Here is a 57671-nt window from a genome sequence, read left to right on the forward strand (position 1 = left end):
TCGATGCGGCCGATATCAGCCAATTGTTCGCCGGAGCGGGTGTCGAGTCGCCGTCAGATACTCGTCACTAAAACGTTTCAGCGCAGGTAAATCACCTGTCAAGCGCCGGATTAACGCCGTTCTGACGGGAGGGCCCTACTCTTTTTGGGCTTTTCTGGCATAATCCGGCGCACTTTTTTCGCGGTAGTAGTGCACGACTTTCTACTACAAAACGTTTGGAGCACTCGGCCACTGGCCGACGGGGAACCTCATGACGCAAGCCAATAACGCCGTGTACACCGATCTGAGTGTTGATGATCTGGTCAAAGAAGCCCTGAACCGCGGTGAAGGCGAGCTTGCCGATACCGGCGCGCTGGTTGTTCGTACCGGTCACCGTACCGGCCGTTCGCCAGTCGATCGTTTCATCGTTGAAGAGCCGAGCACCCAGGACGCTATCGCCTGGGGCCCGATCAACCGCAAGTTCCCGGCCGACAAGTTCGATGCCCTGTGGGCTCGCGTCGAGGCATTCAACAACGCGCAAGAGCATTTTGTTTCCCATGTGCATGTAGGTGCTTCCGACGAGCACTACCTGGCCGTGAAGATGACCACCCAGACTGCCTGGCAGAACCTGTTCGGTCGTTGCCTGTTCATCAACCCGGCCCAGTACAACCCGGCTGGCCGTGATGAGTGGCAGGTGCTCAACGTTGCCAACTTCGAATGCGTTCCAGAGCGTGACGGCACCAACTCCGACGGTTGCGTGATCCTCAACTTCGCCCAGAAGAAAGTGCTGATCGCTGGCATGCGCTACGCCGGTGAAATGAAAAAAGCCATGTTCTCGGTGCAGAACTTCCTGCTGCCGGCCGCCGACGTGCTGCCGATGCACTGCGCCGCCAACATCGGCGAAGAGGGCGATGTGACCCTGTTCTTCGGTCTGTCCGGTACCGGCAAGACCACCCTGTCCGCCGATGAAAGCCGTTACCTGATCGGTGACGACGAGCACGGCTGGGGCGAGGGCGTGGTGTTCAACATCGAAGGCGGTTGCTATGCCAAGTGCATCGACCTGTCCGAGAAGAACGAGCCGGTCATCTGGAAAGCCATCAAGCACGGCGCAGTGCTGGAAAACGTTGTGCTGGACGACGCCAAGAAGGCCGACTACGCCGACGGCAGCCTGACCCAGAACAGCCGCGCCGCCTACCCGCTGGAGCACGTCGAGAAGCGTTCCGAGAAAAACCTCGGTGGCGAGCCGAACGCCGTGATCTTCCTGACCTGCGACCTGACCGGCGTACTGCCGCCCGTGTCGATCCTCAGCGAAGAACAAGCTGCCTACCACTTCCTGTCCGGCTACACCGCTCTGGTGGGTTCGACCGAAATGGGTTCGGGCGCTGGCATCAAGTCGACCTTCTCCACCTGCTTTGGCGCACCCTTCTTCCCGCGTCCGGCAGGCGAATACGCAGAGCTGCTGATCAAGCGCATCCGCGGCTTCGGCTCCAAGGTCTACCTGGTCAACACCGGCTGGACCGGCGGTGGCTACGGTGTTGGCAAGCGCTTCAACATCCCGACCACCCGTGGCGTGATCGCGGCCATCCAGAGCGGCGCTCTGGTCGGTGCCGAGACCGAGCACCTGGACACCATCAACCTGGACGTGCCACTGGCCGTTCCAGGCGTCGAAACCGGCCTGCTCAACCCACGCAACACCTGGGCTGACAAAGCCGCCTACGACGAAGCCGCCAAGGCCCTGGCCGGCCTGTTCATCGAGAACTTCAAGAAGTTCGACGTGAGCGACGCCATCAAGGCTGCTGGTCCGAAGCTGTAAGCATCGGGTAAGTGGTTCAAGAAGCCGCCCTTTGGGGCGGCTTTTTTGTGGGCGTCATTCAGTCCCGTTCAAATTCCAGGCGGCTTGTTCGAGCGGCTCAATAAGCCTGATTCGACGCGACGTGTAAGGTAAATCCTGGTGTCCTGTGCAGACAGTTCAGGGCCAATCGCCTGGCCTGAGCGAAAAAGAAAAGTCGCTCGACCAGCTCGGATTTGCCTGACAGCCAAGGTCCCCTCGCACTGGTTAACGTGAGATCCCCCGGTTGAAGACCGGGGTTTCCCAGGCGACCGAGCAAAGGACTATGGCCCGCAACAAGGATGTGCCCCAGGTATGGCAGCACCACGACGCTGACGGCGGTGGTTATCGTCGCCTGCGCGATATGACGGCGAGTGAATTGGCCGAGCGTGACGATGCGCAGCAGGGTTACGAGCAGATGCTCGCTCGCCAGCAGGCCTATGAAGAGCGGCTGGCGGCTACACAGGTGGAATCGCAACCAACGCCCGTCGGTTGCGTATTTGCCAAGTCTTGCAAGCTGCCGAACGCAATCATCGACTACGTCACCCCGACGGGCTTCATACCCACTGATTCGGTGGCGAATTACGGCGCGTTGACGCTGCTGGGCGGTCGTGAGGTCGAGGCGGGTGGGTGCGTGGCCCTCAAGCGCATCAGCGGCGCGCTGCCGGCCAATCTCGGTACCTTGACCCTGGGTGGTGTCTCCGCGGCGGCTGGTACCACCGGCAGTGGCCTGGGGCTGATCTCCTCGGGCGTGGCGGCCGGTGCGTTGCTGGGGCTGGTGGCTTTGCTCGCTCCATCGAGCCTGGGTGATGGCGCGCTGTACAGAGAAGAGCAGCTACGCAATCTCAAGCAAGCTCGCACCCGGCTACGCCTGCGAGTTGAACAGCAGGCCGATGGCAGTCTCAAGGGCTACGGTTTCAACACCCAGGGGCGCCGCGAGTGGGAAATGATTCCGGTGGCTGAGTTTGAGGTTCGTGATGAGCAGCAAGTGGCCGATCTGGGGGATGGCATCACCCTTATCTGGACCCCAGCTGTGGACCCTTCGAGCACCATAGGGATACCACCGCTGGAAGCGGCGCCACAGACACCTCCGATCTGGATTTTTCCGCCGACTGAGGCGGCGGAGCGGATCATCGTGAGTCCGATTTATCCGCCGGAGTATCGGGATTTTATTCTGGTGTTTCCGGTGGGGTCGGGTGTACAGCCGCTGTATGTAGTTTTGAGTGTTTCTGACCATAAATATCACCCCACTCCTCAAGGTTTGCTCCCGGCTTTCCCTGATGCTGTGCGGGTCCGGTCTAAGACGCCCGTAACTGGGGGTGGTGGACTACGTCCGCGTTGGGTTGATAGGGCGGGTAATATTTATGAGTGGGATCGTCAGCATGGCACTCTTGAGAAATACAACAAGCGCGGAAGGCATCAAGGCGAGTTTGATTACGTTACAGGTAAGCAAACAAAAGATGCAGATAAGGGAAGGAGAGTAGAACCATGATGTTCTCGGTAATGGGCTTTGAGCCTGGAAAGGATGAACTGACATTTGAAGTATCTATTAATGTGTCTGTCGACGAACTGGCTCCAGTCATGGGGTGGACAGGAGCCAGTGACTGTATTGGTGCCGACTTTCGATTAACGGCTGCTCAGATTGTTGAAATTGAGCAATTGTGTTCAGTGAGTTTTCCTGAAGGGATGGATCTCTATCTAGCGTCATCAGATGGAAGTAATGGTTCTTGAGAGCTGTTGGGCGTTCACCTATGACGCACCCCAAAAGTGGATGGGTTTGTGTGCCATTTCGAAAAGGTGAGTGAGCACTCGGCAGGGGTGATCTGATTTTTACCCCGAGGACGGTGCTGATGATTCACCCGAAGGCATATAGGTGCGGCAATCCACCAACCGTTTCCGTGAGAGCTTTGCTTTTTAATTGAGGTGGCGGCGTAACGATCTATGCATCGTTCACAGCACAACACGGAAAAAACCTCTCTCCAAGGAGCAGGATGTAATGTTGAAAGTGGCTATTTTATTGGCCTTGGCGACCGCCATCGGTGCAGCTCAAGCGGATATTCAAGTCCAGGTCTTTCCATTGCCTGAAGATCTGAAAAATCTGAAGCCTGTTGCAGTTGAACAGAGCGGTGTTGAGGAAAAGAAGCGGCTGGATCGAATCGACTCGATAGCAAGGCGCTTCAATCTGAAGATGGACGAAAAATTCATTTACACAGGTGAAGTGAAGCCAAGCCCTTCGCTAGGAACACTGGCTGTCGTCTATAAGGTTTATCCAGAAGAGGCGCAGCTTAAGGTCGTCCGAATCAACCTGAAATTTGGGGATGCGCGTATCTATTCTGTTGCCCCTGAGGAGATCAAACCCTACGCAGATTTTGAATCGAGCCCCCTCGACACAAGAGTGGCAAGCGCTGTCCTGAAACCAGGAGCATCCGCCGTCCGAGCCCGTGATTATTACAAGGATTGGTACGAAACCTATCAATCATTGCGCGTCAAACTGGCGTTAAAGGTAGTTGCAAGCGATGCCTGTGAGACAGTGAGTAGTGTTGATCTCTATCGTTTCAATGGGGATATTTTTACTGCGTTCTGCGGTAATGGCATGGAAATTAGTCAGACTCCAGCAGCGATTGAAGCAGATCAGCCAGTAGATCCTTCTTTTAAAAAATGGGTTGTTATACGCCCCAAGTAAAATCAGGCTTTCAATCGTTGTTCGGATTGTGTAGCGGTTGCAGTTTGCTCCGAACGATCTCTTCCAGCACCGTGAATCCGTACCGCCACTCCAGCCAAACGGCTTGCCGTCCGTCGCTATCCGCACCGGGTCTGCCAGGGCTTGGCCCCTGACGCAGGATTAGTCTGGCGGCGAGGCCCCTAGAAGGGGACAGGGAATCCCGTAGGCTGGCTCTTCGAGGCGTCGAATATCCAGCACTCGCGTCGAAAACTGTGTATGGTGCGCGCGAAATCTGCCGGGTACCTTTGGGTGCCGACTTCATACACTTAAAGGGAATTAGGTATGCGCTTGTTTCGCGTGACTTCGATTTTTTCGTTGTGGGCATTGGCGTTTTCGGTGACGGCGCAGCAGTTGCCGGTCGAGGTGCTGAGTGCGGTGGTCAAGGACCAGAAGATCGCCGATGCCGAAGTGCTGGTGCAGCGCAATGGGGCACAGAGCGTTGTCGGTCGTACCAATGCTCAAGGCCAGGTGACCCTGACCACCGACTTTGCGGATGACCCCAGCAACCTGCTGATCATCAAGAAACCCGGCTACTCCAACCTGGTGGTCAAGTGCCCGTGCAGCGGCATGACCTACGCCATCAGCCCGGTGATGCAGAACCTCGACGGTCTGCGCGTGGTGCTGACCTGGGGCGCGACCCCCAGCGATCTCGATTCGCACATGATCTTCCCGGGCAACAACATCTACTTCCGCAACCAGCAAGGTGAAGATGCCCACCTGGACGTCGACGATATCGACGGCTACGGCCCGGAAACCATCACCCTGGAAAAGAAACACTACGGCGAAAGCTATGTGTACGCGGTGCATGACTACAGCAACCAGACCCGCCCGGAGTCCCGTCAGCTTGCCGCCAGCCAGGCCAAGGTGTTCGTGTACATGGGCCAGTCGCTGGTGCGCACCTACTACGTGCCGCAGGACCGCAGCGGTAACCTGTGGACCGTGTTCCGCATGACCGGCAATGGCGACTTCCAGGACATCAACACCCTCAGCGGCGTGACCGTCGACGCGCAGGACGTGTTGAACGAAGTGTCGCCGTTGCTCGACGACAAAGTGGAAGTTGCCGCCGTTGCCGTCAGCAGCAGCGCACAAGCCGATGCGAAAACCCTGAACCGCAAGGGCGAAGAGGCTTACCACGCCGGTAACCTGCAGCAAGCCATCGACTTCTACCGTCAGGCCATCGAGCTGAACAACGGCTACGGTCAGGCCTACAGCAACCTCGGCCTGGCCTATCAGAAAGCCGGCAATACCGCCGAATCGATCTGGGCCAACCGCAAGGCCATCGCCCTGGCCAGCGGCAGCTCGGCGGCCACCGTGCGCGCCAGTTCCTACTACAACATCGCGCGTATCTACGAAGCGGCCGGCCAGTTCGCCGATGCCCTGCGTCACTATCAGTTGGCCAAGCAGCAGAAGGCCAACCCGGTGTACGACAAAGCCATCGAGCGTGTGCAAAACCGTTGATTCACGGGTGTTGATCTGACCCCCATAACGCGCCGTCCCACGGCGCGTTATGCATTTATGGAGGTTGTTATGCGGGTTCTGGTTGTTGCGTTGATGTTGTCCCTGTGGACGGCCGTTGCCCAGGCTGCCGGCCCGATGGTGTTCGCCACCATCGATCGCAGTAGCTGGCCGGGTTCGTTGGCCACGCAAGCGGGCTTCGATACCGCCTCGCGCGCGGAAATCCTGATGTTCGGCAAGGCCCTGCTGGCCAGCGAGGCGCTGGACGATGTCAGTCTCAAGCAGCGCCTGGGCGTCAAGGCGCTGGACCATCATTCGGTCGAGCAAGTGCGCGAGCGTTTCTGGATACGCCTGCTCAGCAGTTATCACAGCGCCAGCCAGGACTGTGAAGGCGCCGCCTTCTGTCCGCTGGTGCGTAACCTGGATGACTTGCGGCAACTGGCCCAGGGCTTCACCGGAACGGTCAGCCCGGCCTATGACGCGTGGGCCCAGGCGAGCCGCCAGTTTCATGAGCAGTACCTGAACGAACAGCTGCGCCTGGCGGCCTTGTTCCCGAAGATCAGCAGTGAGATCGAACGTTTCGACAGCGCCGAGCTGATGGGCGACGAGTTGGCGGACCGGCAGTTTCTGCTGACCTTCGACGACGGCCCGACGGCCGCGGGCGGCCATACCGATACGCTGGCCAATGTGCTGCGGGCCAACGATCTGCATGGCCTGTTCTTCGTGCTGGGCGAGCCGTTCCAGGCGCGTCTGCGCAAGTCCTCGCCGGCGCAAATGCGTGAGTTGTACAGCGGCCAGTGCGTTGCCTTGCATGGTTGGGCGCACAAGTCCCACAGCGCCTGGAGCGAATGGCAGCAGTCCATCACCCGTTCCGCGACCCTGGTGCGCGGCACGTTGCCGGATGATTACCAGCCGCTGTTCCGTCCGCCTTATGGTCAGCGTTCGAGTGACAGTGCGGCGTTCTTCAAGGCACAGGGCATCAAGGTGATGCTCTGGGGCATCGACTCCCAGGACTGGAGCAAGAGCCTCAGCGCCAGCGCGGCGAGCCAGCGGGTGCAGACCCTGATGCTGCTGTGGCGCCGGGGGATCATTTTGTTCCACGACATTCACAACAAGGCGCCTGCTGCAGTGCCGACGCTGATCGCCGCCAACAAGAGCAATGGCGTGAAGTGGGTGGATTGCCGCGCGACGTGGTAAGAACACGACTTTTATCGCGAGCCATCGGCTGCCTGGTGGTTCGCGATACACCCTGAAAAACTCCGCATAACCCCAGTCGGACAGCATTCTGCGCCTCCCTGTATCATCCCGTATCCTTTCTTCCCCGACCTTTTCCCGACCCTGTGCCAGTCTGCAAGGCACGTCAGCGGTCAAAGGAGTGACAGCTCATGCACGACACCCTCGAACAGGTCTTCGGTTATCCACAGTTTCGTCCCGGCCAGGAGGCGGCGGTCAGCGCGGTACTGGCCGGGCGCTCGGCGGCGGCGATCTTTCCCACGGGCTCCGGCAAGTCCCTGTGCTACCAGTTGCCGGCCTTGCTGCTGCCGCACCTGACCCTGGTGGTCTCGCCGTTGCTGGCGCTGATGCAGGACCAGCTGGCGTTCCTCCAGCGCCACGGCATCGCCGCGGCGAGCATCGATTCGGCGCAGAGCCGCGACGACGCCAACGAGGTCATGGCGCGGGCGCGCTCCGGTGAGCTGAAGATCCTGATGATCTCGGTGGAGCGCCTGAAGAACGAGCGCTTTCGCAACTTCCTGCAGCAGGTGCGGATCTCCCTGCTGGTGGTGGACGAAGCGCACTGCATCTCCGAATGGGGCCATAACTTTCGCCCCGACTACCTCAAGCTGCCGGACTATCAGCGCCAGTTCAACATTCCCCAGGCACTGCTGCTGACCGCTACCGCCACGCCCAAGGTGATCGCCGACATGCAGGCGAAATTCGCCATCGCCGGGCAGGATGTGGTGACCACCGGTTTCTACCGGCCCAACCTCAACCTGCTGGTGGAACCGGTGCGTGGCCAGGACAAGCGCCGGCGCCTGGTGCAGTGGCTGAGCGAGCGTCCCGGGCAGCCGAGCATCGTCTATGTCACCTTGCAGAAAACCGCCGAGCACATCGCCGAGCATCTGAGTCGCCACGGCATCCAGGCCCAGGCCTATCACGCCGGTCTGCCCCATGAGCAGCGCGAGGCCATCCAGCGTCAGTTCATGGCTGGCCAGTCCAATTGCATCGTCGCCACCATCGCTTTCGGCATGGGCATCGACAAGAGCGACATCCGTAACGTGGTGCATTTCGACCTGCCCAAATCCATCGAGAACTACAGCCAGGAAATCGGCCGCGCCGGGCGTGATGGACAACCTTCCGACTGCCTGGTGCTGGCCAACCGCGACAGCCTCAACGTGCTGGAAAACTTCGTCTACGGCGACACGCCGGAGCTGGAAGGTATTCGTTGTGTGCTGGACGAGTTGCAGGGCGCGGCGCCCGACGGGCAATGGGAGTTCCTGTTGGGGCCGCTGGCGGACCAGAGCAACATTCGTCAGCTGCCGCTCAAGACCTTGCTGGTGCAGTTGGAGCTGCGTGGGCTGATCGCGCCGCGTTACGCCTACTTCGCCGAATACCGCTTCAAGTTCCTCGAGGAACCGCAGGTGCTGCTGGCGCGTTTCGAGGGTGAGCGCCGAGAGTTCGTGGCGGCGATCATCGAGACCTCCAGCCGTGCCCGGACCTGGGCCACGGTGAATTTCGACGCGCTGTATCAGCAACATCAGGCCGAGCGTAACCGGGTGGTGAAGGCCCTGGACTACTTCCAGGAAAAGGGCTGGGTCGAGCTGGAAAGCAAGCAGATGACCGAGGTCTACAACCTGCTGGAGACGAGCTTCGATGCCGCGATCCTGAGCCAGCAGTTGCACGCCTATTTCAAGCAGCACGAAAGCAGCGAGATCGCGCGGATCCACGCGATGCTCGCGCTGTTCGCCACCGAGCAGTGCCTGGGGTATCGCCTGGCGCAGTATTTCGGCGATGACCAGGCACCGCAGCGGTGCGGGCATTGCTCGGTGTGTCACGGTCAGGTGGCTCGCTTGCCGGAGCCGCCAGCCTTGTCCGCGCTTGTGGATAAAAACTTCGAAGCGCTGTGCGGTGAATTTATCCACAGGCACCAACAGCACAGCGGCACGGTTCCAGGGGCGGAACGGTTGACGCGTTTCCTCTGTGGGATCAGCGTGCCGCTGTTCACCAAGCTCAAGGCGCGGTCGATCCAGGGGTTTGCGGTACTCGAGGATTACCCCTACGCCGAAGTGCGCGATTGGGCTGAACATCACCTTCAAGGTTGATGCCTGCCCGATCCATCCGCTGAATGCCGCTCATCACACGAATAAATTTCAAAAATACCCAGGGCCTGATTATGGTGGTTTGCGTCTTCGAGCCACCTACAAGGGAGCCACTATGAGCCAGATCGACATTCAGCGCGCCGCAGTGATCGGTGCCGGGACCATGGGCCGCGGGATTGTGATGTGCCTGGCCAATGCCGGGGTCGCGGTGCAGTGGGTGGACAACAATCCGCAGATACTCGAACAGGCGCTGACAGCGGTGAGCGAGACTTATGCACACAACGTGCGTCAGGGCCGGATCGATCAGGCAGAGGCCGACGCGCGCCGGGCCCGGGTAAGCGCGGCAGCGGATTACCTGGCGATCCGCGATGTGGACCTGGTGATCGAGGCGGTCTACGAAAACCTCGAGCTGAAGCAGAAAATCTTCCGCGAACTCGATGGCCTGCTCCAGCCGCGGGCGATCCTCGCCAGCAATACTTCGGCGCTGGATATCGACGCCATCGCCGCGGTCACCCGGCGACCGCGGCAGGTGCTGGGCCTGCATTTCTTCAGCCCGGCGCACATCATGAAGCTGCTGGAAATCGTGCGCGGCGCCTCGACCGCACAGCATGTGCTCGAGGCCTCGCTGGCGCTGGGCGAACGCATGGGCAAGGTCAGTGTGGTGTCTGGCAACTGCCCTGGATTCATCGGCAATCGCATGTTGCGCACCTATGTGCTGGAGGCGCGCAAGATGCTGCTGGAAGGCGCTTTCCCTTATCAGGTGGATGCCGCATTGCAGGGCTTCGGTTTTGCCATGGGCCCGTTCCGCATGTATGACGTGGTTGGCATCGACCTGGAGTGGCGCGCCCGGCAACTGGCCGGCAAGGGCCAGGAGGCGCACGAAGTGCAGGTGGATAATCGCCTGTGCGAGGCGGGCCGGTTCGGCCAGAAGAGTGGCAACGGCTATTACCACTATGAGCCCGGCAGTCGCCAGGCCGAGCACGATGTGCAGGTCGATGCTCTGGTTCAGGAGGTCAGCGAAGGCCTGGGCTACCGTCGTCGCGATGTTGGCCTCGAGGAAATCCTCGAACGCTGCCTGCTGGCGCTGGTCAACGAAGGCGCGAAGATCCTCGAGGAAGGCATCGCCGGCTCGGCACAGGATATCGACCTGGTGTACCTCAACGGTTATGGCTTCCCGGCGGACAAGGGCGGGCCGATGAGTTGGGCGGACCGGCAGGGGCTGGTGGCAATCCAGAAAGACTTGCTGCGGCTGCAAGCCGAGTTGGGCGCGCATTGGAAGCCGGCGCGGTTGATTGACGAGCTGGTGCAGGCTGGCAAAGGGTTTGCCGATCACCGGGCCATCGGTTGAAATAGTCGATCGCCTGACCGACCACAGCAGGGTCGCCTTCCAGACACCTCACCTCCGAGAACCCGCCAATGACCGACCGCATGCCGCAACGCACCGACTACCGCCACTTCCAGCCCATCATCACGCGCTGGCACGACAACGATGTGTACGGTCATGTGAATAACGTCACCTACTACAGCTTCTTCGACACGGCAGTGAACACCTACCTGATCGAAGAGGGCGGCCTGGATATCCATGACGGCGAGGTGGTGGGTTTCGTGGTGAGTTCGGCCTGCGATTACTTTGCCTCGATCGCTTTTCCCGAGCGCATCGAGATCGGCCTGCGTGTCGGCAAGCTGGGCAACAGTTCGGTGCAGTATGAGCTGGCGGTGTTCAAGGCGGGGGAAAGCGATGCCTGCGCGGCGGGGCGCTTCGTGCATGTGTTCGTCGATCGGGCATCGAACCAGCCGGTGGGGATTCCCGCCGGGCTGCGTGCAGCGCTGGAACGCTTGCTGATGTAAGGCACAAAAAAAACCGCAGCTTCAGGCGGCTCCTGGGGGTTCATCCCGGGGGTGATGAACCCTGTCTGGCAGGAGCTGCCGTCAGGCTGCGGTCTTTGTGTCAGCGGGCTGCGACCGTTTCAGGTCTTAGTCGCGCCAGTGACGCTTGTGCTTGCGATGCCCGTAGGCATGGCCACGACCCGGGTGGCCGTCGCGGTAGTAGCGACGATCGTCGTAGTCGCGATCACGGTAGCGGCGATCGTCACGATCGCTGGAGTTGCCCAGGTGGTTACCCAGCGCGCCGCCGACGCCACCGCCCGCCGCTGCGCCGATCAGGCTGCCAGTGGTGCCCCCCATGCTGCGACCGACCACGTTACCGCCGGCTGCGCCCAGCGCACCACCGATAGCGGCTTCGCCACGGCTGCGTCTGTCGGCACCCACGGCACTACCGCCCGCGCCGCCCAGGGCCGCACCGATGGTCGAACCGGTGCTACCACCAATCGACTGACCGACGACCGAGCCTAGAACCCCGCCCAATGCGCCGCCCACACCTGCTTCTGTGGTGCCGCCGGCAGAGGCGATGCCGCTGACCAGGCCAAGGGACAACAAGAGAATCGAGGAGAACTTCATAGAGGAGCCTCAAAGGGATGACGGCGCGATCCTGAGGCTGTATTGAGGCGCTTACAATCAAAATCCGACGAATAGCACGAGTTGTACACAATCTCGTAACTTATTGTTTTTAGTAGGGAACTTATCCCGTTTTTGCGAGTCTGTAGCTACTTGGAAAAGGCCGCTTCTGGATGGAAACGGCCTTTTTTGTGCCTGCGATTTGGTTGGCGCTGGAACATCTCGCGGATCGTAGCCGCTGCCGCAGGCTGCGATAAGGCGCATAGCGCCTTCCAGCGCCCTCAAGAACAACGCCTCCTCAGCCTGCGGCAGCGGCTACAGGGCCAATGAGTTCGCCGATCAGGCCGACCGGGCCATGATCAAGCCGCTGTCGCTGGCCGCCTCCAGGCGGATCGCGACGAACTTCGAGGTCGGGGTGTAGCTGCCGTCCCCGATGCTTTCCAGCGGCACCAGCGGGTTCACCTCTGGGTAATAGGCCGCGGCCTGTCCCGCCGGAATGTCGAAGGCCAGCAGGGTGAAACTCTTGACCCGGCGTTCGCGGCCGTCATCCCACAACGAAACGATGTCGGCTTTCTGCCCCGGCTTGAAGCCCAGGCGGATGATGTCGGCTTCGTTGACGAACAGCACGTCGCGCTGGCCCTTCACGCCACGATAGCGGTCGTCCAGGCCGTAGATGGTGGTGTTGTACTGATCGTGGGAACGCATCGACTGCATGATCAGGTCCGGCAACTGCCCGGTGGCGCGGGTGCGCTCATGCACCAGATCCTTGGGCAGCAGGTTCGGGCGGAAATTGGCGCGGCCAGACGGGGTGTTCCAGCGCCGCGCGCCGGCCGAGTTGCCGAGGTAGAAGCCGCCAGGGTTTTTCACCCGCTCGTTGAAGTCCTTGAAGCCGGGAATGGTGTCGGCGATCAGGTCGCGGATGCGGCTGTAATCGGCCACCAGCCAGTTCCAGTCCACCGGGTGGCTGCCCAGGGTAGCGGCGGCGATGCCGGCGAGGATCGACGGCTCTGAACGCATCTGCGGTGACAGTGGCTGCAACTGGCCGTTGGAGGCGTGGACCATGCTGAAGGAGTCTTCCACGGTCACTGCTTGCGCGCCTTCGCTCTGCAGGTCGATGTCGGTGCGGCCCAGGCACGGCAGGATCAGTGCTTCCTTGCCGTGGGCCAGGTGGCTGCGGTTGAGCTTGGTGCTGATCTGCACGGTCAGGTCGCAGTTGCGCAGGGCCTGGAAGGTCCGCGGGCTGTCCGGGGTGGCCTGGGCGAAGTTGCCGCCCAGGCCGATGAAGACTTTCGAACGGCCTTCGAGCATGGCGTGGATCGCCTCGACCACGTTATGGCCGTTCTCGCGCGGCACCTTGAACTGGAAGCGTCGCTCCAGGGCGTCGAGGAAGGCCACCGGCGGCTGTTCGTTGATGCCCATGGTGCGGTCGCCCTGCACATTGCTGTGGCCACGCACCGGGCACAGGCCGGCGCCCGGACGGCCGATGTTGCCGCGCAGCAGCATCAGGTTGGCGATTTCCTGGATGGTCGGCACCGAATGGCGATGCTGGGTGATGCCCATGGCCCAGCACATGATTACGTTCTTGCCCTTGGCGTACATGCGCGCCGCGCGCTCGATCTCCACCAGGGTCAGGCCGGACTGCTCGACGATCTCGTCCCATGGGGTGTCGTCGATGACGCTCAGGTAATCCAGCACGGCGGCGGTGTGTTCATTGAGGAAGTCGTGATCGAACACCGCCGGCGCGCCAGTCTTCTGGGCGTCGCGTTCCCATTGCAGGAGGAACTTGGCCATGCCGCGCACCACCGCCATGTCGCCGCCCAGGGCTGGGCGGAAGTAGGCGGTATTGGTCGGCTTGTTGCCGTTGGTGAGCATTTCGATCGGGTGCTGCGGATGCTGGAAGCGTTCCAGGCCGCGCTCTTTCAGCGGGTTGATGCAGACCACCTGGGCTCCGCGTTTCACTGCTTCGCGCAGCGGCTCGAGCATCCGTGGATGGTTGGTGCCGGGGTTCTGGCCCCAGACGAAAATCGCATCGGCATGCTCGAAGTCGTCGAAGGTCACGGTGCCTTTGCCGACGCCGACGCTCTGCGCCAGGGCCACGCCGCTGGCCTCATGGCACATGTTCGAGCAGTCGGGGAAATTGTTGGTGCCGTAGGCGCGCACGAACAGCTGGTACAGGTACGCCGCTTCGTTGCTGGCCCGGCCCGAGGTGTAGAACTCGGCCATGTCCGGGCTGGGCAGCGCTCGCAGGTGCTTGCCGATCAGGGCAAAGGCCGCTTCCCAGCTGATGGGCTTATAGCGATCGGTCTCGGCGTCGTAGCTCAGGGGCTCGGTCAGGCGGCCCTGGTATTCGAGCCAGTAGTCGCTCTGCTCGAGCAGCGAGCTGACACTGTGCCTGGCGAAGAACTTGCCATCCACGCGGCGTTTGGTGGCTTCCCAGTTCACCGCCTTGGCGCCGTTCTCGCAGAACTTGACCATGCCGCTTTCCGGCGAGTCGCCCCAGGCGCAGCCCGGGCAGTCGAAACCGCCGTTCTGGTTGGTCTTGAGCATCATGCGGATGTTCTTCAGTGCGTTGTCACTCGTCAGCCAGGCCTGGGCGACGCTGATGAGCGCGCCCCAGCCGCCGGCCGGGCCCTTGTAGGGCTTGTAGCGCGGGGTAGGTGTCTGGTCGGCTTGATGATGAGTGGTCACGCTTGTTTCTCCATCGCAGGGCTATAGACCCGTGGCGCACTTTTTTGCGGCAGGTGAATGAGGTTGAGGTTGTGCCGGCGTGCCCATTGCAGGGCCAGGCCGGTGGGCGCCGACAGGCTGACCAGGGTCTGGATGCCGGCACGCAGGACTTTCTGGATCAGTTCCAGGCTGCAGCGGCTGGTGACGATGGCCACGCCGCCGGCAGTAGGTATGTTCTGGCGGATCAACGCACCGATCAGTTTGTCCAGGGCGTTGTGCCGGCCGATATCTTCACGGCCCAGCAGCAGCTCGCCCTGGGCGTTCATGAACACCGCCGCATGCACCGCGCCGGAATGCTGGCCCAGGGGCTGGAAGGCGCTGATGCGCTGGCGCAGGCCATCGAGCCATTGGGCCGGCGGCAACGGCGCGCCGGGCAGCACCTTGAGGTCCGGCAGGGCCTGCTCCACGGCTTCCACGCCGCACAAGCCGCAACCGCTGGTACCGGCCAGTTGCCGGCGTTGCTGCTTGAGGTTCCAGAAGGCGCGGCTGGAGATCTGTACCTGGGCGTACTGGGCCGAACCGCTGCCGCTCAGTTGCAGGTCATAGATGTCCGACGCGTCGCCGATGATGCCGCTGCCGAGGCTGAAGCCGACGATGAAGTCTTCCAGGTCGCTGGGAGTGACCAGCATCACGGCCTGGCTGATGCCGTTATAGGCGATCGCCAGCGCGACTTCCTCGGCGAGCGCGGTGCTGGCCGATTCCGTGTGGTCGAGGTTGCTGTAGCAGTAGTTCTGACTGGCGGCGGGCGCGGGCGTTTTCACAGTGGGCGTCGCGCAAGCCGGGCGCTGGGGTTTCATGGGGCATCACCGGCGGAATATCCAGCCCTAAGACTAAGCGCGTCAAAGTGTCGCGTCTAATTGCTAGTACTGATGTGCCGATAGATGCCGTCGATCAAGGCTCGCTCGGTGATTTCTGCTGCAGGGCAAAGCACGCCTCGGCGAGGGCCGAGCGCGGTGCACTGCGGCGCATGATCAGGCCCAGGTGCGCCAGGGTGTTGGCGTCTGCTATGGGCTGCAGGCGCAGGTGTTCGGTGAGGGCTTCCAGGCCGCCGTCCAGCGGCATGATCGCGCAGCACAGGCCGCCATGTACGGCTTGCAGCAGTTGATGCACGGCATCGGTCTGCAATAGCGGTTGTGGGGTGAGGCCGCGACTGTGGAAGTTATGGTCGATGGACTGGCGAAAATGCATGCCGCTGGTCAGCATGCCCAGCGGCAGTTCGATCACGGCCTCCCAGCTCAGGGGCTGCTCGCCGAAGCTGAAGAAACGTTGGTCGTAGAGCAGGCCCATGCGGGTTTCGCCGAGGGCCAGGGATTCGAAGCGTTCGCTGTCCAGGCGCTCCAGGTAGGAAACGCCGATATCCAGGCGATTGCTCGCCAGCTGTTCGAGGATCTGCTCGGAACTCAGCGCCGACAACTCGAAGCGCACGTTCGGGTGCGCCTGGTGCAGGCGCTGCATCAGTGGCAGCGGGTCGAAGCTCGACAGCGGTACCACCCCCAGGCGCAGGGTACCGACCAGATTGCCGCGACAGGCGGCCGCCTCGGCCTGCAGCCCGTCGTAGGCGGCCAGCACGCTGCGGGCCCAGGCCAGCACCCGTTCCCCGGGGGCGGTGAAGCCCTCGAAACGCTGGCCGCGGTTGACCAGCGGCAGCTCGAGTTCTTCCTCGAGGTTGCGCAAGCGCATGGACAGGGTCGGCTGGGTGATGTGGCAGCGCGCGGCGGCCTGGCCGAAGTGGCGGGTTTCGTCGAGAGCGATGAGGAATTTCAGCTGTTTGATGTCCATCTTCGCTTCCTGGGCGCGGGGGGAGGCGATTCTAGCGTGCTTGCCGTGCACAGAGTCATTGGTCGATTTTGAACCTCGTCTCTGAAGGCTGGTCTAGTCTTTCGCGTCTGGACCTATTAAACCCAAGGAGTGTGCACCATGAGTATTTTTAGCTTTGTGAAAGAAGCGGGCGAAAAGCTTATCGATTTGTTGACGCCGGGTAACGCCAATGCGAGCGAACAGTTGAAGGAGCACATCGCCAAGGTCGGCCTGGGTAACCCCAACGTCCAGGCTACCGTGGAAGGCGACAAGGTCATCGTGACCGGCGAAGTGGCCAGTCAGGAAGAGAAGGAAAAGATTCTGCTGGCCGTGGGCAACATCGAAGGCGTCGGCAGCGTCGACGACCAGATCACCGTCACCGGTCCTGTGGCGGCTGCCGCGCGTTTTGTCACCGTGAAAAAAGGCGACACCCTCAGCGCCATTTCCAAGGCCGTGTACGGCGACGCCAACAAGTACAACAAAATCTTCGAGGCCAACAAGCCGCTGCTGTCGCACCCGGACAAGATCTATCCGGGCCAGGTACTGCGCATTCCCGAGTAATGCTCGGCCTGTAGCCGCTGCCGAAGGCTGCGATAAGGTCCGAAGGACCTTCAGCGATCAACATCGCTGCGACCGTTCCACGGTCGATCGCAGCCTGCGGCAGCGGCTACAGGATTGCTCTACAGCCCCTCGATCAATTCTCGATAATCCCCCAGCGCGGCAAACTCCGCCGTGTCTTTCGGCCCCTTGCGGCTGTCCGGTTCACTCACCGCCAACAGATGGGCCACACCGAAATCCCGCGCGCTGCGCAGGATCGGCAGGGTGTCGTCGATAAACAGGCTGCGTGCCGGATCGAAGTCGATATCCGCTTGCAGCGCGTCCCAGAACTGCGGGTTCTCCTTGGCGAAACCGTAATCGTGGGAACTGATCAAACGTTCGAAGTAGGGCGCCAGCTCGACTTTTTCCAACTTCAATGACAACGAGTCGCGGTGCGCATTGGTGATCAGTACCACGCGTTTGCCGGCCTGCTTGATCGCCGCGAGAAAGGTATCGGCGTCCGGGCGCAGGGAGATCAGGTGGGCGGTCTCCAGCTTCAGTTCGCGCACCGGCAACTTCAGTTCGGCGCTCCAGAAGTCCAGGCAATACCACTGCAATTGTCCGGCGTTACGCTCGAACAGCGGCTGCAGTTCCATTTCCGCCATGGCGCGGCTGACGCCATGCAGCTCGGCATAGCGCTGGGGCAGGTGCTCCATCCAGAAGTGGTTGTCGTAGTGCAGGTCCAGCAGGGTACCGTCCATATCCAGCAGAACGGTATCGATGTCGCGCCAGGGCAGTGAAGGCATGGAGAACGTCTCGAACGGTAGAAAGATATCCGACACAAACAATCGGGAAAGCCGCGTTATAGTAGCGCGTTCACGCCAAGGAGCCTTTGTATGCGCCAGAAACCCACCGTACTCGCCCGCGAGATCGTCGCCACCAGCCGTCTGTTTTGCGTCGAAGCGGTACAGTTGCGCTTTTCCAACGGTGTGGAGCGCACCTACGAGCGTCTGGTGGGCAAGGGCGCGGGCTACGGCGCGGTGATGATCGTGGCGATGCTCGATGCCGATCATGCGGTGCTGGTCGAGGAATATTGCGGCGGCACCGACGCCTATGAGCTGTCCCTGCCCAAGGGCCTGATCGAGCCCGGCGAGGATGTGCTGGCGGCCGCCGAACGTGAGCTCAAGGAGGAGGCCGGTTTTGGCGCGCGGCAGTTGGAGCATCTGACCGAGCTGTCGTTGTCCCCCGGTTACATGAGCCAGAAGATCCAGGTGGTGCTGGCCACCGACCTCTACGAAGAACGGCTGGAGGGCGATGAGCCCGAGCCGATGCGCGTGGACAAGATCAACCTGCGCGAGCTGTCGAGCCTGGCGCAGAACCCGCAATTCACCGAGGGCCGCGCCCTGGCCGCGCTGTACCTGGCCCGCGACCTGCTGACCCAGCGCGGCGCCTTTCAAGCATGAGCGAACAACCGATGAATTTTCCCCACCCATTGCTGGCGCCGGTGATCGACCTGGCCTTGAAGGCCGGCGAGGCGATCCTGCCGTTCTGGCGCGCCAACGTCGCCGTCACCAGCAAGGCCGACGAGTCGCCGGTGACCGCGGCCGACCTGGCGGCGCACCACCTGATCGTGCAAGGCCTGACCGCGCTGGATCCGAGCATCCCGGTGCTTTCCGAAGAAGACGCCGATATCCCTCGGGACGTGCGTGCCGGTTGGCAGCGCTGGTGGCTGGTGGACCCGCTGGACGGCACCAAGGAATTCATCTCCGGCAGTGAAGAGTTCACCGTCAATATCGCCCTGATCGAACAGGGGCGGGTGGTGTTCGGCGTGGTGTCGATGCCGACCAGCGGTCGCTGCTATTTCGGCGGCGCCGGCCTCGGGGCCTGGCGCGCGGACAAGGGCGAGGCGCCGGTGGCGATCCACGTGCGTGACAGCCTGACGGCGGGCGAAGCCTTCACCGTGGTCGCCAGCCGTCGGCATACCAGTCCCGAGCAGGAACGTCTGCTGGCTGGCCTGAGTGCGACCCTGGGCGAGTTGCAGCTGGCGAACATCGGCAGCTCGTTGAAGTTCTGCCTGTTGGCCGAAGGCGCGGCGGATTGTTATCCGCGACTGGCACCGACTTCGCAGTGGGACACCGCGGCGGCCCAAGGCGTGCTGGAAGGCGCTGGAGGCGAGGTGCTGGATCTGAGTGGCGAGCCGTTTTGCTACCCGGCGCGGGAGTCGCTGCTCAATGATTTCTTCCTGGCGCTGCCGGCCAAGGCCGCATGGCGTGGGCGCTTGCTGGAGCTGGCGCGGGGCTGATCTTTGTAGCCGTTGGCGCAGCCTGCGATCGGCTGCGCAGCAGTCGTAAACCGGTCCGCGCGGTGTGTCAGACAGAATATCGTCAGTCGATCCACGGCCGCTTCGTCGGAGTGCCGCCTAGCCCAATCGCAGGCCGCGCCAGCGGCTACAGGGTTACCGGTGCAACACGTATTGCCCGGTAAAGCGCACCGCATCCTCATCGCTGCCGGCATTCACCACCCGGGTGTGCAGGATCAGCCGCGCGCGACCGTAGCGCTCATACATAGTCACGAACCTGTGCCACACCTCTTCGCTCGGCGCGGCGCAGATGGCCGTGGCGTCGCTGGTCACCGGCAGCGGGTAGTTGATCTGTCCTTCCTGAATCACGATGTGCCCGTCGTCGATCCCCGCTTCTTTCAACCGCAGGTGCAGCCAGCCCCAGCCGGCCAGCACCGCGCCGCAATACAGGCTGCCGCCGAACATGGTGCTTTTGTGGTTGACGTTGGCTTCCAGCGGCAGCTGCAGGCGCAGCTCGTGTGCGTGCCAGTCGAGCACTTTCAGGCCCATGTCCCGCGTCAGGGGAATGTCGTGATGGAGGATGGATTCCAGGTGACGACTGTCGCGGTTCATGCAAGGCCTCGATGGTGAAAGGGGTGCTTTAACAAGGTTAGTCGGCATCGTTCAATCGATGTCGTCGCTACTAGAACTGGCGCTGCTGTCGCCGAAGCTCAGGCCGTGTTTGCGCAGTTTGTCATGCAGGGTCTTGCGTGGAATACCCAGGGCTTCGGCGAGGCTGCGCAGCGAGTTGTGGGAGCGGGCCAGCTCGGCGGCGATCAGGCTCTTTTCGAAGTTTTCCACCTGTTCGCTCAGGCCGCCCTCGACCAGCGTCGGCGCCGGCTGCGAGGAGCCGCCATCCGCCGCGCTGTTGTCCAGAGCCAGCTCCAGGCCGAGGGCGAAACGTTCGGCGGCGTTCTGCAGTTCGCGCACATTGCCCGGCCAGTTGTGGCGCAGCAGCAGGGCGCGCTGCCCCGGTTGCAGTTCGTGGGGCGGCAGGCCGTGGCGGGCGCTGGCCTCGTCGGCGAAATGCTGGAACAGCAGCAAGGCGTCTTCACCGCGCTCGCGCAACGGTGGAATACGCAGCGGCGCGACATTCAGGCGGTAGTAGAGGTCGGCGCGGAAGCGTCCCTGGTCGGCCGCCTGGCGCAGGTCTTCCTTGGTCGCGGCGATGATGCGTATGTCCAGCGGGATCAGTTGATTGCCGCCCAGGCGCTCCACCACTCGCTCCTGCAGCATGCGCAGCAGCTTGACCTGTACATCCAGGCTCATGCTTTCGATTTCATCGAGGAACAGCGTGCCGCCGTTGGCGAATTCGAACTTGCCGATGCGGCGTTTCTGCGCGCCGGTAAAGGCCCCCGGCTCGTGGCCGAACAGTTCGCTTTCGACCACCGACTCGGCCAGGGCGCCGGCATTGATCGCCACGAACGGACCGTTGCGCCGGCTCGACAGGTCGTGCAGCGCCCGCGCCACCACTTCCTTGCCGGCGCCGGTCTCGCCGAGGATCAGCACGTCGGCCTTGGTCGCCGCCAGGGCGCCGATCTGCTCGCGCAGACGCAGCATCGGCGCGGACAGCCCGACCAGCCGTGCGCTGAGCTCCTGGCGGTCGCTCAGGGCCAGGCGCAGGCTGCGGTTGTCCAGGACCAGGCGGCGCAGCGCCAGGGCCCGACGCACGCTGTCGAGCAGGGCATCGCTGGCGAAGGGTTTTTCCAGGAAGTCGTAGGCCCCGGCGCGCATCGCCTGCACCGCCAGCGGCACATCGCCGTGGCCGGTGATCAGCAGCACTGGCAGTTCAGGGTCCTGGCCGTGCAGCTCGCTGAGCAGTTCGAGGCCGTCCATGCCGGGCATGCGGATGTCGCTGACCACCACCCCCGGCCAGTCGCGCTCCAGGCGCGCGGCCAGGCCCTGGGCTTCGCCCAATGGCAGGATCTTCAGCCCCGCCAGGTCCAGGGTCTGGCTCAGGGCCTGGCGCAGGTGCGGATCGTCGTCGATCAACACCACCTGCACGTCACTGGTGATCGGTGTACTCATACGCTGCGGTCCTCGGACGGTTGCAGGCTCACTCCCGGCGCGCCGGCGCGCAGCCGCAGGGTAATCAGGGCGCCGCCTTCGCGGTGGTTGGAGAACGACAATTCACCGCCAAAGGCGCGCATCAGGGTGTCGCAGATCGCCAGGCCCAGGCCAAGGCCCTGGGTACGGGTCTTGGTGGTGTAGAAAGGCTCGCCGGCGCGGCCCAGGGCTTCCATGCAGAAGCCCGGACCGTTGTCGCGAATGTACAGATTGACGCCCGTGGCGGTGGATTCGGCACTCAGCCAGAGTTTGCGCGGCGGGCCTTTTTCGGTCAGCGCATCCAGGGCGTTGGCCAGCAGGTTGCCGAGCACCTGGCGCAGGCGCGTCTCCCCGGCCTCGACCCACAGGGTGGCCGCCGGCAGGTCGCGGATCAGCTCCACTTCCATCGCCCGTCGACGCTTGGCCAGCAGCGCCAGGGCATCGTCTAGCGCCGGTTGCAGGGCAACGCTTTCCGGCGCGTGGCGGTCGCGGCGGGCAAAGGCGCGCAGGTGGGCGATGATCGAGGCCATGCGCCCGGTCAGTTCGCTGATCAGCTTGAGGTTGCCGCGGGCGTCCTCGGTGCGCTGGTGGTCCAGCAGCACCTCGGCGTTTTCCGCGTAGCTGCGGATCGCCGCCAGCGGCTGGTTGAGTTCATGGCTGATGCTTGCCGACATGGTGCCCAGGGCCGAGAGCTTGCCGGCCTGCACCAGGTCGTCCTGGGCGCGCACCAGTTCCTGCTGGGCGTGTTCGCGCTCCAGCACTTCCTGTCTGAGGCGGCGGTTGAGGCCTTCCAGGTCGCTGGTACGTTCGGCCACGCGCATTTCCAGCTCGCGCCGGGCCTTGGCTTCGAAGGCGATGCGCTCCAGGTAGTGGCGGCGGCGCTGCATCATCAGCCCGAGCAACAGCATCAGCACCAGCAGCGTGGCGCCGCCCACCGCCACCACCGTGCGCACCGGGCGGTCGATCAGGGTGCGTGGGGCGAGGATGCTCACGCTCCAGCCGGTTTCGTCGATCTCTCGGGTCTGGGTCAGCCAGGCGCTGGAGTCGAGGTTCAGCGGCCGTGGATCGCGGGTCGGGTAGGGCTGGATGGCGACTATGGCCTTGCTTTCGTCTTCGCTCAGCGGGCGGGTCGAGCGGAAACGCCATTCCGCCCGCGAGGTGAGAATCACCACGCCATTGTGGTCGGTGACCACCAGTTGCTCGGGGGTCTTGCCCCAGAGGCTTTCGGTGTGGTCCAGGTCGACCTTGACCACCAGCACACCGATGATTTTCTCGCCCTTGCGCACGGCGGCGGCGAAGAAATAACCGCGCTTGGCCGAGGTGGTGCCCAGGCCGAAGAAACGCCCCAGGCGCCCGGCCATGGCCTCGCTGAAATACGGGCGGAAGGAAAAGTTACGACCGACAAAACTGTCGTGCTTGTCCCAGTTGGACGCCGCCAGGGTGTTGCCGGAGGTGTCCATCAGGTACATCACTTCGGCCCCGGTCTGGGCGCTGATGTTTTTCAGCAGGCGGTTGGCGTTGCCCTGGGTCACGCCGTCGTCCGGCGCCCCGAGGACCGCGCGCAGCGCCGGCAGCTCGCCGAGAATCTGCGGCAGCACTTCATAGCGGTGCAGGGTGCCCAGCAGGTTGGCGACGTAGAGGTCGAGGGTCTGGCGGTTCTGGCCCGCCAGTTCGCTGCGGTAATAACGCTCGGCCAGATGCTCCAGCGGCCACAGCAGCGGCGCCAGGCACAGGGCCAGCAAAGCCAGGCTACGCCAGCGGGGGCGTTGGGGAAGGGGTGGAGTCATGAGGGACATGCGCCTGTGGGTACAGGCGCATTATGCCTAGCCCTGCCCGGCAAGACACAAGCATTGCTGGCGGTTGCCACCGATGGCAGAGGTCAGGTGCATCGGCGGACTTGAGTGGTGGTGACGGGGTTAGGAGAACACATCTGCTTCTGTCAGCAGTTTGCCCGCCTGGTCTTTGGCCGAGAGTTTTGGCGCTTCATCGAGTTGCCAGTCGATGGCCAGGGTCGGATCGTCCCAGCGAATGCTACGCTCAGCCGACGGGGTGTAGTAGTCGGTGGTCTTGTAGAGGAATTCGGCGAACTCGCTCAGTACCACGAAGCCGTGGGCGAAACCTTCCGGCACCCAGAGTTGACGGTTGTTTTCAGCCGACAGGCGTACCGCCACCCACTTGCCGAAGTGCGGCGAGCTGCGACGGATATCCACCGCCACATCAAGCACCTCACCGGCGATGACTCGCACCAGTTTGCCTTGGGTATTTTCCAGCTGATAGTGCAGGCCGCGCAGTACACCTTTTTGGGAGCGGGAATGATTGTCCTGAACGAACTGGGTGTTCAGTCCGGTTGCCTCTGCAAAAGCCTTGGCATTGAAGCTTTCATAGAAAAAGCCTCGCTCGTCACCAAATACCTTGGGCTCAATGATCAGAACACCGGGCAGGTCGGTGGTGACTACATTCATGGGGTCTCTCCAGCAAAGTGAATTTGTTGTGGCCGTGGCCGGGTATTGTTCAATACGAATAGCTGCTTAGGCAATCAGGTCGCAGGTGTCGCTGAAACCCAGGCGTTGCCCTTGATAGCTGCCGTCCTGCACGTGCTGGCACCATTCCTGGTTGTCCAGGTACCACTGCACGGTCTTGCGCAGGCCGCTGGCGAAGGTTTCTTGCGGCACCCAGCCCAGTTCGCGCTCGATCTTGCCGGCGTCGATGGCGTAGCGCAGGTCGTGGCCGGGGCGGTCCTGGACGAAGGTGATCAGGTCGGCATAGTGCTGCACGCCTTCGGGCTTGCGTGGCGCCAGTTCTTCCAGCAGTTGGCAGATGCCGCGCACCACGTCGATGTTTGTCTGTTCGTTGTGGCCGCCGATGTTGTAGGTCTCGCCGACCACGCCTTCGGTCACCACCTTGAGCAGGGCGCGGGCGTGGTCTTCGACGAACAGCCAGTCGCGCACTTGCAGGCCGTTGCCATACACCGGCAGCGGTTTTCCGGCCAGGGCGTTGAGGATCACCAGCGGGATGAGTTTTTCCGGGAAGTGGAACGGCCCGTAGTTGTTCGAGCAGTTGGTCACCAGTACCGGCAGGCCGTAGGTGCGCTGCCAGGCGCGGACCAGATGGTCGGACGCAGCCTTGCTGGCGGAGTAGGGCGAGCTGGGGGCGTAGGGCGTGGTTTCGGTGAACAGGTCGTCGACGCCGTGCAGGTCGCCGTACACCTCGTCGGTGGAAATATGGTGGAAGCGGAAGGCGCTTTTCTCCGCCGTCGGCAGGGCCTGCCAATAGGCGCGGGTGGCTTCCAGCAGGCTGTAGGTGCCGACGATGTTGGTCTGGATGAAGTCCGACGGGCCGTCGATGGAGCGGTCGACATGGGACTCGGCGGCCAGGTGCATGATCGCCTGGGGCTGGAAGCGCTCGAGCAGGGCGCTGACGGTGGCCTGGTCGACGATGTCGGCCTGGACGAACTCGTAGCGGGTGTCGCTGGCGATACTCGACAGCGACTCCAGGTTGCCGGCGTAGGTCAGCTTGTCGAGGTTGAGCACTTCGTGTTCGGTGTTGCGGATCAGGTGGCGAACCAGCGCCGATCCAATAAAACCGGCACCGCCGGTAACGAGAATGCGCATATGTGTAGGCCTTCTTCCCTAAGACATGAAGTCGCGAATGGAGCATAGCTTGTCGGCAGCCAGCGGCCGCTGCAAGGGGCGCCGACGTCTGGCCCGGCTATTGGCATCCTGTTTAGCTTCCCGGCGACGGTGCAGCCCTTGTCGACTGCCCGGGCCTGGGGGTTGCGTAACGCCTGGCGCAGTGGCGATATACGCATCTGACAATAATTCCAGGGGTCGTTCCATGTTGCTCGCCACGTTGATTCACCGCGCCAGCCTGCCCGGTCCGCAGGTCACCCCACAGCAGGCGCTGGACCTGCTCGAAGTGCACTACGGCCTTGGCGGCACGCTGCAATCGTTGGGCAGCCAGCAGGATCTCAACTACCGGCTCGACAGCCCCCAGGGGCGGTTTGTCCTGAAGATCTGCCATGGCGACTACGCGGCCCTGGAACTGCAGGCCCAGCATGCGGCGCTCAAACACCTTGGCGCCCACCCCGAGCTGCACGTACCCCGGGTGATCCCGGCGAAGAACGGCGCCGACCTGCTGTCCCTGGACGTCGATGGCCAGGCGCTGCATGTGCGGCTGCTCGACTACATCGAAGGCCAGCCGCTGACCCACCTCAAGCACCTGGGCCCCGAGCTGGCAGCCGGCTTTGGTCGGCTGTGCGGGCAGATGGACCTGGCCCTGGCGGACTTCCAGCACCCAGGACTTACGCGCACCCTGCAATGGGACGCGCGTCATGCCCATAGCCTGATCAACCACCTGTTGCCGGTGATCGCCGATGAGCAGCAGCGCAGCCTGATCGCCGACGTGGCCGAGCAGGCCGAGCGCCGCGTGCAGCGCCTGGCCGAGCTGTTGCCGGTGCAGGCGATCCACCTGGACATCACCGACGACAACGTGGTCTGGCAGCGTGACGCCCAACGCCACTGGCAGGTGCAGGGGGTGATCGATTTCGGCGACCTGATCCGCACCTGGCGCATCACCGACCTGTCGGTGACCTGTGCGGCGTTGCTGCACCATGCCGAGGGCGATCCGTTCTGCATCCTGCCGGCGGTCCGCGCCTATCACGCGGTCAATCCGTTGCAGCAGGCCGAGCTGCTGGCGCTGTGGCCGCTGATCGTGGCCCGCGCCGCGGTGCTGGTGCTCAGTGGCGAACAGCAGGTGAGCATCGACCCGAACAATCAGTACAGCCGCGACAACCTGAACCACGAATGGGAGATCTTCCGCGTCGCCACCTCGGTGCCGTTCGAATTGATGGAAGCGGCGATCCTCGGGGCGGTCGGCCAGACGCTGCCGGCCATCGCCGGCGAAGGTTTCGCGCCGTTGTTGCCGGGCCTGGTGGGACGCGAGTTCGCCCTGATCGACCTGGGCGTGCTCAGCCCGCACTTTGAGGCCGGCAACTGGGAGCAGCCGGAGATCGATACCCAGCTGTTGCAGCAGGCCGCGGCGGCCCATGGGCTGGCGGCCAGTCGCTACGGGCAGTACCGCCTGTCCCGGACCTGCCCGGACAGTGCCGTCGAACCGGATACCTTCCCGTTGCATGTGCAGTTGCAGGTGCCGTCGGGCACGGCGGTCGAGGCGCCGTTTGCCGGGGTGCTGCACCGTGCTGCCGATGGTGCGTTGCGCCTCGACGGCCCACAATTGAGTGTACGGCTATGGGGCGTCACGCCCTCGGTGCATGCCGGCGCGGCGCTGGTCAAAGGCCAGGTGCTGGGGGCGGTGGACGGCGGGCTCAAGGTCCAGCTGTGCCGTGGCGCGCAGCTCGATCCGCCGCTGTTCTGTACGCCATCGCGAGCCGCAGCATGGCAGGCGCTGTGCCCGTCGCCGGCGGCGCTGCTGGGCCTGGCCTGCGACGCCGAGCCGGAGCTCGATCCGCAAGCCTTGCTGGCGCGACGCGAGGCCAGTTTCGCCCGTTCGCAGAAGCACTATTACGTCGACCCGCCACGCATCGAGCGCGGCTGGCGCAACCACCTGATCGACATGCAGGGCCGTTCCTATCTGGACATGCTCAACAACGTCGCGGTGCTCGGTCACGGTCATCCACGCATGGCCGCCGAGGCCGCGCGCCAGTGGTCGCTGCTCAACACCAACTCGCGCTTCCACTACGCGGCGATTGCCGAGTTCTCCGAGCGTCTGCTGGCGCTGGCGCCGGACTCCATGGACCGAGTGTTCCTGGTCAACAGCGGCAGCGAGGCCAACGACCTGGCGATCCGCCTGGCCTGGGCCTACAGCGGCGGGCGCGACATGCTCAGCGTGCTGGAGGCCTACCACGGCTGGACGGTGGGCGCGGACGCGGTGTCCACCTCGATCGCCGACAACCCCCAGGCCCTGAGCAGCCGCCCGGACTGGGTGCATCCGGTAACCGCGCCCAATACCTATCGCGGTGAGTTCCGCGGCCAGAACAGCACTCCGGACTACGTGCGCAGCGTCGAACACAACCTGGCCAAGCTGGCGGAGCAGAAGCGCCAGCTGGCCGGTTTCATCTGCGAGCCGGTGTATGGCAACGCCGGTGGCATCGCCCTGCCGCCGGGTTACCTGAAGCAGGTCTACGCCCTGGTCCGCGCCCAGGGCGGGGTGTGCATCGCCGACGAGGTGCAGGTCGGCTACGGGCGCATGGGCAAGTTCTTCTGGGGCTTCGAAGAGCAGGGCGTGGTGCCGGACATCATCACCATGGCCAAAGGCATGGGCAACGGCCAGCCGCTGGGGGCGGTGATCACCCGCCGGGAGATCGCCGAAGCGCTGGAGGCCGAAGGCTATTTCTTCTCCTCGGCCGGCGGCAGCCCGGTGAGTTGCCGGATCGGCATGGCGGTGCTCGACGTGATGCAGGAAGAAAAACTCTGGGAAAACGCCCAGGTGGTCGGCGGCCACTTCAAGCAGCGCCTGGAAGCCCTGATCGAGCGTTATCCGCTGGTGGGCGCGGTGCATGGCTCGGGGTTCTACCTGGGACTGGAGCTGATCCGCAATCGCCAGACCCTGGAGCCGGCCACGGAGGAGACCGCACTGCTGTGCGATCGCCTGCGCGAGCTGGGGATCTTCATGCAGCCCACCGGCGACTACCTGAACATCCTCAAGATCAAGCCGCCGATGGTCACCACGCGCCAGAGCGTCGACTTCTTTGTCGACATGTTGGCGAAGGTGCTGGACGAGGGGCTCTAAGCCCCTCGATCTCCTCGTACCCGGATCGCGAGCAAGCTCGCTCCTACAGGTTGGCGGCGTTCCTGTAGGAGCGAGCTTGCTCGCGATAGCGCCAGAACAGACAACCCCATCCCCAGAACGACCCGATAAATACCGATAAGAATCGGTATTTATCGGGTTTTATTTTTGAATTTATATTTTTATGACTTCTAAAGTCGATTTTTATCGGATATAAAGTCATCCCTGTCGGGACCCGGCCAAGCCGCGTCCGGCCTTGCCCTTTTCTGTCATCGGCCGATGCCACCATCGGTCCTTTGCTGCTGCCCAGGAGATGATTCATGAGCCGTATCGTTACCGTCGCCGCAACCCAGATGGCCTGTTCCTGGGACCTCGAAGCCAATATCGAGACCGCGGAAAAGCTGGTCCGCGAGGCCGCCGCCAAAGGCGCGCAGATCATCCTGATCCAGGAACTGTTCGAGACCCCGTACTTCTGCCAGAAGCCGAACCCGGACTACCTGCAGCTGGCCACCCCGGTGGAAGGCAACGCGGCCATCGCCCACTTCCAGAAGGTCGCCCGCGAGCTGCAAGTGGTGCTGCCGATCAGCTTCTTCGAGCTGGCCGGGCGTGCGCGTTTCAACAGCATCGCGATCATCGACGCCGACGGCAGCAACCTCGGGATTTATCGTAAAAGCCACATCCCGGACGGCCCTGGCTATCACGAAAAGTACTACTTCAATCCGGGCGACACCGGCTTCAAGGTGTGGAACACCCGTTACGCGAAAATCGGCGTGGGCATCTGCTGGGACCAGTGGTTCCCCGAGTGCGCCCGCAGCATGGCACTGCAAGGCGCACAGATTCTGTTCTACCCGACCGCCATCGGCAGCGAACCCCACGACAAGAGCATCTCGTCCCGCGACCACTGGCAGCGCGTGCAACAAGGCCACGCCGGCGCCAACCTGATGCCGCTGATCGCCAGCAACCGCATCGGCAACGAAGAGCAGGACGGCTACGACATCACCTTCTACGGCTCGTCGTTCATCGCCAACCCGTTCGGCGAGAAGGTTGAAGAACTGAACGAGACTGAAGAAGGTATTCTTGTCCACAGTTTCGACCTCGACGAGCTGGAACACATTCGCAGCGCCTGGGGTTCGTTCCGCGACCGTCGGCCGAACCTGTACAGCGCGATCAAAACCCTCGACGGTTCCCTGGAGTCCTGAACCCATGACCACTTTGCACAGCACCCCTCGCGCCGACGGCTTCTACATGCCAGCCGAGTGGGCGACGCAGACCCAGACCTGGATGATCTGGCCCGAGCGCCCGGACAACTGGCGCCTGGGCGGCAAGCCGGCGCAAGCCGCACACGTAGCGGTGGCCAAGGCCATCGCCCGCTTCGAACCGGTGACCGTGGCGGTCTCCGCGGGCCAGTATGAAAACGCCCGGGCACGCCTGGACGTGCCGAATATCCGCCTGGTGGAGATGTCCAGCGACGACGCCTGGGTCCGGGATACCGGCCCGACCTTCGTCATTAACGACAAGGGCGAAGTCCGTGGCGTGAACTGGGATTTCAACGCCTGGGGCGGTTTCGACGGCGGCCTGTATTCGCCGTGGAACCGTGACGCGCAGGTGGGCGGCAAGATCCTCGAGATCGAGCGCAGCCCGCGTTACCGCACCGAGGGCTTCGTGCTCGAAGGCGGCTCGATTCACGTCGACGGCGAAGGCACGGTGATCACCACCGAAGAGTGCCTGCTCAACCGCAATCGCAACCCGCACCTGAACCGTGCCGAGATCGAAGCGGTGCTCAGCGCCAACCTGGCGGTGGATAAGGTCATCTGGCTGCCGGACGGCCTGTACAACGACGAAACCGACGGCCATGTGGATAACTTCTGCTGCTACGTGCGCCCGGGCGAAGTGCTGCTGGCCTGGACCGACGACCCGCAGGACCCGAACTACCCACGCTGCCAGGCAGCACTGAAAGTGCTGCAAGACAGCACCGACGCCAAGGGTCGCCCGTTCACCGTGCACAAGATGCCGATTCCGGGGCCGTTGTATGCGACCGAAGAAGAGTGCGCGGGCGTCGACCCGGTGGACGGCACCCAGGAGCGTAATCCGTCGGTGCGCCTGGCCGGTTCCTATGTGAACTTCCTGATCGTCAACGGCGGCATCATCGCCCCGAGTTTCGACGACCCTCTGGATGCCCAGGCCAAGGAGATTCTGCAGAACCTGTTCCCGCAGCACGAAGTGGTGATGGTGCCGGGTCGCGAGTTGTTACTGGGGGGCGGAAATATCCATTGCCTTACCCAACAGCAACCGGCGCCGCACAAGGTTTGAGTGTTGTTGTAACAGCCTGTGACGCCTGATTGACGGGTTGTTACATGGATCCAATCCGGCGTCGCCCGGCAAGCCCGCAGCCCTGATGGACTGCGGGTTTTTTTGTATCCGAAAGCCAGCAATCACGGGACCTTGGCATAGCTCTTGTATCTCTCGCGAGGTCACTCTGAGGCCGGTGGAACTGCGATGTTCTGTCATAAACCTTGGATAAGTTAGCCGCTCACAAACCGGGAGAGAGCGCTGGAGATGAATAGGGTCAGCGAGCGGACTTCACATCCCTTGGCAATGAATAACGAATCGCTTCAGGTTCTGGCGCAATGGTTGAAGTCCAATGGAACGCGACAGGTCCGGGAAGCCGACCCGCGTCGGATGATCCTCGATCGTTACCCTGCTGGTTTGTTCAGCGAGGCGGAACTCGAAGCGTTGTGGGATGTGTTGGAAGGATAAGCAAACAACGGATTGGTAAAAGCGCTGCCCTGATGGCAGCGTTTTTTTTTGCGCGAATGTAGCCGCTGCCGCAGGCTGCGATAGGTCCGAAGGACCTCAAGCGGGCTCAAGAGCGGCGCCCGCTTCGCGGTCGATCGCAGCCTCGCGGTGCTCGGCAGCGGCTACAGGGTGTAATCCGATACTTCGGTACACGCGATCGTGTGTAGCCGCTGCCGCAGGCTGCGATAGGTCCGAAGGACCTCCAGCGAGCTCAAGAGCGGCGCCCGCTTCGCGGTCGATCGCAGCCTCGCGGTGCTCGGCAGCGGCTACAGGGTGCATCCGATAGTTCGGTACACGCGATCGGTGTAGCCGCTGCCGCAGGCTGCGATAGGTCCGAAGGACCTCCAGCGAGCTTAAGAGCAGCGCCCGCTTCGCGGTCGATCGCAGCCTCGCGGTGCTCGGCAGCGGCTACAGGGTGCAACCCGATAGTTCGGTACACGCGATCGTGTGTAGCCGCTGCCGAAGGCTGCGATAGGTCCGAAGGACCTCCAGCGGGCTCAAGAGCAGCGCCCGCTTCGCGGTCGATCGCAGCCTCGCGGTGCTCGGCAGCGGCTACAGGGTGCAATCCGATAGTACGGTACATGCGATCGTGTGTAGCCGCTGCCGCAGGCTGCGATAGGTCCGAAGGACCTCCAGCGGGCTCAAGAGCAGCGCCCGCTTCGCGGTCGATCGCAGCCTCGCGGTGCTCGGCAGCGGCTACAGGGTGCAACCCGATAGTTCGGTACACGCGATCGGTGTAGCCGCTGCCGCAGGCTGCGATAGGTCCGAAGGACCTCCAGCGAGCTCAAGAGCGGCGCCCGCTTCGCGGTCGATCGCAGCCTCGCGGTGCTCGGCAGCGGCTACAGGGTGTAATCCGATAGTTCGGTGCATGCGATCGGTGTAGCCGCTGCCGCAGGCTGCGATCGACGGCGCAGCCGGCGCCAGGCCGCCACTACGCTCACGCGATGGCTGGCCGTATCCATGGCTGCGTTTTAGAAGCTGTAGGTACCGGTCACCACCAGGCTGCGCGGGTCGCCGAACTGGATCTGCCCGGCGCTGGTAGCCGAGGAGTAGTAAGTGCGGTCGCTGATGTTGTTCAGCGCGGCCCGCAGGTCCCAGTCCTTCTGCCGGAAGCCGGCCAGGGCGTCCCAGCGGCCATAGCCCGGAAGCATCACGGTATTGGCGTTGTCGGCATAACGATCACCCACCAGGGTCAGGCCGGTCTCGGCGTACCAGCCCATTTCCGGTTTCCAGGTCACGAACAGGCTGCCGTTGCGCTTGGCCACGTTGTTCACCCGGTTACCTTCGTCACCGTTATTGCTCTTGACCACAGTCGCGTCCTGCAGGCCGATGCCACCGCGTATCGACCAGTTGCCGACGATCTTGCCGGCCGCGGTCAGTTCCACGCCGCGTGAGCGCTGCAGGCCGGTCAGCAGGATCACGTTTGGGTCTTCCACGCTGCGGCTGCGGCGGTTGTAGAGCTCCAGCTCATAGACCGCCAGGGTGGTGCTGAAGCGGTCGTCAAGCCAGTCGCTCTTGACCCCGATTTCCTTCTGCCGAGTGCGTTCGGGGCTCAGGTCGTTGGTGTTGCCGTTGGCGTTCGGGGTGATGCCGATCAGGCCTCCGCCGACGGGGGAGAAGCTCTTGCTCCAGGAGGCGTAGAAGGAATGGTTCTCCAGCGGAGTCCAGACCACACCCAGGCGCGGGCTGGTGCTGTGACTGTCGCGGTCGTCCTTGCGATCCAGAAGCTTGTTGTGGGTCTCGACGTTGAAGTTGTCGTAGCGCAGGCCGGCGAGCACTTGCCACTGATCGTTCAGGCGCAGCTGGTCCTGGACATAGACGGCGCGGCTTTCCACCTCGCTGTGGTTGTAACTGGACGCCACCATTTTCCCGGTATGGCGCAGGTTTTTATCCGGGTTGAACGGGTCCAGGGACGGCACGGCCTGGCCACTGGCGCTGACCGCCGCTGCGGTGTAGAGCTTCGGATCGCGTCGCTGGCTGCCCAGCTCGACACCCGTCAGCAGTCGGTGTTCGAGGCCGAAGGTATCGAAGGTGCCTTCGACTTCGAGGTTGTTGTAAATGTTGCGGGTGTTCAGGTCCTGCTGCCAGCGCTGGCGGTTCACCCGCTTGGTGCGGCTGTCGTAGCCGGTCTGGTAGGTGTTGTCGAAATCGCTGTTGAGCTTGAACAGGCTCAGGGTATGGCGCAGTTGCCAGTTGTCGTTCAGCTCGTAGCTGAGCTTGGAACGCAGGGACTGGGACTTGTCGTCGATGTAGTCGCGCTTGTCGCCGTAAGTGGTGTCGCGGCTCACGTCCGCCGGGCGCCCGTCGATCCCCGGGATGCCGCGGTCCGGCGTGCGGTTGTAGCGGCTGTATTCGTACTGCACCAGCCAGTTCAGGTCCGGCGTCAACTGCCAGCTCATGGACGGCGCGAACAGCTGGCGACTGCCACTGACGCCGTCGCGGAAGCTGTTGTTGTCCTGGTTGCCCATGTTCAGGCGCAGGCTGATGTTCTCGCTGGGGTCGGCGCTGAGGTCGGCATACAGGCTGCGCAGGTCTTCGCTGCCGCCTTTGACTTCGACGCTGGAGTGGCGGCCGAACTGCGGCAGCTTGCTCACCCGGTTGACGATCCCGCCCTGGCTGCCACGGCCGTAAAGCACCGCCGCCGGGCCCTTGAGCACCTCGATACGCTCGATGTTGTGCAGGTCGCGCACGTACTGGCTGTCGTCACGGACGCCGTCGAGGTAGAAGTCGTTGCTGGCGTCGAAGCCGCGAATGCGCAGGCTGTCGAAGCGAGTGTCGGCGCCGCTGCTGACGTTGGGAATGCCGCTCAGGGCCGTGCCCAGATCGTTGATGCCGTAGTCCAGCACGTTGCTGGTCTTCACCGAGTCGATGGCTTGCGGCACATAGCGCACCGGCGTGGCGGTGCGGGTCGCGGTGCTGACTTCCTTGACCCGTGGATCGTCGGCATCGACTTCTGCGCTGATGGCGGTGGCTGGCAGGGTGGTCGGGGCGGCGCAGGTGAAACCGGCCGTCAGCGAGGCGCAAAAGCCAAGGGTGAGGGGAGTCAGGCGGAAGGGGGCAGGCATGGAAAAACGCATCCAGAAGGGTGAAGGAAACAGTGGTCGCGAATGGTAATGCTTGCTATTTACTTTCGTTAATTATTCTTGGAAAGTTCCCTGGGCGGATTGTTTCAATTTGTGTCTTGATTGAAATGAAGTGGATACACGGCCGATTCGACCGATTCCCGAAACAGACTAAAAGCCATTCCAGCGTTTTTTCCTGTGGGCCACGGGCATAGTCTGCCGCCATCGAATTTATCGGCCTTTGTCCCGGAGCCTTGCATGTCGGCAGCGACCCTTCATTACATCTACGATCCTTTGTGCGGCTGGTGCTACGGCGCCAAGCCGCTGGTGCAGGCGGCCCAGGCGGTGCTGCCGGTGGTGGCCCATGGCGGCGGCATGATGACCGGGCGCAACTGCCAGCAGGTTTCGCCGCAACTGCGCGACTACGTCATGCCCCATGACCGGCGCATTGCCGAATACACCGGGCAGCCGTTCGGCGAGGCCTACTTCGAAGGTTTGCTGCGCGATCATTCGGCGGTCTTCGATTCGGCCCCGCCGATCGCCGCGGTCCTGGCGGCGCAGGCGCTCGCCGGGCGCGGCCTGGAATTGCTCGGACGCTTGCAGACGGCGCATTACGTCGAAGGGCGACGCATCGCCGATGTCGACGTACTGTTGGAGCTCGCCGAAGGCCTGGGCTTTGAGCGCGGCGAGTTCGAGGAAGCCTTCGAATACGCCGCGGCGAATAGCCTGGACGAGCACATCAAGGCCAGCCGCGCCTTGTTGGCCCGGGTCGGTGGCCAGGGTTTTCCGACCCTGGTGCTGGAACAGGACGGTCAGTTCAGGCTGATCGATATCAGCCCCTGGCTGGGCAAGCCGCAGGCGTTCGCCGAGTGGCTGAGCGAGGCCTTCGGTACGCCCGAGGTCGAGCTTTCACCGAGCCTGCAGGCCTGTGGCCTGGACGGTTGCGCCCTTTGAACCACCCACTTATTGACGGAGTCACCCATGGATAACCTGGCACTGATCAAAAGCACCTACGAAGGCGCCAACTCCCAGGAGAACGCGAAAAACACCGCCGCCGCCCTGGCCGCCGATGCGCGCTGGACCGAGGCGGCAGGCTTTCCCTACGCCGGCACCTACATCGGTTTCGATGCCGTGGTGGAGAATGTCTTCAAGCGCCTGGCCACCGAATGGGAAGGCTTTGCCTTCACCGTCGAGAACTATGTGGCCCAGGGCGACAAGGTGTTCGCCTACGGCAATTACAGCGGCGTCTATAAAGCCACGGGCAAACCGCTGAATGCCCGCGTGGCCCATTTGTGGACCCTCAAGGATGGCAAGGTCACGCACTTTGAACAGTTCGTCGACAGCCATACCGTGCAACTGGCCATCAAGGATCGTTAAGTTCTTAGACGATTTTCGCCTATTTTCAGACGATTCTTGAAATTGACACACTGTTCGGGGCGCAGATAGGATTCGCGCCAACGCCTGTGGCCAACGGCCATGACATTCAAATAATAAAAGGCCCGCCGCGATTCTTCGTGGGCGGGTCTTTTTGTTCTGGCCTGAAAAAAGAGCGCTTAAGCGCCGTTTCCAAGGAGCACCACAGCGCGTCATCAACCCGTAATAAGGAAAATAAAATGTTGAACAAGCGGATCGGTCTGATCGCACTGGGGATTCTGAGCAGTACTCAAGTTATGGCTAACGACCAGGCTGAGTCCAAGGGTTTTGTCGAGGACAGCAGCCTGAAAATCCTGCTGCGCAACGCCTACATCAATCGCGACAAGAAAAACGGTAACGATGACCAGCGCGAGTGGGGTCAAGCGGCCATTGGTACCTTCTCGTCGGGCTTCACCCAAGGCACCGTGGGCGTGGGCGTCGACGCCTTCGGCCTGTACGGCCTGCGCCTGGATAAAGGCAGCCACAGCGGCGGCCAGGGCATCGACTTCTTCAAGCCAAGCGAAGGCGGCAACAAGAGCCCGGCAGGCGACCTGGCCAAGGCCGGCGCCGCGGTCAAATTCCGCCTGTCCAACACCGTCCTGACCTACGGCGACCAGATGCCGGCCCTGCCGGTGCTGAGCTACGACAATGGCCGTCTGCTGCCGGAAAGCTACACCGGTACCCTGATCACCTCCAAAGAGATCAAGGGCCTGGAGCTGAACGCCGGTCGTTTCACCGCCGAATCGCGTAAAAGCGCCGAAGGCCGTGACAGCGGTGGCCTGAAGTCGATCAACGTATTGGGCGGCAGCTACCAGTTCACCGAACAGTTCAAGGGCTCGCTGTACGCTTCCGACGTCGAAGACGTGCTGAAGAAGCAGTACGTGAACCTGAACTACGTGTTCCCGCTGGCCACCGATCAGTCCCTGACCTTCGACTTCAACGGCTACCGCACCAAGCTGGACAAGTCCTACGCCGAGTTCAAAGAAGCAGGCGGCCAGGACAACAAAATCTGGAGCCTGGCAGCCACCTACGCCACCGGCCCGCACTCCTTCACCCTGGCGCACCAGCGCAGCACCGGCGACAGCAACCTGGGCTACGCCTACGGCGGCTACCAGAAAGAGCAGCACCGCGTGGGCGACGGTGGCAACACCATCTACCTGGCGAACTCCTACTGGTCCGACTTCAACGCTGAAGACGAGCGCAGCTGGCAGCTGGGCTACGGTCTGGACTTCGGCGCCTTCGGCGTACCGGGCCTGACCTACAACCTGGCTTACGTGCGTGGTGACAACATCACCTCCACCAACAGCGAGGGCCACACCACCACTGGCGGCACCGAGCGCGAAATTTTCAACCAGTTCAAGTACGTGGTCCAGAGCGGCCCGGCCAAGGACCTGAGCGTCAAGGTTCGTAGTTCGATCCTGCGCGTATCGCAGAAGTCCAGCGGCTACAACGACAGCGGTAACGAACTGCGTGTGTTCGTCGACTACCCGATCAACGTGTTCTGATGAATGCCTGATCGCGGCCTGATACCAGGCCAACAATAGAAAAAGCCCCGACTGGTTCGGGGCTTTTTTGTGGGCATTACCCCGTCCTGAATAGCACCGCGGCTCTCTGTAGCCGCTGCCGCCAGGCTGCGATCGGGCGCGAAGCGCCCGCGGATCGGAGAGCGGTTGTTGCTCAGTCCGAGTTGATCACCAATCGACGGGTTATTGCGCCTGAAAGCTCTGCAGATAAGCCAGCAGATTATCGATCTTCTCCTGATCGCTCAGCCCCCAGAAAATCATCCGCGTACCAGGCACCACCGCCTTCGGATCTTCCAGGTAGGCCACCAGCTTGTCGCGGGTCCAGACGATGCCGGACGACTTCATCGCATCGGAGTACTGATAGTCCGCCACGCTCCCCGCCGTGCGCCCGAAAATGCCATTGAGCTGCGGCCCGAAAGAGCTGCGCACCGAAGGCCCGATATTGTGGCAGCCGCCGCAAATGCGCTTGAACAGCTTGCCACCGGCCTCGGCATCGCCCACTGCTTCTGCCTGGGCGTGGAGCGACAGCAGGCTGAGCATCAGGGTCAAGGTCAGGGCGGCGGTTCTTTTCATGTTCGGCTCCGGATCGGGTGTGGCTTGTGGCAAAAGCGGGGGGGCTATTTGAGCATGGTTGGCGGGTGTTGGGGATGGCCATCAGGGGAAAGGGACGTGGTGGTGTCACAGCTCCCTGGCCCGGTGTCGCGTAGGGACCCGGCGCCGCACGTCCGTTGGGGCGCACTATACTTTTCAGAAGATTTGCCCCGGGGATAGAGGCAATGTTCCAGCAGGCTTGGGAGGAGGGTTAGGCATCGGTGTGGCGCTGCGGTTGGGCGACGTTGCGTTTGCACGGCCACAGAACAACCGGCACGGGATGACGAGAAAATGGCGATAGCAATCATCTTGGTTCTAGTCGTTGTCGCTTCAGTGCTGTTTCACCTGCTTGCTCCCTGGCAGATGACGCCGGCGGCCTCCAACTGGGGGTCGATAGACACCACGCTGCTGATCACCCTGGTCATCACCGGCATCTTTTTCATCGCCATCACGGTATTCATGGCCATCGCCGTGATTCGCTTCCGTCATCGGGAAGGTGTCCGGGCGCACTACCAGCCGGAAAGCAAGAAGCTGGAAGGGTGGCTGGTCATCCTCACCTCGCTGGGCATCATCGGCATGCTGGCGCCCGGCCTTGTGGTCTACAACGATTTCGTCCAGGTGCCGCAAGAGGCTACCCAGCTCGAAGTGGTTGCCCAGCAGTGGCAGTGGGCTTTTCGCTTTCCCGGACAGGACGGAAAACTCGGCAAGGCGGATGTTAAATGGATCGATCCCGGCAACCCCTTCGGTCTTGATCGCAACGATCCTGCGGGGCAGGACGATGTGCTGGTCATGAACAATGAAGTGCGCCTGCCCATCGATCGGCCGGTAAAAGTCCTGCTGCGGGCAAAGGATGTTCTGCACGATTTCTATGTTCCGCAGATGCGCGCAAAGATGGATATGGTGCCGGGCATGGTGTCCCACTTCTGGTTTACCCCGACCCGGCTCGGCAAGTTTGAAGTGCTGTGCGCCGAGTACTGTGGCCTGGGGCATTTCAATATGCGCGGCCATCTGATTGTCGAGGAGCAGGGCGCTTTCGACCAATGGTTCGCCAGCCAGCCGACCTTTGCCCAGACGCTGACGAGCGTCGCCACGCCAAGCCGGGACAGCCTGCTGGAAAAAGGTCGCCAACTGGTGGAAAGCCATGGCTGCCGCGCCTGCCATAGCCAGGACGGCAGCACCAGCCTGGGCCCGGGCTGGAAGGACCTGTACGGCCGCTCGGAACCGCTGGCCGATGGCAGCAGCGTCCAGGTCGACGAGGCCTACCTCAAGGAGTCGATTCTTAAGCCGCAGGCCAGGCTGGTCCAGGGATTCCCGCCGGTCATGGTGGCCTATACTTTCACCCAGGATGACCTGGCCGCCGTGGTGGCCTTCATCAAGTCGCTGAGTGCCGCGGGGCAGAACGGGCAAGGCCCAGCGGGCGCACAGGATGAGCTGGCGGTGCAGGGACAGCGGCTGGCCGAATCGCTGGGTTGCCTGGCCTGCCACAGTGTCGATGGCAGCCAGGGTATCGGCCCGAGCTGGCAGGGTTTGTACGGCAAGACGGAAACCCTGGCCGATGGTTCTCAGATCAAGGTCGATGAGGGCTACCTGAAGGATTCCGTGCGCCAACCTGGCGCTGCGATCGTCAAGGGTTATGCCGCAGTGATGCCGACCTTTACCCCCAATGACAAGGAACTGGACGCTCTGATCGCCTTCATCAAGTCGAAAGCTGCTGTCGACGCGGATGCCGGCAAGGTGGAATCGGGCAAGTCGCCGTAAATAGCCGGAAATGCTCCGAAACTTAGCGGAGGATGACCTGATGGCTTATGTCGAGCACGCAGAAACAGAAGTCCTGCACGAACCGAAGAGCTTCTTCACGCGCTATATCTGGAGCCAGGACCACAAGGTCATCGCTATCCAGTATTCCTTGACGGCGATATCCGTGGGGCTCGTCGCCCTGGTGCTGTCCGGCCTGATGCGCATGCAGATCGGCTTTCCCGGCAGCCTCGAGTTCATGGATGCCAGCACCTATTATCAGGCGATGACCATGCACGGCATGATCATGGTCATCTACCTGCTGACGGCGCTGTTCCTGGGCGGCTTCGGCAACTATCTGATTCCGCTGATGGTGGGCGCCCGGGACATGGTCTTCCCCTACGTCAACATGCTGAGCTTCTGGTTCTACCTGCTCTCGGTCCTGGTGCTGCTTTCCAGCTTCTTCGTCCCGGGCGGGCCCACCGGGGCGGGCTGGACACTCTATCCGCCGCAATCGATCACCCAGGGCACCCCGGGAACCGAATGGGGCATCGTGTTGATGCTGGTGTCGCTGGCGATCTTCATCGTCGCCGCCACCATGGGCGGGCTGAACTACGTGACCACGGTGCTGCAGGCACGCACTCGCGGCATGACGCTGTTTCGCATGCCGCTCTCCGTCTGGGGCATCTTCATGGCCTCGATCCTGGCCCTGCTGGCCTTTCCCGCCTTGTTCGTCAGCGCCGTGATGATGCTGTTCGACAAGCTGCTGGGCACCAGCTTCTTCATGCCGGCGGTGATCTCGATGGGGCAGCAGCTCGCGCACCAGGGCGGCAGCCCGATACTGTTCCAGCACCTGTTCTGGTTCTTCGGCCATCCGGAGGTCTACATCGTCGCCCTCCCGGCGTTCGGCCTGGTCTCCGACCTGATCAGCACCCATGCGCGCAAGAACATCTTCGGTTACCGCATGATGGTGTGGGCCATCGTCGCCATCGGCGTGTTGAGCTTCGTGGTCTGGGCGCACCACATGTACGTCAGCGGGATGAACCCGTACTTCGGCTTCTTTTTCGCCGCCACCACCTTGATCATCGCCGTGCCGACCGCGCTGAAAGTCTACAACTGGGTGCTGACCCTGTGGCATGGCGACATCCATCTGACGGTGCCGATGCTGTTCGCCCTGGCCTTTATCGTCACCTTCCTGGTCGGTGGGCTCACCGGCTTGTTTCTCGGCAACGTGATTGTGGATATCCCGCTGTCGGACACCTATTTCGTGGTGGCCCACTTCCATATGGTGATGGGGGTGGCGCCGATCCTGGTGATATTTGGCGCCATCTATCACTGGTTTCCGAAGATCACCGGGCGCCTGATGAACGACACCCTGGGCAAGCTGCATTTCTGGATAACCTTCCTGGGGACCTACTGCATCTACTTCCCCATGCACTACCTGGGGCTACTGGGCATGCCCCGGCGCTATTACGCCTGGCAGAACTACGACTTCATCCCGCAATCGGCGCAGCAACTGAATGCGTTCATCACCGTTGTCGCACTGACGGTCGGGGTATGCCAGCTGCTGTTCCTCTTCAACCTGGCCTGGAGTGCCTTCAAAGGCAAGCCGGCGGGCCCGAACCCATGGGGGGCGGCGAGCCTGGAATGGCAGACGCCGGACACCCCGCCCGTCCATGGCAACTGGGGGCCGGAGCTGCCGGTGGTGCACCGTTGGGCCTATGACTACAGCGTGCCCGGGATAGAGCAGGACTTCGTGCCACAGACGGTCTCTGCCCAGGAGCTGGAGCAGATGAGGCAGCGCTGTGCAGAAGCCAGGGCCGCGAGCGAAAGACCATGAACGGGCCGCTATTGAAAAACACCGAAAGCGCCGGCTCCGGAGGCCGTTGGAGCCAACCCCCCGGCACCTCTCGGGTACCGGAAGGCTTCGATAGGGCGAAAGCCGCAAAAGTGGGCCTGCGCGTGTTCCTGGGGGTGGTGACCTCGCTGTTCCTGTTGTTCTTGCTGGCCTTCATCGCACGTTCGCAAATGGCCGACTGGCAGCCCCTGACCGACCCGTTGGCGCCGCTGGCCAGTGCCCGGCAACTCTGGCTGAACACGATCCTGCTGGTGCTGGGCAGTGTCAGCCTGCAGTGGGCGCGACTGGCCGCCCGGCGGGGCGCGTTGAGCGGGACCCGCCTCGGCTTCACCCTGGGCGGCGTCTTTGCGATCGCCTTTATCGGGGGGCAACTCTGGGTCTGGAAGCAGTTCGTCGACTGGGGTTATTTCGTCTCCGCTAATCCGGCCAACAGCTTTTTCTATCTGCTGACCGGCGTGCACGGGCTGCATCTACTGGGAGGCCTGGTGGCCTGGGGCACCGTCGGCGCCCGGTTCCTGCGACGGGTTGCGCTGTCGCAACTGGCCTCCAGCGTGGAGCTCTGCGCGATCTATTGGCATTACCTGCTGGGGCTCTGGATCGTCCTCTTCTTCCTGCTGACCAGCACGCCGGAAACCTATCAAGCCATCGCCGCGTTCTGCGGCCTGAGGTGAAGCCATGGCATTGCCCTCAGCAACCCCTCCGGAAGATCCCGTCCCGCCCCCACCCGATACGCTGGTAGCGGGGTGGAAGAGCATCGCCACCGACTGGGCCTCGGATCAGGATGTGTTCAAGCGGGTGCCCTGGGGCAAGGCGATGATGTGGATCTTCCTGCTCAGCGACACCTTCATCTTCACCTGCTTCCTGACCGGCTACATGTCGGTGCGCATGAGTGCCACCGCCCCCTGGCCGAACCCCAGCGAAGTGTTCGCCCTGACCATCGGTGGCGTTGAAATCCCGTTGATCCTGATCGCCATCATGACCTTCGTGCTGATCAGCAGCAGCGGCACCATGGCCATGGCCGTGAACTTCGCCTATCGCCGTGTACGCGGCAAATGCGCGGCCCTGATGCTGGCTACCGCGGCCTTCGGGGCGACCTTTGTCAGCATGCAGGCGTTCGAGTGGAGCAAGCTCATCGCCGAAGGCGTACGCCCCTGGTCGAACCCCATGGGCGCCGCGCAATTCGGTGCCAGCTTTTTCATGATCACCGGATTCCACGGGCTGCATGTATCGATCGGCGTCATTTATCTGTGCATCGTCGCCTTCAAGGTATTGCGCGGTGACTACGAGCGCTCCGGCAACTATCAGATCGTCGAGATCGCCGGGCTGTACTGGCACTTCGTGGACCTGGTGTGGGTATTTATCTTCGCTTTCTTCTACTTATGGTGAGCCCGCAGAGGAGTACCGGCGATGGCACATGCACAAGGTCAACAGCATCCAGTGAGCTTGTACCTGAAGATCTGGGGGCTGTTGTTCGTACTCAGTACCCTGTCCTACCTGGTCGACTACTTTCACTTCCAGGGCTATTTCAGGTGGTCGCTGATCCTGGTCCTCATGCTGTTGAAGGCGGGCCTGATCGTTTCCATCTTCATGCACATGGCGTGGGAACGCCTGGCGATGGTCTACGCCATACTCGTCCCGCCCTTGTGTCTGCTGGTGCTGGTGGGCCTGATGGCAGCCGAGGCGGATTACGTGTTTTCCACCCGGGGGATTTTCCTCGGGCAATGACCTGCTTCCGCCTCCGGCGTTCAACGGCGTTCTATATCGTTCGCTTGAACTGATGCCATTTCTGCAGCCAGGCCACTACCCAGTGAGGGGCTGCTGCGCCGGTTCCGGCGACCTGCAGCTGTGGGTGATGGCTGATGACCCGATCCAGGACAGCTTCCTGAGCGGGTTCCACATCCACGAAGAAGATGTGCTCGCCGTCCCTTACCGTCTTTTTCAAATTGCTGAAATGGGCATTGGGTACCTGGATACCAAAGAAACCGCCTTCCCAGATACAGAAGCCCAGGATCACGATCGCCAGGAAGATGAACGGCACCCAGCCGGCCGCGGACTCGGTCCAACCTGCCAGATAGGCACCGAGCAGTACCAATGCCGCGAGCGGTATGCCAATGACCGCGCCAATCTCACCGGAGTGAACGACATCCTGCTTCATGAGTGAGTTCACATCATGCAGGTGATGCTGCTCGACATCCGCATCCCGGTCGCTGAGCACATGAATCTGCTCGGTACTGATGCCGCTGGCTTCCAGTTCGCTTTCAACGGTTTCCAGCTCGTCGAGATTATCGCTGATGTAAAAGTGCCGGTTCATGAGTCACCTCCTACTTCATCGTCGCAGAGGCCCCCATTTTTTCTGCAGTCGTTATCTGAAATTCCAGACCGGTTTTCCTGCCGCCCTGGATAACACCGCACGCTTGTCGCTAGCTAAAAAAGTATAGCACCACCCTCCGCAACGCCTTGCCGGCCGGGGGCTGCGGGCACATAGGGCAATCTGAGGGGGGTGAGTCCTTCTGTTCGAATTGGCCTGGTGAAGTGGGTATTAGCAGTCGGTGCCCGCTGTCTCGGGAGGCAGGGACATTAGCCCAGAAACAACAAAGCCCTCGCAACGATGCGAGGGCTTTGTTTTGTAGGGTGCCGCACCGGGAGTCGCAGCCAGACACTGCTTATGCAGTGTCTGCCTCAGCGCTCACCTGGCGATTTGTTACTTGCTCAGTTTGACCGCCAGTTGTGCCACGTACTGGCCCTGGTGACGAGCGATGTCCAATTCACGAGCATCAGGCTGGCGAGAGCCGTCACCACCGGCAATGGTGGATGCGCCATAAGGCGTGCCACCGCCGACACTGGAAGTGTCGAACAAGGCTGGCGAGCTATAACCGATGGGCACAATGATCATGCCGTGGTGAGCCAGGGTGGTCCACGTGGAGGCAATGGTCATCTCCTGGCCACCACCCGTACCCGTCGAGGTGAATACACTGGCGAGCTTGCCAACCAGCCCACCCTTGGCCCACAGCCCGCCGGTCTGGTCGAGGAAGTTGCGCATCTGGCCGGACATATTGCCGAAGCGGGTCGGGGTACCCAGGATGATTGCGTCGTAGTCGCCCAGCTCGCCTGGTGTGGCCACCGGAGCGCTCTGATCCACTTTCCCATGGGCAGCCTTGAAGGCTTCCGGGTCCATGGTTTCGGGTACGCGTTTGAGAGTGACCTCGACCCCGGGAACGCTCCGGGCACCTTCCGACACGCTCTGGGCCATTGTTTCGATATGACCGTACATCGAATGATAAAGAACCAATACCTTAGCCATGCGTACTTCCTCTTGAGGTGTGTTTTGAGCTGACTGACTGCCTGTTAAATAGGCGATCAGATTAGTTATCCATCCCACCGTTTCACCCTGCATCTGCGTGAGTCGTGGCGCATGATCGATCTAATTGGCTTCTGTGAATATGAGAAAATATCGAACGGGATGTTCGAGAAAATTGATCGTTGTAAAACAACGATGACTGATGGGGGCGACTGTTCTTTTATGAACAGGTCATGAATGTTTTTACTTTCTGCGGCAGGAGTGCGTTTTTAATTGATTGAAATATATAAGGAATATATTTGGATTAAATAACTGATAGCCCCCTTGATAGGGGCTTGGAGAGCGGCGTGGTACTGAAGGAAATTTGAAAGCGAGGAGGGATGTCGGGCAAGGCTCTATGAAAGACTCAGAATCGCCCACTGATACCCAACAGTGGCCCCTTCTGGACAATGTCGTAGACAAAACCGTCATGGCGATAATTCACCCCCATGGCCCGGTAACCGGCCACCGCGGAAAAGCCGGGCAAGAACTCCCAGCCCGCCAGTGCGGCCAGATCCCAGTCTTCCCGGGACTGCCCGGCACCCACCATGCCCCAGGATGACAACCAGAATCGGTCGTTCACGGCATAGTGCCCACGCAGCCCCACCATGGCGTCCGCCCAGGTAGCCTGGTCGGACCCGGACAGGCCGCCAGCAGGTCCACCATGCAGGGTGATGGCGGTGCTGCTGTACCAGACGCGCACGCCGCCCGCGACGTCCAACCGATGATTGTCATCCCCCAACACGGTATATCCGCCCCCCAGGAATCCGGAAGCCGTCTTGCTTTCCACCTCAAGCTTGGACGCCGGAGCGCCCGCTGGTAGACGGTTGCGGGTATCGGTGTCGATGTACATCAAGTCGGCGAGCACGCTGTAGGGGCCGCGCCGCGCCTCGCCCATCAGCATCACCGACATATCGACAGTGCGCGCGATGTCCGAGAAATCGGACTTTATAAACTGCGTCCCGGTGCTACGGTGGCCCACGTGTCCACGGATCCCGGCGCCCCACAGGTAAGGCCCGCCGTTGAACTGCCAACTGTCATCGTCTGCTGCCATGGCCACGATCGGCAGGCTGGAGCCGGCGGCCGTGAAGGCGCTGACCAGCAGAGCCAGGCGGGCATGCCTGAGCCGTGACGATGAACGGGGGTGATCACTGTGCATCATGGTGTTTCTCCGATCAGTGCTGGGTCAGCGCGAGCGCCACATCCTCGGCCCCACAGTCTTGTGTAGGCTTCAGACCGGCCTTCTGAGCCGCCTTGACCTCTTCCTTCGCCGCCGCCAGGTCCGCCAGGAACGCCGGATTGCTGTGCAGGCTCGCCACCGTGGCGGCCCCCATGATGCGGCCGGCATCCACGTCGCTCTGCCAGTGTGCGTCGCAGATCACCCGGCTCTGGCCGTATGCCAGGCCACGGGTCATCAATTCGGTGGCGCGGGCAGGATTGATCTCGGCCAGGACCAGGCCCCAGGCCCAGCCCGCAGCGGAGTGGCCGGACGGCCAGGAACCATCCGTGCGCAGCAGTGGCTCCATGTCCTTGCGGCACGTGCCTTCGTTGTGCACCACGAAGGGGCGGGTACGGTTGTAGGCATTCTTCCCGGCGTAGGTGGAGCCGCCTGCATCCGTCAGGGTGCGCTGCATCAACGTATAGAGATGAGGCGTGTCTTTTTCGCTGATCTGGGTGCCCAGCGCGCAGGAGAAGGTATGCGCCGGGCCCGGGAATGACAGTTCCGCGTCCGTTGCCGCAAGTTTCTCCCGGACCGAGCCACGCAGCGCCAGCGCGGCACGGCGTGCTTCCTCGTCCCGTGCCAGCGCCGCAGAGTCAGGTTTGGGTGGGGCGCCGAGCAACGCCAGGCGCACTGGCAATTCGGCCGGGGCGAGATAGCCTGGAGCCAGCTTGAAATGAGGGTCCGTGACGGTCGTGGTGGCATCCTCGGCAAGTACCAGCCCCGACCAGAGCAAGCCGGCCAGGGACAGCGTCACCCCCCAGGGTTCATGTACTTTTTTCATCGACTGCTTCCTTCTTTATGTCGCACACGGTCCCGGCGGTTGATCAGAACCGGTACAAGGCATTCAGGTAGGCACCGGCTCCGACCTTCTCACCCGTCAGCGGGCTGTCGCGGGCGTCGGAGACCAGGGCATAGGTCTTGATGCCACCTTCCAGTGCCAGCTGTGGCTGCCATTGCCAGGTCAGGCCCAGCTTCAAGGTCACGTCCCGCATTCCGCCACCCGGGTGGTACTCATCGAACCGGGTGCGTGCGGCTTGCTGGGCCGTGACGCCGAAGCGGGCCATCATGTCGTTCTCGTTGCTCCAGGTGCCGTACAGCGTCGAGTCCAGGGTCAAGGTCGAAGACAGTGGGTATGCAGTGGCGACCCCGGCCTCCAGGTACGCCGTGCGCCCCAGGCTTTCGCCACCGTAGTTACGGTTCTGGCTCGATTGCAGACCGCGAACGAACAGGCGGCCGTTCGGCAGGATCCAGTACACTTCCGCCCCGACCAGGGCAGTGCTGTCCAGGTTGCCCATTCCCTTCAAGTAGTCATCACGACCGTCCAGGGTATGAATTCTTTCCTTGCGCCCCTGGTCATAACCGATCAGCAGGGCCACCCCGAAAGGCGCCAGCCCCGGCAAGTCCCAACGCAGCCCCTCCGGGAAGGCTGCGGTAAAGGTGCCCCAGTCTTCGGTAGGCAAGACCGCTTTCAGCTTCAGGGACGGGAACGCGGCGTAATGTGAAGAGCCTTCATACAAAGGGCCAACGGCAATTCCGCCGCCTACCGTCACGGATGGCGTGCCGTTTGAATCGTCGAGGGCTGCGTGTGCAGGCAATGCCAGCGTCAATGCGAGTGTCGCACCTATGATGAACATCACCGGATGTCTGAAAGAATTTGGATTATCTTTGGTCGTCATTGTTTATTTCCTTTGGTGTGAACTCTGTAGTGCAGAGCCATCCCTGGCTTGATAAGCCATATCAAACTTGGTGACCTTTGCGTTTAACTTTACTGAGGTGTCAGCCCATTAATCTGACGAACCAGCCACTATTCGAATAATTAAACTTATAGAGCGACGGGCTGCGGCTGTGGAAAACTCCATTGGCCATTCAGTATTTCGTTACTTGGCTGATAAAGTCTGACCGTATAGTTCCATCCGGGCATGGTAGGCAGGCAATTAGCTATCTTTCCGTCGCAACTACCGAACTGAATGACAATCGAACCATCATCACTTTTTTTGGCCGTGAGGTTATTCAACGAATAGGCGTCATATGGGTTTTTTTGAAAGTATCCATCTGCGTTGTAAACACTTACAGACCAGAAACTGTTGACCGGGACATGTCCAACTTTGAGACGGTAAACGGTTTTCCCATCGTTCTGCGGTATCACACCGCCGAGGTAGATTGCGTCCTTGCTCGGGTTTCCGCCCCACCCCGTCGCAGTTCCGATCAGGTGGTGGATCGGATCGACCCCACCTTTAGGGCCAAAGGACTGGTTGTAGTTGGGAATCGTCGAACCAAGAACCGCCAGGGCATCACGCATCTTTTTCTGGCTCGCCTGATCCCACTTCGGTACTGCGAATGCCCCCGGCTTGGCCTGGCTGACCTTGATTGCGTCCTGCAGTCCATGCACCTGCTCAAGGTCTTCTCGATCTGTGGGATCGAAGAACATGCGGACAGCGACAAAAATATAGCGTGTGCCGATATCCTCTTTCGTCAGCGTATGGCGGCCGGCACCGTAAACGACGGCGGTTACGTAGTGATCTTCGTTGACCACTTGCATCGACATGAACCGCTCGCCGGCCTCAGGCAATGTGATCGTGACTGGACCGGCATCGAGATCGAACACCGCTGACGAGTAAAGCGTGTCCCGATTCATTCGGATGACATCCTGAGCGTCGATGGGAACCGGTTCGCGGCTATGGACAAACCGACCAAAACCTCCACTGGCCACCCTTTTACCCATGTAGAGGTCGGACTCGGCACGGATAAAATTATCGACACCCACCAGCGTCGCCCCATCAGAGGATGACTGAGCGTTTGCACTCGCAAAAGTTGCCAGCGTCAGGGCGACGATGCCGGCCGTGAATGAGTAGGGCATTTAAACCTCTTGATCTTATAAGAAGTGATTCTATTCACCAGCTTCAGACTTTTGCTTGTGCCTGGATTGCTTGCTGCACCGCTCGCTGGTGTTGGCATTACCTTTTCAGACTGTATAAGAACGTCTTGATGGAAACTTGCCATTTGGTGCCAAAAGGCGAAGCCATTACGCATCGCCTGTTGGCGGAGTTCGCACAGAAATGGCTGCCGGGATCAGGACGACAAGCCATATCCCGGTAGTTGCAGGCTTCGCAGGTCTCTATTAGATGGTCCGGCGGGAGGGGGGAAGTGGTTAGGCGAAGACGCTGTCTTGAATTTTAATAATCAAGTTTCAAGGCCGAGCGGTAGCGCGACGGTGAACTCCCAGTCCAGCGTTTGAAGGCTCGAGTAAAGTGCGCTTGATCGCTGTAACCCACCATGTAGGCAATCTCGGTCGCAGTGTATTTACCGCTGGCAATGAGCTGAAGGGCTTCGCTGCGACGCGTCTCGTCGCGTAAATCTTCGAAGTCGATGCCGCAGTATTTGAGACGACGTTGCAGCGTTCGAGAAGACAGTCCGATGTTTCTGGAAATAGCGGTAAGTTTGGATTGATCCTGGTCCGATATCTGCTCGATAAGCACGCCTGCCGCTTCCGCGGTCGACCTCAAGGCTTCGGTGACTTTCCAGGCGTCATCCCGAACAGGTTGCAGGGGAGTGCCTAGCAGCTCACGGTCGAATTCGATCATGTTGTACTGCGCGTTCATTTCGAGATTCGGCCCCAGGTATTCTTCGAGCGCCTCGTCTCCTCTTTCCCTTGGGTTTTGCAGATGCACACGTATGGCGCCAGGTTCACCGGACATGAGCGGTACTTTTCTAAGCAGCGCAAGAGTGCCGAGAATGACTTGCTTCGGATCAGCCCCATGCTGTCCGGTAAATTGCTGGATCAGTTTCGTCGTACGGCCTTCGGTGACGATTTTTACTTCTCCTCCTTGATGCAGTAAGTCCGTATAGATCGACGCCACTGCACAAGCCTGAGCGAGGTTGGTTGAGTCCAATATCAACTCGCCCCAGGCACCGAGAGAGCGTACTTCGATCAGGTGTCCCACACATGCGCCGCCGAAGGGGTCTTGTGCGATAGCTGCCATTTCGTTGGCTATATGAAAGCAGGCCGCTCGCGGTACCCAGGCATCAGGGTTTTGAAAAACATGAGGGGAAATACCGTAACGCCGAAAGAACTCCAGCGGCGACACCCCTCGCATGCTCAGATAGGGGGCTATGTGCCGAAGAGTGCTGAGTTTGATGGACGGCGTAGCATTCGTCATAAGCGTTCGCACCTGTTTTTAAAGGCAATGCACGTGAAAACCGTCTTAGCCCGCAGGGAACACTAGCGCAAAACTTTTGCCAAGGTAGAGGTCGTCGCCGTCGAAAGCTTGTAGGCGCAGTTGGTGGGCTTGGCTGAGCGGCAAGCCGAATCGGCGAGGAGCTCGACATAAGGGGGCTCCCTTTGTATCGAATGGCCTTAGCCCTAAAACGGCCGCAATCCACCCGGTTTCTGACGGAAACCGATGGAACCCCAAAACGAAAAAACCCGCCAGAAGGCGGGTTTTTCGGGAGTTCCAGAGATTTTGAAAGCCTTCTCTGGAACCTTGTATGGTGCGGCACCAGACGAACGGTATGTTTCGGCGAGAGTAGGTTTTTCGGGCATCTGGAGTTCGCTGGAAAATTCGGCGTACCCCAACTAGTAACTATAAACAAATCAGCTAGTTATGGCGTTCGGTGGAATCGAACTCGGGATTTTTTAGATGTCAGCACGTTGTCGGTCTGCAAGTAATTCAGAGCCGCATACGGAATGGTAAACCTCCCGAATTCGAACGTTGTTGATCATCCCCTCCGTCGAGAATAGGTAGGAATCCGCCAAAAGCTGCCGTGGCGACAGGCAGCAGACGGCCAAAAGCAGTCAGTCGAGGGTGAATGTTTTTACCGATTGCTGCCTGTCTCAAAGGGCTAATCTGGACAGCTCACTCAGGCAAAAGCAGCCACCTAATGACGTCTATCGAACTAGAGGCGATTCAGCAAAGGGATTAGCCAAGGCGCTAACGCAAACTCACTTAACTCCACATCATAATACTGATGCAGGATCTTTTACGTAGTTACCTAAAAAATTAACAGCCCGCGCCAAATATTCATTATGAGAAACAAGATTTACTATCTCTCGTTCAAGATCATGAACAGATAGGACGGCAAAACCTAACATGCCGACTTCCAAAGTAGCTATCCCTTTACTCTGAGCCTTCGACGCATTAGTGGTCAGTAGAACGAAGGCGTTGTGATGTTTCGCTCGACGGCCAGCCCAGTGAGCGAACTTATGGCGCAAGTCGCGGTGCATCTCTAGCGTTTCCACTGTTGCACTCAAACCACTTTTGACAGCTGGCAGAATCTTCAAGGCCGCCGCTTCAGAAGCCAGATGGTTAAGTACATGCGTATCATTTAAGCCCCCTGAAAAATTACGTGCGTCTCCTCTATTAATGTGCCTTAGGTAATTCACGGCGCGCCGAGCATTTAAATCCGCCCAGCAATACTGTTGAACGAATCGCCCTATGAGCATTTCGTCCTCCGCCGATAGCGGGACAGTATTCTCAATAAACTCATCATCCCCGCCGAGATTCTCGACGACCTCTTCCAATAACGAAGTATTTGAAATCAAAATAATCCCCCAAAAAAGAAACCTTACACAAAACTCTCAAGCAATGCATGATACAAGCGCAAAATCTTCCGGTTCGAATAAATATAGAACTGGATATAATCAACGTTGCTAAAATGCAATTGCACCGAATGATAAAACTCTACGAAAAGTATTCGTCATCGTGATCGCAGCAAACCGGCTTGTAATTCTCGCTTCATGACCCTACAAGGCATGACATGCTAAATGCAATAGCGATTGCAGCAACGCCGCAAGAATCCGGCGTCGTAGCCTTTTTCTGTGACGGGTTGACCAGCACCGCTGGTTAGCAAGCGGCTATCTTGAGTTCCATGATGACTTGCGCAAGGTTAGGGAGAGCCGCACGGTGGGGGGCGGCGAACAAAGACTTTGACGATCCTGCGCGTCTGGCCGACAGCGGTCATTCGTGAGGGCGCTTTCGGCCAAATGCAGCCATCCGGGATGATTGCTGAGATAATCGAGCATCCTTCACTCCCCTGGTAGGCCTAAAGCTATGAGGAAAGTGAAGGAGTCAAGACCGCAGAACTCACGAGGATTCAACGAGGCAAGGTTTTCGTGCATAGAACAACCGGGCCATGATGCTGGTGTGTGCGACCGCAAACGGTCTTCTATGTGCGTGATGCATCCCGCTCAATATACTTCCTGACTGACCTTAGCGTCTAGCTCTTTAGAAAAGTCGAATTCGCCCCATTTGGTGAACCAATATTCGCTATACTTTTGAATTCTTAGCAGGTTGTTTGCAGGCACGCCGTACAACTGTAAAACTCTAATCTTGGTCTCGTTACTCACGAAGGGGCATGCGATAAGATCTAACGCTAAATGAATCATTTCAGAGTCACCGACCAACGAGTCCTGCTTCAGCCTAAATCTCTCCAGTATATGTTTTTCCAAAGCGTTTCTTAGCAATGAATAACGAGCTTTGTTCTCTATATAAAAAAGAAGAGTTACTATGGAGAAATAGTTCAAACTGGATTTCGCTTGATAATGCCCGTCTAAAAGTTCAAAGCCGAAGCTATGGCCAAGCACTTTTTCATCTATACGATAGTTTTTACCAAGCTGGCGCATTAAAACCAGAAGATACATGACCTCAATTTTCGCGCTTTTGCCATCTGAATTATGATCCATAACGCTCCGGCATCTTTCGTATATCACTTGCGAGATTAATGCCTCATAGCTGAGCCCTATGGTCTCAAGCTTATAAAAAGAAAGAACGCGCTGACATATTCGACAAAGCTTAATCGTTGTGTTGACTTTTGGCGATACCGCATAGATAAAAAATACAAAATCTAGAAGGGCTTCCATTGATTTTGAAAAACTTTTATCGACACCGCTAACTTTCTCTATTTTTTTGTAAGATTCAATCAAAGAGCCAATTTTTCGTTCGACTACTGAAAGAGAGTAATTAAGAATTTCGCCATAGTTGACTCCAGAGGTTGCAAGAATGGACTTAAAGTCAGTTATAAGTGAAGACCTGCCAATATAAATCTGACCCCTTGGCAATGTTTCACCTTCCTTAACTTCTGAAGCGACCTCATAAGCTAGCGCACGATCAAAAAGATCAGAGATACGCTTTTTTGCGATAGATATCGGCGTGATTATAGGGCGCCCTAGAGTTTCCTCCTTCCCCTTATTTAATGATAGCTTATATAGTTTTAAGCTTTCCTGAAGTGTCATTTTTATCTGGTGACAGACTTCATCACTATTGTAGAAGACGAAGTAATCATCTACGTAGCGATAAATCTTAAAGTCTGAGTTATGTACATATCCCTTTTCAAGCAACTTGCCTGCGATATCAATATCAACTGCCTGGAGGATTATTTCAGCGAAAATTCTTGAAACCTCCGGGCCGATTAGTATTCCATTCGTTTCGTTATGGTTCAACTTTTGCATCAATGAGTCAAACTTACCCGCAAATGACCCTAATATAGCTTTAAGATTCTGCTTTGCAAAATCTTTTCCGTATATCGCCCATGCGAGCGAGTGAGTATATATGCTATCAAAACACCCTGAAACATCAAATTTCGTAAGGGTTCTGAAATCGCGCTCGCTACGGAGGTGCTCTCTCGACTCGTAAAATTTGAAAACATTACTGAACCGTTCATATACAAAAAAAGATTTTAAGTTCTCATAATTTTCGCCATCTACTTCTACCAAAGTGTCAGATTTATCCTGCCGCTCAATTTGCGAGCGAAAGTCAATATACGTACACCCAGCAACTCGCCTTGGTGATCGCAGGCTGAATTCACTTCGACCAGTGTAATAAATCATCAGATCTTTAAATTGGTCATAGAAATCTACCACCAGCAACTGACCCTTTGGATGCATTAGCGACAACTGGCGCAACTGATCCTGCTTATGCGTAGTCGAGAAAATGAAAGGAACAGTATGGACAAGGTCTGATTTGTCTAGTTCTATTATGGATACAGGTCTGCCGTTATCGGCAGCATGTCGAACAGCCGTAGTAGGCTGAACACCTAGAACCATTTTTACAAGGTTGTCTAGCACTTCATCGCTGTAGCGCCATGAAATTCTGTTTCCGTTAAACTTTATATCGTGCTCACATAGTAATCTATAAAAATATCTATTCGAAAAAACTATCGGAACTTCATATGGAAGCACATCAGACAACACTACCCGCTCTACAGGAAAGTTTATAGATAATGCTTTTTTTCTAGACATGCTTCCAACCTCGCGAAAGTTCTGAAAGCTGCCTGGAATCAAAATTTCTAAATAGTTTTTCTTTGAAACCTTTTTCAAAAGATAGCTTCGAGAGCTTTCTCGCCAATGATGGACTAGCTACGCCTTTGATTTTATTGCGAAAGTAGTGATCTAACCCGGAAAGCTGACTAGCATCAGTTATATACTTATTGCTGAAGTAAACACCGATGAATGCGTTGCTTTTCCTATTGAACAAGCGCATATTTCCGGTTAAGAAAAGGCACCTAAGCACCAACTCCTCTTCAGACTTCTTTGGAATGAATATGAACTTTGAGTTGTAATCTGAGAAAGCTTTGTCGATACGCGATCTATATTTATTGATTTTTCTTTGGCTCAGTTGCACGCCGGAAGAGCTACTAGATACGTCAAATGTATATCCAAGGTAATCAAATTTACCTTTGAACTCTTCTAGCAAGTCAATGGGTTTCGTTTTATCGTTGAATTTTAGCCCCTTTCCATGAAGTATTTCGCTGAGAGTTTCTAAATATTTCGCAGCAAGCTCCTTTCGCTGGGGGGCATACATAAGCACCATGTCATCAACATATCTGGCGTAATAAAATAAATTATCTTGCCGTCTAATTTCAGCGTCAATACTCGACAGATATATCTCAGATAGATATGCACTTATTCCTATGCCGCGCGGCAATCCGTTTTCGTCCCCAGAAACGACGACGTAATCTTTCATAAGTCGCGTTAAAATCCTTTTAATCAGTACCGATAGCTCTGGAGCCTGGTGAATTCCATCAAGCAATTCCTTGTGTCTGACAGACTCATAAAACGACTCGACATCAGACCTTATTATATATTTGGGTACGCCATCTAAAGCCAATGACTTTATTTGACTAACTAGTATATCGCGTGGCGGCATGCGGAGCTCGTACAGAACCTTCAGTGCTCTCTGAACAAATCTAATTGCAAGAACCTGCTCTAAACTATTCCCGACTCCGTAAACTTTTTTCCCTCCAACCAGAGCAGGTAGGAGAGCTACATTTATTCTGAATTCTTTTCCACTTATTATCTTAGAGACTCTTTCAAGCTCAAAGTCAACTAAACGTCCGTGCTGAATTTTGCGCTTGTCTATAACCATGGTCAGGCGCGACATACGCTTCTCATAGAACGCTGGCGTAATTTTTCCAGTGCGGAATCGGTACCTCGAAAATGATTTAAGTTTGTTCAGTTCGTAGAGTTTGACTCTTATATCGAAGGCAGCAGGAATATATCGTTCTTCAAGATCCCCTCCTTTCTCCCTATCGCCTTTGAGCAAGTCATTAAGATTTTTTATTGAAAAAGACTGATCCATAGACAAGATGACCCTTCCATAATTTATTCTTACTAACTGTCTATTTCGATATGCTCACTAACGGACTGTACCCGATTTGCGAGTCACAATACCGGTCTTAAGATAGATTTAGCTAGGCAATGCTCGTTTGAGTTGCTCACCCTCCCAATGCAAAATTTTGAACGAATCCGCGATTGGTTGACGAGTCTCTGACTTTCTAGTAATCCGATGGGGCGCTTTTGGCCGGTTTCTACTGTTGCTGCCGGTCGTTAATGGCTGCTATTGGCTGTGGATTCAACCGGTCGATGCAACACAACTAAATTCTGTGTAAGCAGAAGGAGTGTTGCAGATGAAGCAGAGACCTCGGATCTATTACACCGAAAGCCAGAAGAAACTGATGTGGGATCACTGGCAGAAAGGCGACTCTCTCCAGCAGATCGCCCAACTATTTGATCGAAACCACTCATCGGTACAGCGCATCCTGGCGGAAACAGGGGGTATTAGACCCGCTGTACGGCGCAGGTCCAGATTGGCCCTGACGTTGGCTGAACGCGAAGAGATTTCGCGGGCAGTGGTGGCAGGTAACTCGATCCGTTCCATAGCCGCGCTGCTAGGGCGAGCAGCCTCTACGATCAGTCGTGAGATCAGACGCAACGGTGGCCAAGGAGGCTACCGGGCTAATCGAGCTGATCAGGCGGCCTGGGATCGCGCCCATCGACCCAAGGTCTGCAAGCTTGTTGAGAACCGAGCGGTGGCGCAAATTGTTGCAGACAAGCTTCAATTGCAGTGGTCACCGGAACAAATTGCCGGCTGGCTGAAGCGCACCTACCCGGATGATACGAGCTATCAGGTGTCACACGAGACGATCTATCGCACCCTCTTCATACAGGCTCGCGGGGCCCTGAAGAAGGAGTTGCTTGAGCATTTACGGCGCACGAGAGCCATGCGTCGCTCGCGACATCACACGCAGAAGAAAGAAAATCACGGCCGAATCACAGACGCGGTATCCATCCGCGAACGCCCGGCCACGGCTAAGGATCGGGCGGTGCCTGGTCACTGGGAAGGTGACCTGCTGTGCGGCAGCAGGAACAGCCAGATCGCCACTCTTGTTGAGCGAAATACCCGCTACGTGATGCTGGTGAAGTTGGCCGGTAAGGATACCGAGACGGTCATCAGCGCCCTGATCGAAAACGCCCGCGAACTCCCCGAGGAACTCTACCAATCGCTGACGTGGGATCGCGGCAAAGAGATGGCTGACCATAAGCGTTTTACGGTGGCGACCGACATCAAGGTCTACTTCTGCGACCCCCATCGTCCCTGGCAACGGGGATCGAATGAGAACACCAACGGGTTGTTAAGGCAGTACTTCCCGAAAGGGACCGACCTGGCGGAGCACTCGCAAGCCACGCTCAATGAAGTGGCAAGGCAGTTGAACAGTCGTCCTCGGAAAACACTAAACTACGAAACGCCCGCTGAACGATTTAGCCAATCTGTTGCATCGACCGGTTGAATCCACAGTCGACATGAGTCAGTCGCCGTAAGCGGCAGTCTACCGATGCCGTTCAGTCATGAAAGGCACAGGCAATGAACGCGGAAACAATCCAGAGCTAAGTTAGAGCGGCTTCCAAAGCATACTCATCCACAATGTCGCCAGACTCGAAGATTCCGGTCTCGGCGATTTTTTCTCGAGCATTTTCGATGTCCTGCACGAACATGACGACAGCGAGATCCCTAGTCGCTCGGGAACAACACACGTAGAAAAGCCTTCTGGTGCGATCCATCACGCTATCCTTGCCCTGCGCAAAGTTTTCCATATCAGTATCTGAGGGCTCCACAATGCCGAAGTACTTTTCGTAGGAGAACTGCCTTTGCCCCCTGCCTTCTTCGTCATCTATGAGCACCAAAACTCGTTCAAATTCCGCCCCTTTCACTCCCTGCTGGGTCGCAAACGGTGAAAGATCTTCGAGGTAGTGACGATAGCCAGCCAATTCACCGACACCGCAACGTAGGAAAGCCGACACTGCAGGGATCTCAGGATCATCATCGTCGGCTGCGCGGTCTGGGCCCAAGTATTTTTCCCACGCTTCGTCCAGCTGCAGCAGACCTGCTGCCTGGGAGTGAACGAGCACGTCCTGCATTAATGCATCGCTCGAAAAAATGAGTCTGGCCAACTCTGTTGTGGATACTTGCAATGCCCGAAGCACCGCTACCGGATCGCCACCGACGAGAGCCGTTGGCTGTAGTAACGGACATTCCGAACGCAGGAAAGTCATGACGTCAAGCTTTCGGTTTTCTGAAACCGCAATTGCCAAGGGTAGCAAGTAACTCAGAAACGGCCGCAGTGGCCATGCGGTGCCGTCCTTGAGACCCTCCTTGATGGACGGTGGTGCTTCGTTGTCATTCAAAGCAGCGTAAAGATTAGGAAAGCCGAGCCTCGCCGCTGCCATCCGATGCACGACCACCAACACCCGGAAGTCAGCGGCAGAGTCATCACTCACCCAATGATCGTCTTCGTTCGCACGCCGCATCCATTCACGAACTTTGTCTAGCTTCACTGAGCGATGGTCATCCGCTCTCAGTAGGAAGAAGCGTGCAGATCCCATGACAGGTTCAGGATTGCCGTCAACCCAGTTCATCCGG

The 57671-nt window shown here is 59.8% G+C and carries 50 protein-coding genes (2 of these 50 running past the window's edge); 26 read left to right on the forward strand and 24 right to left on the reverse strand.

The window, feature by feature from the left end; all coding sequences use genetic code 11:
• The 10 genes from hslO to DK261_RS15790 form a co-directional block, all read left to right on the forward strand.
• Positions 1-71, forward strand: the 3' end of a protein-coding gene (hslO, locus tag DK261_RS15745) for an Hsp33 family molecular chaperone HslO (protein WP_110175952.1). It extends 832 nt beyond the left edge of the window; the window shows 71 of its 903 coding nt (coding positions 833-903); its start codon lies off the left edge, out of view; its stop codon occupies positions 69-71.
• A 179-nt stretch (positions 72-250) separates the two neighbouring features.
• Positions 251-1792: a phosphoenolpyruvate carboxykinase gene (locus DK261_RS15750; RefSeq protein ID WP_110175953.1), complete on the forward strand. Its 1542-nt coding sequence runs from the start codon at positions 251-253 to the stop codon at positions 1790-1792.
• A 301-nt stretch (positions 1793-2093) separates the two neighbouring features.
• Positions 2094-3299 (forward strand): colicin E3/pyocin S6 family cytotoxin, encoded by a 1206-nt coding sequence (locus DK261_RS15755; RefSeq protein ID WP_110175995.1) that lies wholly within the window; start codon positions 2094-2096, stop codon positions 3297-3299.
• A complete protein-coding gene (locus tag DK261_RS15760) occupies positions 3296-3538 on the forward strand; it encodes a hypothetical protein (RefSeq protein ID WP_080577941.1) in 243 nt (80 codons plus the stop codon). Before DK261_RS15755 ends, DK261_RS15760 begins: the two co-directional genes overlap by 4 nt.
• A 265-nt stretch (positions 3539-3803) precedes the next feature.
• Positions 3804-4490, forward strand: coding sequence for a hypothetical protein (locus tag DK261_RS15765; RefSeq protein ID WP_110175954.1), 687 nt, complete (start codon positions 3804-3806; stop codon positions 4488-4490).
• 321 nt (positions 4491-4811) lie between these two features.
• Entirely contained in the window at positions 4812-5987 is a 1176-nt protein-coding gene (locus DK261_RS15770) for a tetratricopeptide repeat protein (protein ID WP_009046468.1), read from the forward strand.
• A gap of 69 nt (positions 5988-6056) precedes the next feature.
• On the forward strand, positions 6057-7181 hold the full coding sequence (locus tag DK261_RS15775) for a polysaccharide deacetylase family protein (protein WP_110175955.1): 1125 nt from the start codon (positions 6057-6059) through the stop codon (positions 7179-7181).
• Between the two features lie 188 nt (positions 7182-7369).
• A complete protein-coding gene (locus DK261_RS15780) occupies positions 7370-9304 on the forward strand; it encodes an ATP-dependent DNA helicase RecQ (protein ID WP_110175956.1) in 1935 nt (644 codons plus the stop codon).
• Between the two features lie 112 nt (positions 9305-9416).
• Positions 9417-10649, forward strand: a complete 1233-nt coding sequence (locus DK261_RS15785; protein ID WP_110175957.1) for a 3-hydroxyacyl-CoA dehydrogenase — start codon at positions 9417-9419, stop codon at positions 10647-10649.
• A 68-nt stretch (positions 10650-10717) separates the two neighbouring features.
• Positions 10718-11149: a thioesterase family protein gene (locus tag DK261_RS15790; RefSeq protein ID WP_009046472.1), complete on the forward strand. Its 432-nt coding sequence runs from the start codon at positions 10718-10720 to the stop codon at positions 11147-11149.
• A gap of 126 nt (positions 11150-11275) precedes the next feature.
• On the opposite strand, the gene DK261_RS15795 is transcribed toward DK261_RS15790, so the two are convergent.
• The 4 genes from DK261_RS15795 to DK261_RS15810 all read right to left on the reverse strand — a co-directional run bounded on the left by DK261_RS15795 (position 11276) and on the right by DK261_RS15810 (position 16261).
• Complete coding sequence (locus tag DK261_RS15795) at positions 11276-11758, reverse strand: glycine zipper domain-containing protein (RefSeq protein WP_009046473.1); 483 nt, start codon at positions 11756-11758, stop codon at positions 11276-11278.
• Between the two features lie 336 nt (positions 11759-12094).
• A complete protein-coding gene (locus tag DK261_RS15800) occupies positions 12095-14443 on the reverse strand; it encodes an FdhF/YdeP family oxidoreductase (RefSeq protein WP_110175958.1) in 2349 nt (782 codons plus the stop codon).
• The gene (fdhD, locus tag DK261_RS15805; protein ID WP_110175959.1) at positions 14440-15279 is read right to left on the reverse strand and encodes a formate dehydrogenase accessory sulfurtransferase FdhD; all 840 of its coding nucleotides are present in this window, start codon (positions 15277-15279) and stop codon (positions 14440-14442) included. Before fdhD ends, DK261_RS15800 begins: the two co-directional genes overlap by 4 nt.
• A 94-nt stretch (positions 15280-15373) precedes the next feature.
• A complete protein-coding gene (locus tag DK261_RS15810) occupies positions 15374-16261 on the reverse strand; it encodes a LysR family transcriptional regulator (RefSeq protein ID WP_009046476.1) in 888 nt (295 codons plus the stop codon).
• 138 nt (positions 16262-16399) lie between these two features.
• Here DK261_RS15810 and lysM point away from each other — a divergent pair, with 138 nt between their 5' ends.
• Positions 16400-16840 (forward strand): peptidoglycan-binding protein LysM, encoded by a 441-nt coding sequence (gene lysM, locus DK261_RS15815; protein WP_009046477.1) that lies wholly within the window; start codon positions 16400-16402, stop codon positions 16838-16840.
• Positions 16841-16959: 119 nt separating this feature from the next.
• Here lysM and yrfG read toward each other — a convergent pair whose 3' ends face one another.
• Complete coding sequence (yrfG, locus tag DK261_RS15820) at positions 16960-17622, reverse strand: GMP/IMP nucleotidase (protein ID WP_009046478.1); 663 nt, start codon at positions 17620-17622, stop codon at positions 16960-16962.
• Positions 17623-17712: 90 nt separating this feature from the next.
• Here yrfG and nudE point away from each other — a divergent pair, with 90 nt between their 5' ends.
• A complete protein-coding gene (gene nudE / locus DK261_RS15825; protein ID WP_007931715.1) occupies positions 17713-18279 on the forward strand; it encodes an ADP compounds hydrolase NudE in 567 nt (188 codons plus the stop codon).
• 11 nt (positions 18280-18290) lie between these two features.
• Positions 18291-19118, forward strand: a complete 828-nt coding sequence (gene cysQ / locus DK261_RS15830; protein ID WP_110175960.1) for a 3'(2'),5'-bisphosphate nucleotidase CysQ — start codon at positions 18291-18293, stop codon at positions 19116-19118.
• Between the two features lie 153 nt (positions 19119-19271).
• Here the strand turns inward: cysQ and DK261_RS15835 are convergent, their stop codons facing one another.
• The 5 genes from DK261_RS15835 to rfbB form a co-directional block, all read right to left on the reverse strand.
• A complete protein-coding gene (locus DK261_RS15835) occupies positions 19272-19727 on the reverse strand; it encodes a YiiD C-terminal domain-containing protein (protein WP_007931705.1) in 456 nt (151 codons plus the stop codon).
• Between the two features lie 51 nt (positions 19728-19778).
• On the reverse strand, positions 19779-21182 hold the full coding sequence (locus tag DK261_RS15840) for a sigma-54 dependent transcriptional regulator (protein ID WP_041985396.1): 1404 nt from the start codon (positions 21180-21182) through the stop codon (positions 19779-19781).
• Positions 21179-22987, reverse strand: a complete 1809-nt coding sequence (locus DK261_RS15845; RefSeq protein WP_009046481.1) for an ATP-binding protein — start codon at positions 22985-22987, stop codon at positions 21179-21181. Before DK261_RS15845 ends, DK261_RS15840 begins: the two co-directional genes overlap by 4 nt.
• 129 nt (positions 22988-23116) lie before the next feature.
• Positions 23117-23662, reverse strand: a complete 546-nt coding sequence (gene rfbC, locus DK261_RS15850; RefSeq protein ID WP_038630375.1) for a dTDP-4-dehydrorhamnose 3,5-epimerase — start codon at positions 23660-23662, stop codon at positions 23117-23119.
• A 66-nt stretch (positions 23663-23728) separates the two neighbouring features.
• Positions 23729-24811 (reverse strand): dTDP-glucose 4,6-dehydratase, encoded by a 1083-nt coding sequence (gene rfbB / locus DK261_RS15855; protein ID WP_110175961.1) that lies wholly within the window; start codon positions 24809-24811, stop codon positions 23729-23731.
• A 223-nt stretch (positions 24812-25034) separates the two neighbouring features.
• On the opposite strand from rfbB, the gene DK261_RS15860 reads away from it, so the two are divergent.
• Positions 25035-27947 carry an aminotransferase gene (locus DK261_RS15860; RefSeq protein WP_110175962.1) on the forward strand — a complete coding sequence of 971 codons (2913 nt, stop codon included), beginning with the start codon at positions 25035-25037 and terminating at the stop codon, positions 27945-27947.
• A gap of 43 nt (positions 27948-27990) precedes the next feature.
• On the opposite strand, the gene DK261_RS32880 is transcribed toward DK261_RS15860, so the two are convergent.
• On the reverse strand, positions 27991-28266 hold the full coding sequence (locus DK261_RS32880) for a hypothetical protein (RefSeq protein WP_146218534.1): 276 nt from the start codon (positions 28264-28266) through the stop codon (positions 27991-27993).
• On the opposite strand from DK261_RS32880, the gene aguB reads away from it, so the two are divergent.
• From aguB to DK261_RS15875, 3 genes are all read left to right on the forward strand, one after another.
• On the forward strand, positions 28265-29143 hold the full coding sequence (gene aguB, locus DK261_RS15865; RefSeq protein WP_081362955.1) for an N-carbamoylputrescine amidase: 879 nt from the start codon (positions 28265-28267) through the stop codon (positions 29141-29143). The two genes, DK261_RS32880 and aguB, sit on opposite strands and share 2 nt — an antisense overlap.
• 4 nt (positions 29144-29147) lie before the next feature.
• On the forward strand, positions 29148-30254 hold the full coding sequence (gene aguA, locus DK261_RS15870; RefSeq protein WP_038630379.1) for an agmatine deiminase: 1107 nt from the start codon (positions 29148-29150) through the stop codon (positions 30252-30254).
• Between the two features lie 246 nt (positions 30255-30500).
• Positions 30501-30701, forward strand: a complete 201-nt coding sequence (locus DK261_RS15875; RefSeq protein ID WP_038630380.1) for a hypothetical protein — start codon at positions 30501-30503, stop codon at positions 30699-30701.
• 1010 nt (positions 30702-31711) lie between these two features.
• On the opposite strand, the gene DK261_RS15880 is transcribed toward DK261_RS15875, so the two are convergent.
• Positions 31712-33805, reverse strand: a complete 2094-nt coding sequence (locus DK261_RS15880; RefSeq protein WP_103331248.1) for a TonB-dependent siderophore receptor — start codon at positions 33803-33805, stop codon at positions 31712-31714.
• Positions 33806-34060: 255 nt separating this feature from the next.
• On the opposite strand from DK261_RS15880, the gene DK261_RS15885 reads away from it, so the two are divergent.
• The 3 genes from DK261_RS15885 (at position 34061) to DK261_RS15895 (ending at position 36720) form a co-directional block, all read left to right on the forward strand.
• Complete coding sequence (locus tag DK261_RS15885; RefSeq protein WP_110175963.1) at positions 34061-34756, forward strand: DsbA family protein; 696 nt, start codon at positions 34061-34063, stop codon at positions 34754-34756.
• Positions 34757-34783: 27 nt separating this feature from the next.
• On the forward strand, positions 34784-35179 hold the full coding sequence (locus tag DK261_RS15890) for a nuclear transport factor 2 family protein (protein ID WP_009046492.1): 396 nt from the start codon (positions 34784-34786) through the stop codon (positions 35177-35179).
• 236 nt (positions 35180-35415) lie between these two features.
• The gene (locus DK261_RS15895) at positions 35416-36720 is read left to right on the forward strand and encodes an OprD family porin (protein ID WP_025808389.1); all 1305 of its coding nucleotides are present in this window, start codon (positions 35416-35418) and stop codon (positions 36718-36720) included.
• 201 nt (positions 36721-36921) lie between these two features.
• On the opposite strand, the gene DK261_RS15900 is transcribed toward DK261_RS15895, so the two are convergent.
• Complete coding sequence (locus DK261_RS15900) at positions 36922-37311, reverse strand: cytochrome c family protein (RefSeq protein WP_038582947.1); 390 nt, start codon at positions 37309-37311, stop codon at positions 36922-36924.
• A gap of 309 nt (positions 37312-37620) precedes the next feature.
• Here DK261_RS15900 and DK261_RS15905 point away from each other — a divergent pair, with 309 nt between their 5' ends.
• From DK261_RS15905 to DK261_RS15925, 5 genes are read left to right on the forward strand one after another with little or no spacing between them, the layout of a single operon-like run.
• Positions 37621-39087, forward strand: a complete 1467-nt coding sequence (locus DK261_RS15905; RefSeq protein WP_101281667.1) for a cytochrome c oxidase subunit II — start codon at positions 37621-37623, stop codon at positions 39085-39087.
• Between the two features lie 40 nt (positions 39088-39127).
• Positions 39128-40903 (forward strand): cytochrome c oxidase subunit I, encoded by a 1776-nt coding sequence (gene ctaD, locus DK261_RS15910; RefSeq protein WP_101281668.1) that lies wholly within the window; start codon positions 39128-39130, stop codon positions 40901-40903.
• Complete coding sequence (locus tag DK261_RS15915) at positions 40900-41592, forward strand: cytochrome c oxidase subunit 3 (RefSeq protein WP_101281669.1); 693 nt, start codon at positions 40900-40902, stop codon at positions 41590-41592. The genes ctaD and DK261_RS15915 overlap by 4 nt, the downstream gene beginning before the upstream one ends.
• 4 nt (positions 41593-41596) lie before the next feature.
• Positions 41597-42307, forward strand: a complete 711-nt coding sequence (locus DK261_RS15920) for a heme-copper oxidase subunit III family protein (protein WP_029526346.1) — start codon at positions 41597-41599, stop codon at positions 42305-42307.
• Between the two features lie 21 nt (positions 42308-42328).
• On the forward strand, positions 42329-42646 hold the full coding sequence (locus DK261_RS15925; RefSeq protein ID WP_016702591.1) for a cytochrome C oxidase subunit IV family protein: 318 nt from the start codon (positions 42329-42331) through the stop codon (positions 42644-42646).
• A 31-nt stretch (positions 42647-42677) separates the two neighbouring features.
• On the opposite strand, the gene DK261_RS15930 is transcribed toward DK261_RS15925, so the two are convergent.
• From DK261_RS15930 to drt3a, 10 genes are all read right to left on the reverse strand, one after another.
• Positions 42678-43232: a hypothetical protein gene (locus DK261_RS15930; protein WP_009046500.1), complete on the reverse strand. Its 555-nt coding sequence runs from the start codon at positions 43230-43232 to the stop codon at positions 42678-42680.
• A gap of 390 nt (positions 43233-43622) precedes the next feature.
• Entirely contained in the window at positions 43623-44222 is a 600-nt protein-coding gene (wrbA, locus tag DK261_RS15935; RefSeq protein ID WP_009046501.1) for an NAD(P)H:quinone oxidoreductase, read from the reverse strand.
• Positions 44223-44625: 403 nt separating this feature from the next.
• Positions 44626-45420: a hypothetical protein gene (locus DK261_RS15940; RefSeq protein ID WP_016702593.1), complete on the reverse strand. Its 795-nt coding sequence runs from the start codon at positions 45418-45420 to the stop codon at positions 44626-44628.
• 13 nt (positions 45421-45433) lie between these two features.
• On the reverse strand, positions 45434-46261 hold the full coding sequence (locus tag DK261_RS15945) for a phosphatase PAP2 family protein (protein WP_110175964.1): 828 nt from the start codon (positions 46259-46261) through the stop codon (positions 45434-45436).
• 43 nt (positions 46262-46304) lie between these two features.
• Positions 46305-47156 carry a MipA/OmpV family protein gene (locus DK261_RS15950; RefSeq protein WP_110175965.1) on the reverse strand — a complete coding sequence of 284 codons (852 nt, stop codon included), beginning with the start codon at positions 47154-47156 and terminating at the stop codon, positions 46305-46307.
• A 146-nt stretch (positions 47157-47302) separates the two neighbouring features.
• Positions 47303-48337 carry a DUF1254 domain-containing protein gene (locus DK261_RS15955; RefSeq protein ID WP_110175966.1) on the reverse strand — a complete coding sequence of 345 codons (1035 nt, stop codon included), beginning with the start codon at positions 48335-48337 and terminating at the stop codon, positions 47303-47305.
• A gap of 316 nt (positions 48338-48653) precedes the next feature.
• Positions 48654-49637 (reverse strand): AraC family transcriptional regulator, encoded by a 984-nt coding sequence (locus DK261_RS15960; RefSeq protein ID WP_028683816.1) that lies wholly within the window; start codon positions 49635-49637, stop codon positions 48654-48656.
• A 797-nt stretch (positions 49638-50434) separates the two neighbouring features.
• A complete protein-coding gene (locus DK261_RS32885) occupies positions 50435-51019 on the reverse strand; it encodes a hypothetical protein (RefSeq protein ID WP_146218535.1) in 585 nt (194 codons plus the stop codon).
• A 645-nt stretch (positions 51020-51664) separates the two neighbouring features.
• A complete protein-coding gene (gene drt3b, locus DK261_RS15965) occupies positions 51665-53713 on the reverse strand; it encodes an antiviral reverse transcriptase Drt3b (protein ID WP_110175967.1) in 2049 nt (682 codons plus the stop codon).
• Positions 53706-55052 (reverse strand): antiviral reverse transcriptase Drt3a, encoded by a 1347-nt coding sequence (gene drt3a / locus DK261_RS15970; RefSeq protein ID WP_110175968.1) that lies wholly within the window; start codon positions 55050-55052, stop codon positions 53706-53708. The genes drt3b and drt3a overlap by 8 nt, the downstream gene beginning before the upstream one ends.
• A 328-nt stretch (positions 55053-55380) precedes the next feature.
• Here drt3a and DK261_RS15975 point away from each other — a divergent pair, with 328 nt between their 5' ends.
• Entirely contained in the window at positions 55381-56541 is a 1161-nt protein-coding gene (locus DK261_RS15975) for an IS30 family transposase (RefSeq protein ID WP_053275419.1), read from the forward strand.
• A 97-nt stretch (positions 56542-56638) separates the two neighbouring features.
• On the opposite strand, the gene DK261_RS15980 is transcribed toward DK261_RS15975, so the two are convergent.
• Positions 56639-57671, reverse strand: partial view of a UvrD-helicase domain-containing protein gene (locus tag DK261_RS15980; protein WP_110175581.1) — the 3' portion only. The gene runs 866 nt beyond the window's last position; only the last 1033 of its 1899 coding nucleotides appear in the window; its start codon lies off the right edge, out of view; the stop codon is at positions 56639-56641.

Origin of the sequence: Pseudomonas sp. RW409, from assembly GCF_003184125.1 — a bacterium.
Classification (GTDB): Bacteria; Pseudomonadota; Gammaproteobacteria; order Pseudomonadales; family Pseudomonadaceae; genus Aquipseudomonas; species Aquipseudomonas chlororaphis_I.

Coding starts and splice junctions, on each gene's coding strand:
- DK261_RS15955 (WP_110175966.1), bottom strand. CDS start 48,337: ATGCCCTACTCATTCACGGCCGGCATCGTCGCCCTGACGCTGGCAACT.
- DK261_RS15775 (WP_110175955.1), top strand. CDS start 6,057: ATGCGGGTTCTGGTTGTTGCGTTGATGTTGTCCCTGTGGACGGCCGTT.
- wrbA (WP_009046501.1), bottom strand. CDS start 44,222: ATGGCTAAGGTATTGGTTCTTTATCATTCGATGTACGGTCATATCGAA.
- DK261_RS15895 (WP_025808389.1), top strand. CDS start 35,416: ATGTTGAACAAGCGGATCGGTCTGATCGCACTGGGGATTCTGAGCAGT.
- DK261_RS15760 (WP_080577941.1), top strand. CDS start 3,296: ATGATGTTCTCGGTAATGGGCTTTGAGCCTGGAAAGGATGAACTGACA.
- lysM (WP_009046477.1), top strand. CDS start 16,400: ATGAGTATTTTTAGCTTTGTGAAAGAAGCGGGCGAAAAGCTTATCGAT.
- drt3b (WP_110175967.1), bottom strand. CDS start 53,713: ATGTCTAGAAAAAAAGCATTATCTATAAACTTTCCTGTAGAGCGGGTA.
- DK261_RS15900 (WP_038582947.1), bottom strand. CDS start 37,311: ATGAAAAGAACCGCCGCCCTGACCTTGACCCTGATGCTCAGCCTGCTG.
- DK261_RS15765 (WP_110175954.1), top strand. CDS start 3,804: ATGTTGAAAGTGGCTATTTTATTGGCCTTGGCGACCGCCATCGGTGCA.
- DK261_RS15785 (WP_110175957.1), top strand. CDS start 9,417: ATGAGCCAGATCGACATTCAGCGCGCCGCAGTGATCGGTGCCGGGACC.
- DK261_RS32880 (WP_146218534.1), bottom strand. CDS start 28,266: ATGAATCATCTCCTGGGCAGCAGCAAAGGACCGATGGTGGCATCGGCC.
- DK261_RS15950 (WP_110175965.1), bottom strand. CDS start 47,156: ATGACGACCAAAGATAATCCAAATTCTTTCAGACATCCGGTGATGTTC.
- DK261_RS15810 (WP_009046476.1), bottom strand. CDS start 16,261: ATGGACATCAAACAGCTGAAATTCCTCATCGCTCTCGACGAAACCCGC.
- rfbC (WP_038630375.1), bottom strand. CDS start 23,662: ATGAATGTAGTCACCACCGACCTGCCCGGTGTTCTGATCATTGAGCCC.
- DK261_RS15945 (WP_110175964.1), bottom strand. CDS start 46,261: ATGAAAAAAGTACATGAACCCTGGGGGGTGACGCTGTCCCTGGCCGGC.
- nudE (WP_007931715.1), top strand. CDS start 17,713: ATGCGCCAGAAACCCACCGTACTCGCCCGCGAGATCGTCGCCACCAGC.
- yrfG (WP_009046478.1), bottom strand. CDS start 17,622: ATGCCTTCACTGCCCTGGCGCGACATCGATACCGTTCTGCTGGATATG.
- DK261_RS15885 (WP_110175963.1), top strand. CDS start 34,061: ATGTCGGCAGCGACCCTTCATTACATCTACGATCCTTTGTGCGGCTGG.
- DK261_RS15960 (WP_028683816.1), bottom strand. CDS start 49,637: ATGACGAATGCTACGCCGTCCATCAAACTCAGCACTCTTCGGCACATA.
- DK261_RS15790 (WP_009046472.1), top strand. CDS start 10,718: ATGACCGACCGCATGCCGCAACGCACCGACTACCGCCACTTCCAGCCC.
- fdhD (WP_110175959.1), bottom strand. CDS start 15,279: ATGAAACCCCAGCGCCCGGCTTGCGCGACGCCCACTGTGAAAACGCCC.
- DK261_RS15860 (WP_110175962.1), top strand. CDS start 25,035: ATGTTGCTCGCCACGTTGATTCACCGCGCCAGCCTGCCCGGTCCGCAG.
- aguA (WP_038630379.1), top strand. CDS start 29,148: ATGACCACTTTGCACAGCACCCCTCGCGCCGACGGCTTCTACATGCCA.
- DK261_RS15795 (WP_009046473.1), bottom strand. CDS start 11,758: ATGAAGTTCTCCTCGATTCTCTTGTTGTCCCTTGGCCTGGTCAGCGGC.
- DK261_RS15905 (WP_101281667.1), top strand. CDS start 37,621: ATGGCGATAGCAATCATCTTGGTTCTAGTCGTTGTCGCTTCAGTGCTG.
- DK261_RS15835 (WP_007931705.1), bottom strand. CDS start 19,727: ATGAACCGCGACAGTCGTCACCTGGAATCCATCCTCCATCACGACATT.
- DK261_RS15880 (WP_103331248.1), bottom strand. CDS start 33,805: ATGCCTGCCCCCTTCCGCCTGACTCCCCTCACCCTTGGCTTTTGCGCC.
- DK261_RS15920 (WP_029526346.1), top strand. CDS start 41,597: ATGGCATTGCCCTCAGCAACCCCTCCGGAAGATCCCGTCCCGCCCCCA.
- DK261_RS15940 (WP_016702593.1), bottom strand. CDS start 45,420: ATGATGCACAGTGATCACCCCCGTTCATCGTCACGGCTCAGGCATGCC.
- DK261_RS15770 (WP_009046468.1), top strand. CDS start 4,812: ATGCGCTTGTTTCGCGTGACTTCGATTTTTTCGTTGTGGGCATTGGCG.
- DK261_RS15930 (WP_009046500.1), bottom strand. CDS start 43,232: ATGAACCGGCACTTTTACATCAGCGATAATCTCGACGAGCTGGAAACC.
- cysQ (WP_110175960.1), top strand. CDS start 18,291: ATGAATTTTCCCCACCCATTGCTGGCGCCGGTGATCGACCTGGCCTTG.
- rfbB (WP_110175961.1), bottom strand. CDS start 24,811: ATGCGCATTCTCGTTACCGGCGGTGCCGGTTTTATTGGATCGGCGCTG.
- DK261_RS15845 (WP_009046481.1), bottom strand. CDS start 22,987: ATGACTCCACCCCTTCCCCAACGCCCCCGCTGGCGTAGCCTGGCTTTG.
- DK261_RS15755 (WP_110175995.1), top strand. CDS start 2,094: ATGGCCCGCAACAAGGATGTGCCCCAGGTATGGCAGCACCACGACGCT.
- DK261_RS15780 (WP_110175956.1), top strand. CDS start 7,370: ATGCACGACACCCTCGAACAGGTCTTCGGTTATCCACAGTTTCGTCCC.
- DK261_RS15890 (WP_009046492.1), top strand. CDS start 34,784: ATGGATAACCTGGCACTGATCAAAAGCACCTACGAAGGCGCCAACTCC.
- DK261_RS15915 (WP_101281669.1), top strand. CDS start 40,900: ATGAACGGGCCGCTATTGAAAAACACCGAAAGCGCCGGCTCCGGAGGC.
- DK261_RS15925 (WP_016702591.1), top strand. CDS start 42,329: ATGGCACATGCACAAGGTCAACAGCATCCAGTGAGCTTGTACCTGAAG.
- drt3a (WP_110175968.1), bottom strand. CDS start 55,052: ATGGATCAGTCTTTTTCAATAAAAAATCTTAATGACTTGCTCAAAGGC.
- aguB (WP_081362955.1), top strand. CDS start 28,265: ATGAGCCGTATCGTTACCGTCGCCGCAACCCAGATGGCCTGTTCCTGG.
- ctaD (WP_101281668.1), top strand. CDS start 39,128: ATGGCTTATGTCGAGCACGCAGAAACAGAAGTCCTGCACGAACCGAAG.
- DK261_RS15975 (WP_053275419.1), top strand. CDS start 55,381: ATGAAGCAGAGACCTCGGATCTATTACACCGAAAGCCAGAAGAAACTG.
- DK261_RS15875 (WP_038630380.1), top strand. CDS start 30,501: ATGAATAGGGTCAGCGAGCGGACTTCACATCCCTTGGCAATGAATAAC.
- DK261_RS15750 (WP_110175953.1), top strand. CDS start 251: ATGACGCAAGCCAATAACGCCGTGTACACCGATCTGAGTGTTGATGAT.
- DK261_RS15840 (WP_041985396.1), bottom strand. CDS start 21,182: ATGAGTACACCGATCACCAGTGACGTGCAGGTGGTGTTGATCGACGAC.